Consider the following 57,671-nt stretch of genomic DNA (forward strand, 5'->3'; position numbering starts at 1 on the left):
AGATAAGGCTGTTAAGGAACATTGCCATTGCTTTATACATTATCGGCATCTTATTATGCGTAATAGGCGCCACTCTGATGCTGGTCTTTGATATCCCTCTACTGGCCCTGTTAATTTCGGTCGGAGTGGCAGTGATTATAATTGCGACGATTTGCCTAGCTAAACGTACTGAACTTCAAAGAGCAGACCGGGATGCTTTAAGCAGGCCTCCCGAGGATCGTCGCACAGGTCGCCGTATTGACGATCTGATCGACCGTTTAGTTGCCGGTATTCCTCCAAATCCCTACACTACGACTGATGATGCACCCGCTCCTCTTGAACGTGCTGCTTTTGAAAGAGAGTATATTGATCGAAGAGGTGGTGAGAGCTCGGAGACGAAACAAATATTGTTAAGTTCGTTCAGATCGAATTTTCCGATTCCGATAAGCTGTGATACGGAAGAAGATGATAATGGTGAGATAACGAAAAAAACTTTCCATAACGGAAGACATATTTATGTGTCTTTTGCCAAACGTAACATAACCGATCGGGACTATGATTGTTGGAGCCCGTTTGAACCTACCCTTGCATTAAACACCGCGGTTGTTAATAACGTAAATTCAACCAATGTCGGAGGAACCAGCCAGGCTTTGAAGTCAGCAACTACGACAACTAGCTGGGTAAACTCTTTACCCGAAGTGCGTTTTGGGTCGGGTCAGTTTTCTTGTGGAGACTGGGTGTCTTCATTGAGTCTTTCACGAGAACTTGGACAAGCTGAGAGAAGATGTCCTTGGTGTGTGCTTTATCAATTCAACGGGCCGAAAGCGACACACCACAATAATAATCCTTTGGGTGCTTATAAGGTTATGAGAGTAGGCTTTAGGAAGCTTTTATTAAACTGTATCGAAAAAGGGATGCACGTGATCCAAATGCCTTTGTTGGGTTGTAGTGAATCCGAACTACCGCCTTTGAATGAACCTATAGCAAGAGAAAATTGGATCAGAGCGGTTTTATTGGCTTTGATAGATGCCATAAATGATATCGATCCTAGTGGTGTTAATGAGGAGGCATGGTGGACAGGAACGCATGGTCCTGGGGTCGCTTCTAAGCTTTGTATCAGTATCGTCGATTCCGAGACAGTACCCGGCTGCGAGATCGTAAACGAATACTAAGATTAGGTCGTTCGTGATTTTTTAGTATAAAAAAGCACATATTTTCCCATTTTCGAGAGCAAGAAATCGTTGTTCGGGTTTCGATGATTCCGGTTGTTTATGCTTGAACTGTTAGGAGTTACTTTTAATGGATGCATATTCATCGACAAATCATGAAAAAGCTTTTTAATAGTGGTATCACGATTTCCGGATGAAATTCTCTTGGAATATTCGAAATCGGAGCAATTCAATGATAACAATCCGTTATCGACTTAGAATATTCTAAAATGGTGTTAACGGTTTCGATGTTTCGATCATTTATCGTAGTTGATACGTTTTCGAAAAATATTTGAAGAGTTTTTCGGGTTGGAGCTTTTTGTCGAAAGTTTCCGATCATTCGTTTTTTTCTCGACGCTATAGTTTTTTCAATTTCGGTAATTTTTTTAATGATTTCTATTTATAATTAAATATGTCTTTTTAAGACTGAGCGTAAATCCCATTGGCTTTAGACGATGGGCTGAAAGCGAGCATATGTAAACAAGAATCGTAGGAACTACGAGGATAGCCTGTGTAAACTTGTTCTCGGTAGGAATATTGAGCAGGAAGCCAACCGGCTTTAGACGGCCGGTAGTTCCAAACTATTGTTGCTAGGGGATTCCGGGAACTCAGTAAATCCGAAAACCGGTTGAAACCGGGTCAATTTTCTTGGGGTTTGTACTTGCCTTCGGAAGCTTATGCGAGAGAGTATTTCGATAGATTTCCTCATCGCCAATTTCCTTGGAACTATCTTTACCAATGTTGAGACCCGAAGCTTCGAATTATTCCGATAATCCGAAGTGTTTTTACTCTGTTTTAAAAACCGGATTAGTAGCTCTTTTTAAATCCTGTTTACATTTAAATATAAGAATCGTGCAGTTGCCTTTGATATCATGCGGTACCGGAACATCTAAAAATGATCGAGAAGGTATTGAAGTTAAAGCATTCGATTTAGCCGTTCCGGCTGCTTTAAGTGGGGTTTCTTCACGCATCGATTTAGATAATCATCCTTTATGCGTTATTGTCTTTAAGCCTGAATACAAGACTTTTTGTTTTTATCGATAATTGAATCGAAAATTTTTAGATTTTACGTTACTGAAAAGAAGGGAAAGTATAAACTACCCGTCCCGGCACGTTATTTCGGTGAACTCATCATTTTTGCGTTGATCTTCGTAATGACAACGGCAGAAGCACGGAACTGAATGTTGAGCCGAAAATTTAGCACAGCCGTCTTGGATTATGACGAAGATTGAAATAATCGGATGTGTTGTATTCCGATGAATCGGAATCGGTAATAGTCCGGAACATTCGTGAATCACAGACTCGTTTTAAGGAGATTAATGGCAACTATACAGCTATCGGCTCAATCTCAGCCGTCTTGTATTGCCGAAAACGCAACAACAAAATGCGATATGATGAAATGGGTTTCATCGATCTTTTTAATCTTCATCGGTATTGTTGCTTTGTTTACGGGACTTTTTTTATTGGGAACAATTGTCGCGAACGGAGTCGGTATATCAGTCTTTTTAATAGGGATTTGTTTGTTATCAATCGGGATTTATTTTGTATTCGCACGAATCCGCGAACAAGAAAAGAAACGGATATTATTTGGTGGCTATGAAATTGTTGCTCCCAGTCAGGATGATGAGGACGTTTTTAGTGAGAGCTCAGAGACCGATTCCGACAGTTCTATCGGTGCTGGGACGGGGGATCACGAACTTGCGGGACCGGTCGTTGATTTGTCCGATAGTTTATCGTTCGATATCGATGAAGCGGTCACTCGAATGTCTGAGGCCGTTGATCGTGTTTCCGGGCGAACTTCAGATGAAGCCTTGCCCGATGGTTCATCGCATTCGGAGTAAACGGTAAATAATCAGTAGAGCTATGAAGGATCCGGGAGAAGATTAATCGACGTTAAACGGAGAAGTCGGTTTATATCGAGAGTCTTAAATACCGGGAGGGCAATATTGTTTGTTCTTTGTATTGAATCGGAGAATTATATGAGGTCTTCACGGATTTTTTAGAATTTCTCGTTGAATTTCGGTCTTGTTGTTTGTTTAAAAAAAATCAGATGAATCGTAATTTTCGATTATAAATTAAAGATTACTAAGAGTTGAAGTAGGCCGGTAAGAAATTGTTACTCATACGGATAGATTGTGGTTATTTACGTCGGTTATTATTTCAGTCATTCTTAAAGAGACGGATGATCCGAATTTTGATATCGAGGATCCCATCTAATATCGAAGATTCTAAGAGTTCGGTAATCCTTGAGTCGAACCGATTGTACGGGTTCCGATGTGAACCGGATGCTTTGAGAAGACGAATAAGGCTTTGAAGAAAAATGAGCGAAGATTTGAATATTCTTCGATTGAAAATTATATTTTGCTATTTTAATAGGTAAATGGATTGTCTCTTAATTCGGTATCGCAACCTTTAGTTGTTAACGAGTCGACGGAGGTTAAAAAATCTTTCGGAGTTTTAAAACTTAAAGTTTATTTGTTTTTGATTCTCGGATTTTGTTTGTTGATAACGGTAGGGGTTCTTCTTGGGTTCCTACCTATGATTTCTTTTAATTTTATTTTCATATTAGTCGGTCTTCTTTGTTTGTCGTTGTTGTTTTTAGGATTGGCTTGTGCTTATCGTTTTTCATTATTGAAAATTCGGCAAGCTCAAGAAAGAATATTCAGACAAGCTTTTGAAGCCCGTTTGCAAGAAGCCGAATCTTTGGAGTATGATTTGGAAAAAGAAATTAAAGGTATGGTTAAATTTATACGAAACATTCATCGACTTGAAGCCCCTTCTTCCGACTATTCATATCAAAAAATTCCCTTGTTGGCTCAACGGTGGTTACAGATTAAGGAAAATATAGCTCGTTTAGAGAAAGATTGTTGTGATTGTTTCGACCGAAGTGTAGTCGACGGATTTTTAGGAGTTGCGAGTTTCGATAAGGAAATCAAAGTTTATTTAGAATTGATAGATCAATTATTACGCCGAACAAAAAAATTATTGAATTTAGTCGAGGGTACAGCAGCTTGTTTAAATGAAAATCAGGTAAACGTAAAAGCCATGAATTTACGAATAGAAAGTTTTGAACGATTATTGGAGGCCAAACTGAACCTGATTAAGTTATATGAAAAACGTGAAGTAAGTCGACATAGTAAGAAAATATCAAAATCATTGACGTAGGTAATATAGATTGTCTGTTAATTCAGTATCGCAATCCGCAGTTATTAATAATGAATCTGTAGAAAAGGGTTTTGCGGCCTTAAAATTTAAAGTTTGTTTGTTTTTGATTCTCGGGTTTTGTTTATTAATAGTAGCAGGAGGTCTTTTAGGATTCATTTCGTTTTCTTTTAATTTTATTCCTGTGTCAATCGGTCTTCTTTGTTTGTCGTTATTGTTTTTAGGATTGGCTTGTGTTTATCGTTTTATCTTCTCAAAGAAATATATTATAGCAAAATCCTTTCGATTATTAGAGGAAAACTTCTTCAAACAACGTTTCAAAGAATGTCTAAAAGAAGCCAAATGTTTGGAACATGATTTGGATAAAGAGAGGAATGATTTTATTGAAGGATTCCGACTCGTTAATAAAGTAGACGCGGCATCCGATTTTATATCCGAAGATACATGTCGCCGATTTGAGGTATTGCAACGAAAATATTCAACGTTGAATGAAAAGCAGTCTTGTTTGAAAAAGGAATATTTCGATTTTGTCGAAGAAACTCAAGGAGTCAATCGATTTTTAGGAACGAGTGCCTGTATTAGGGATAATAGACTTATTTCGAATTTAACAGCTCAATTGTTAATACGAATGAAAAAATTGTTAAAATCTGCTGATGGGATAGCGTTGTGTTTACAGGCAACTCAGAAATCTTTGAAGAAGAAAAAAGCAAGATTAGCAACCTTAGACGGAGAGTTGAGCCGTGCGACGCAACAAATTTCCTGTTACTTAAGACATGAGAAGAGCGGTAAGGTGCAAGCGGGTGTTTTATCACGTGATAATTTTGACTTTCACGCGAAGACTTCCATTGACTTGGGAGCTGAGATAGCGATAGGTCGGGATTATATCGATAGGGCTTGCAGGCGAATCAATGATTGTGAGTGTCAATTACGGAATTTTACAGAGAAACGAGAGGAATGGGTGTCGGATCTTAAATTATTTGAAGAACGATTGCTCAAGCTTGTCCCCGAATCTGAAGAACATTTGCGTTTGGGTACAATAATTATACCCGGAATACAAAGATTGATAGCATTGATTGATCATTGTACGTCAGATGTACGAAGACTCAGATCTATCTACAAAGAAAAACGCCGATGTGTCCAAAGTTGGGTATTGATCAAAAAAGGATTGAAATTTGCGATTGATCAACGTTTGGAACTTGTCACGAATAATATTCGATATCGCGAGGGTGTTGTTATTAGAGGGTATTCGAGTTTTGCGGACAACGCTTATTCTCGGGAAGATACGGGAGAGTACGAAAGTTATCTCAGAACACTGGATAAGGAGACTTTAGAGAGCTATCTTGAAACAATAAGGTACAGGTTTGTGAAAGACTCATTAACCGAAGAAATAGACAAAGTCAATAAAATTTCAGAAAAAATCAGAGAGTTAATGCTTCAGCAGCAGAGATGGGAAGGGATGTTGGAGCAAGTCGATTTAAGAGAAACGCTTTTAAAACCTTCCGAGATAATGGAGATAAACATGAAGGTACGTAGTGCTTCCGCTAAACTTATCGATAAAACACCGGTAACGATGAAGGAAAAAATAGCGTGCGGATTGCTCATGATGGAGCGGCAGTTGAAAGCTTTAAAACGTAAATTGACGGCAGCAAAAATCTGTTTGAGTGATACCAAAAAAGAATGCTTTCTACTGAGCCGAGTATTGGTTCTTAAGAGAGAAATAGATGAAATTATAGGTAGGGATAATCCTGCAGACCCACAGGGTTCCGGCCTTACCGGAAGAATGTTACAATTAAGAGCTGCTGCAGCAAACTATAACGCGTGGTTACATCCTTCCGGTAATTAAAATGAATTTTTTCTTTTTATTTAAATAGATATATTATCTTTTGCTTTTTATCGTCTCATTGTGTATATACTTATCGTTGTTTGAAGAGTATTGTTTTTCCTTTGGAAAATATTCTTTAATTATTTGAAATATGAGTTTTTTACCGATAAATCTAACATGAAGAGATTGTTTTATCGGTGTTTTCGAAAGGAGTTATAGTGTCGATCTCGAATTGTGGATTCCTTCCTTTGAACCGTGTTGTAAGTGCGCGATATTCTTTGGGTACGTCCTCCAATATTGTTGTTCCCACTCTTTTGTCCGATATAAATGCGAGCGATTCTTCGAGTGCGGGAGTTTGTTCGGGTCCGGCGTCTGCGAACGGCCTTTCTGCCGCTGATTCTTCACATCCCGTTCGATCCGATACCTCTCATCAATCCGAACGTCCTTTTAAGCCACCTGTGGTTGCCCGGATAAAAAGGAATATGCTCGGTTTGGTTGCGGGTTTATGTCTTTTGATTTTGACATTGTCCTTAATCGGTTGTTTGATGCCGGGTGGGATTGCTGCAGTCATGGTTTGTTCTCTGGCGGTGATCCCGTGTTTGTCTTTAATTATTTTTTCTTTGGTATCGATTTTTTATCGGAAAAAGGCTCTTTTGTTTTCCAGGGAATTTAAAAAGCTTGAGACTGAGAACGCGAGGTTAAAGTCCCGGCGTGGGCTTGTGTTAAGAGCATAAGACTCAAGATCTGTGTATAAAGTTCGGTAATTTAAAAAAAATCGTCCGATACCGTCGGTTTGGATGATATTAAATCCTTTAATAGGAGTGTATTGTATGGGTTGTAAAGGTATCGGAAATTGTTTTGAGACGTGTTGTCGTGAAATAAAAAGTGCATTTCAGGGTCTTGGGCCGGTTTGCGGTGGTGATAAGGTCGCTCCTTTTAGAACGGGATCTCCTGCATCATGGGCTCGAATTAATTTGTTAGCCTTAGCGGTTATTGTCGGATTGGCTTTACTCGTGGTAGGTTTAACGGTCATAATCATGGCTGCTATGTCGACGCCCGGTTTATCTGTGGTACTGGTCAATGTATGTGGACCGGCTTCCGTGATTGCAGGTCTGCTCATTTTATCTTGGTGTGTATATGTCGGAATAAGAATGAAGCAACCGGCGGCTCTTGTACCGATAGAGGAAGTGGTAATAAAATTCATAGCGCGTGAAGAAGAGGAACAACGACTGGAAGAGGAAGTACAACGGTTGGTAGCAGAGGAACAACGACTACAAGGGGAACTACAACGGTTAGTACTAGAGGAACGACGACTGGAAGGGGAATTACGACGGGTGGCAGAGGAACGACAACGGGCAGAACTACAAGAGGCAGGAGAAGTACAACGGTTAGTAATAGAGGAACGACAACTACAAGAGGAGGTACAACAGTTAGTAATAGAGGAACGACAACTACAAGAGGAAGTACAACGGGTAGCAGAGGAACGACGACAGGCAGAGGAACGACGACAGGCAGAGGAATTACAACAGAAAGAGGAAGTACAACGGTTAGTACTAGAGGAACGACGACTGGAAGGGGAACTACTACGGGTAGTAGGGGAACGACTACTACAAGGGGAACGACAACGGGTAGCGGAGGAGCGACAACTGGAATGGGAACTACGACGGGTAGCCAGAGAACGACGACAGGTAGAGGAAGCACAATGGTCATTAGGGGAACGACTACAATGGGAACTCCAACGGGTAGGAGAGGAACAACGACTGGAAGAGGAAGTACAACGGTTAGCAGCAGAGGAAGGACGACTAGAAGAGGCACTACAACGGGTAGCAGAGGAACGACGACGGGCAGAACTACAAGAGGCAGGAGAAGTACAGCGGTTAGTAATAGAGGAACGACGACTGGAAGGGGAACTACTGCGGGTAGCAGAGGAAAGACGATGGGCAGAGGAAGCACAACAGAAAGAGGAAGTACAACGGTTAGCAGTAGAAGAACAACGACTACAATGGGAACTACGACGGGTAGAAGAGGAACGACAACGGGCAGAGGAAGCACAACAGGAAGAGGAATTACAACGGTTAGTAATAGAGGAACGACGACTGGAAGGGGAACTACGACGTGTAGCAGGAGAACGACGACGGGCAGAGGAATTACAACAGAAAGAGGAAGTACAACGGTTAGTACTAGAGGAACGACGACTGGAAGGGGAACTACTACGGGTAGTAGGGGAACGACTACTACAAGGGGAACGACAACGGGTAGCGGAGGAGCGACAACTGGAATGGGAACTACGACGGGTAGCCAGAGAACGACGACAGGTAGAGGAAGCACAATGGTCATTAGGGGAACGACTACAATGGGAACTCCAACGGGTAGGAGAGGAACAACGACTGGAAGAGGAAGTACAACGGTTAGCAGCAGAGGAAGGACGACTAGAAGAGGCACTACAACGGGTAGCAGAGGAACGACGACGGGCAGAACTACAAGAGGCAGGAGAAGTACAGCGGTTAGTAATAGAGGAACGACGACTGGAAGGGGAACTACTGCGGGTAGCAGAGGAAAGACGATGGGCAGAGGAAGCACAACAGAAAGAGGAAGTACAACGGTTAGCAGTAGAAGAACAACGACTACAATGGGAACTACGACGGGTAGCAGAGGAAGTACGACGGGCAGAGGAAGCACGACGGACAGAGGAAGTACGACGGGCAGAGGAAGTACGACTACAAGAGGAAGTACGACGTGTAGCAGGAGAACGACGACGGGCAGAAGTACAACAGGCAGCAGCAGGAGAACGACGACGGGTAGAAGTACAACAGGCAGGAGAAGGAGAACGACGACGGGCAGAGGAATTACGACGGGTAGCAGCAGAGGAACGACGACTACAATGGGAACTCCAACGGTTAGCAGAGGAAGTACGACGGGCAGAGGAAGCACGACGGGCAGAGGAAGTACGACGGGCAGAGGAAGTACGATTACAAGAGGAAGTACGACGGGCAGAGGAAGCACGACGACGGGCAGAACTACAAGAGGCAGCAGCAGGAGAACGACGACAGGCAGAACTACAAGAGGCAGCAGCAGGAGAACGACGACTAGAAGAGGAATTACGACGGGTAGCAGTAGAGGAAGTACGACTACAAGAGGCACTACAACGGTTAGCAGAGGAACGACGACGGGCAGAGGAAGCACATCCGGGGGAAGTACAACAGTTAGTAGTAGAGGAACGACTACTGGAAGGGGAAGTACATATGGTAGCAGAGGAACGACGACAGGTAGAGGAAGCACGACAGGCAGCAATGGCACTACAAGGGGAACTACAACGGGCAGCAGAGGAACGACGACGGGCAGAGTAAGACGGGGAGGACAGGACAACAATAAAACCAATTCCGGTAATGCAACGGTAGAACCCGGAAGAAACTGGGATCATCATCAAAGGCTTCTTTGAATAATTCGGTTTTGGTATAAAATTTGTCTCGCTTCGTATTTTATAATGACTGAAAGTACGATATGTGGGGATAGTTCGATATAAAGTGCTTAGGGGGATATATGTGTGAACAAAAAAGCATATTTTGTTCGTCTTGTCTTAATTATTGAAGTTTAATTGTAGGCGTGAAACGAGCAGATGTCGCTAAAAGCACAGGTATTTTAGAAGATCCGAGAGCGAAGATTTTGTTCAAAAAAAGGTTTTAAGACGGTTCGTCAATAAAAAATCTTGTAAGGAGTGGTATTCGTCCCTTGAATCTGTTTTCTTGAGAAAATTAAAACTTAAAACAGATAGATTGCGGTAACGAAATTTGATTAAATTTTTTATGTAAAGGTATATTTATGTGTTGTATAAGTTTAGACGTATTAAAAAATAGGGTAAGAGATTGTTGGCCCTCCGGCCTTCCGGCAAAAGCGCAAAATGAGTTCCGAGGTGCGGGTGCCATCTGCGGTGGCGATAAGGCTAAAGCTTTTGACAAGAAAAGTATATGTTCTATTTTACGAATAGTTCTTATAGCTTTGGTTGCTCTTGCCGGGTTGATGATTATAGGATGCGGCATCTTTAGTTTAGTTGGAATGATGGGATTGGTTGCTCCCGGAATGATGGGATTGGTTGGGGCTTGCTGTGTCGGTGCTATGGTTGCCGGTATGTTGCTTTTAATTTGGTCCGTAAATTATGGCGTTAAGGTCAAGAAAGCAACGGAACTTGTTTCTGTCAATGCCGACGAAGTAGAGGTCGTACCTGATGTAAGGCCTACTAGATCAGGGTCGATTGCATCTAATTGATAGCATATTTCGAACTATATTCACACAAGCTCAAATCCATCAGACGTTTGCGCTTGTGTTGTACGTAGCGGTGCTGTAATTATTCTTAGATTTTATTTCTATAGAGATAAGACATGTAGATAATGGATGGTTTCCGGTTTTATGATTTATCAATATTTAAACGTCTGCTTTTATCTCGTAAGTCATATTTTCGATTTTTGTCTCTCGTAATGCTTGGCTATCATTTGTGAGCTTGCAAAGTTCATTTTCTCCGGATATATTGGTGTGTCTAGAGACGCGGAGCCGATGTTCCGAGGATAATGGTGGAGAAGATGACGGAAAATTTAAAGGATATCGATATTAAGAGTGATGTTTTAGGTGATTATAAGATTCTGAGAAAGTTGGGGTTTACTTCTTGGGGTGTTAATCTCCTTGCCGAACATCGGTTTATCAAGAGGCGTTTTGTTTTACAGGTCTTGTTGTCTGAATTTGCTTCTTCTTCGGATTTTATAAAGTCTTTTGAAGAGACGGTGATCAAGCTAGCGGTTTTGGATCATCCTGGGATTGCGAAAGTACAAAACGTGTCTTGTTATGAAGGACACTTTTTTCTGGTCACCGAAGATTTCGGTCAGGGAGATCCGGCTTCCGGGTTGTCTTTATCCAGGTATCTTTCCGGACGACGAGAGGGACTAAAAGAATCGGAAACGATAGCCATACTGAAGAAAGTAGCCGCCGCTTTGGACTACGCGCACGGAAAAGGTGTGATACATGCTTGTTTAAATCCCGACAATATTTTCGTTTGTCCAGGTATCGAAGAGCCTGAAGTTATCGTTTCGGATTTCGGTTTGAGTTTTTTAACTTTGGAACGTTCCTTAAAGCTTATTTTTCATGAGGAAGATAAGATTTTATTCCGTTTGTCTCGCAAATTGGCCTTTCTGTCTCCGGAACTCAAAAGAGGAGATTCCGAAGACATTCGATCAGATTCATATTCGTTCGGAGTATTGGTCTATTATCTTCTTTTCGGAGAAATTCCTGAAGGTTTTTTGAATATTCCGGAGTCTTTTTCCAAAGGAAATTTCAATTGGCTCAAGGTATTAACGTCTTGTTTGAATGCCTGTGGCTCTGAACGACCCGATAATCTTTCCGAACTATTTTCCGATAAAAAAATACGGTTAGAGTCTCCGGAATTACGGTCAGAACCCGTGGAAATTTTGAAACGGGATATTTTAATCGAGTCTGCATTGAGAACTTCCGAAAAGAATAGGGAAGAAGTTTTTTATCCGAAAAAACTACAGACTCCCATTGATACCGGATCGCATACACATCGTTTTTCCATGAAATCGGAGCCTGAGTTCGTTCTGGTTGCGGCAAAATCGATAGATGCAGTCATGGAAACGGAAGTTGAATCTTCTTTAATCCGAAAAGGAGAGGTAACGGAACATGACGAAGATAAGGGAAAGGCTAATCCCGATATTATTGAAGAGGGTTATTCTTCGGCTTTGCAGGCCATGTTGTATAAGGATCCGATCGTCTGTCGTTATGCCAGTCATGATATTATCGAATGTAAATCGGAGCCTTTATTGACTGAAACGGCTTATATTGAAGGTGGAGAATTTTTAAGAGGAAGTCGAGAAGGTAAAAGGGACGAACAACCGATATCCAAGGTGATTTTAGATTCTTTCTTGATGGATATACATCCGGTAACCAATGAGCAGTTTATAAGGTTTTTGGAATTTTCGGGGGGAGAAAAAGATCGAAATTATAATGATCTCATCCGATTGAAAGAATCTCGTATTCAAAGACGTTCCGGAAAATTATTCATAGAAACCGGTTACGACAAACATCCCGTCGTCGGTGTTACATGGTATGGAGCATCCGGATATGCGGAATGGGTAGGAAAACGACTGCCTACGGAAGCCGAATGGGAGATTGCCTCTTACGGTGGTAAGAAAACACTTTTTCCTACAGGCGATACTATCGACAAGCATTCGGCTAATTTTTTTGGTTCCGATACGACTCCGGTTATGAGTTATCCTCCGAACTCGACAGGGCTTTATGATATGGCCGGCAATGTTTATGAGTGGTGTCGGGATTGGTACGGGTACGATTATTACGAACTTTCCGTGACGGAGCCTTATTCACCTATGGGGCCTCCTCAAGGGGTATATAGAGTTCTTCGCGGAGGTTGTTGGAAAAGTTTGAAAGAAGATCTCAGATGCTCGCATCGTCATAGAAATAATCCGGGAACCGTCAATAGCACGTACGGATTTCGTTGCGTAACGGATGTGAAGTGAAATGAATTCCGAGGATTTCGATCATTATCTAAGACTTTGCAAAGAGATAGAGGAACATGACCGGCGTTATTATTCGGAACACGAATCCGTTATTTCCGATTATGAATATGATATGTTATTACGAAAGCTGACTCGTTTTGAGAATGAGTATCCTGATTGGGTTTCCGAGAATTCTCCGAATTCTCGTATAGGAGATCGGGTTTCCGAACATTTTCCTACCGTTTCTCATGTTATTCCGATGTTATCGATACCGAATGTTTACGATTTAAAAGAGCTGGATGATTTTTGCGAACGCATCGAAAAAAGAATATCCGGTTCCGGTGAAAATTATACCGTTGAATTGAAAATCGACGGCATAGCCGTCTCACTGCTTTATGAGGAACGACGTTTCGTTCGTGCTTTAACCAGAGGTAACGGTAAAGAAGGAGAAGATATTACGACTAACGTCCGAACGATTCGTATGTTGCCTTTAACCTTGCCTTCAGAGGCTCCCAATTTATTGGAGGTTCGTGGAGAGATTTTTTTATCGAAGAGAAATTTTGAGCTGTTGAATCATCGACAGATATCTTCGGGAAAGCCTTTATTCGCCAATCCCCGCAACGTTGCCGGCGGGACTCTGAAACTTTTGGATCCTAAAGAAGTTTCTCGAAGAAGATTATCGTTATCCGTGTATGGAATCGGTCGGTCATCATTTTTTTCGGCAACCGGTTCTCATTATGAGGATTTATTGTCTTGTCTTCGATGGGGATTACCCGTATTCGGTAAGCCGAAACTTTGCAGGAATAAGCATGAAATCACCGTTTATATCGAAAAAGTCGGTGCCGAAAGAGCGCAGTTGCCGTTTGAAATAGACGGTGTAGTGATTAAAGCGGATAATATCGTATCCAGAAGAAATATTGGGCATACCGCTAAACATTATCGTTGGGCTTGCGCTTATAAATTTTCTCCTGATCAAGTTGAGACAACTGTTAAACATATCACAGTTCAAGTCGGAAGAACGGGTATTCTGACCCCTGTTGCCGAACTTGAACCGGTTAACCTATCGGGAAGCGTCATTTCGCGAGCCAGTCTATATAATTTTGAAGAAGTCTTTAAAAAGGATATTCGTCCCGGGGACTTAGTGAAAATCGAAAAAGGGGGAGATGTCATCCCGAAGATTGTTTCCGTTAATACGGAAAAAAGATCCGCTGCATCCGTTCCATGGAAAATTCCGGATATTTGTCCTTCTTGTGGGGCCCCCTTGGTAAAAGAAGAAGACAAGGTCGCCGTTCGTTGTACCAATCCTAATTGCAGAGCCTCCTTTTTTGAAAAAATTTGTTTTTTCGTCGGTAAAGAGGGTCTCGATATTCCTCATTTGGGTAAGGGAATTATTTTAAAATTAATCGAAGCGGGATTAATTTCGTCACGAGCCGACATTTTCGGTTTGAATTATGAGGATTTAGTATCTTTAGAGGGATTTCAGGATAAGTCCGTAAAAAATATTTTATCTGCTATTAAAAAACATTCAACACCCTCTTTGGACATTTTTATTGCCTCCTTGGGAATTCCTCTTGTGGGGAGTAAAGCTGCTACGGTTTTGGCCGAGCATTTCGTCGATTGGGAATCTTTTTATAAAGCCGTTCGTGATGATTCTGTCGATTTACCTCCGGGAATCGGAGATAAAACAGCTGAATCTCTCAGGCGTTATTTTTCTAATTCGACCGTTTCGGAAGAATTGAGGTTACTATTCGTTTCGGGGATTAGGATTTTACCTTATATTCTCTTGGTGAGTGTTTCGGAACACCCTTTTAATCGCAAAACATTCGTTCTAACGGGTACTCTGGAATCTTTTCCTCGCAAAGATGCGGAAGCTTTAATAAAAGAGAGAGGAGGAGTTGTGTCGTCTTCCGTTTCCGGTCGTACCGATTATTTGATTCTCGGTGATTCTCCGGGAAGCAATTTTGAAAAAGCAAAAAATCTTAATATTCCGATTTTAGAAGAGAAAGAGTTTATTTCTTCTTTATAAAGAAATTATTTAAACTAAACCTCTCTTTTTCTTTTTAGTTTTTTTTTATAAAAAAATTGATATAATGTTTATTTATATTTGACTTAGTTATTCCCTAATAGGATTAATATGGCTTTACATTTTTTTAACAATGCGAATAACGGAACGCCTCCTGTTGTAAGAGGTAACTATGTAAATAATAATAGTGGACCGGAACTCGCTAATGCCGCCGAATGCAGAGCGATCATCGTTGATCTCGACAAGGAAATCAGTGCAATGGAGTCCGGTTCTCTTAAGAAGGCTAAGATTATAAAAACGATATTAAATATTGCTTATGTGGCTATTCTTGCTTTATCGATAGGGTTGTTATTCACCATAATTTTCACCTCGATTCCTTTTTGGGTACCGCTAGTGGTTTCGCTTCCCGCAGTATTGCTGTATGGAGTTGCGAGATACCGTTTTGTCAAGAAAATAGTCGATACGGAGCTTCGTTATAAATCTTTGGTGCTTTATAGGGAGCACTTACGTAAATACTCCTCAAGATTGGTATCCGCGATGGCGAGATACGGAAAAAAAGACATCGTGTCATTCCAAGAATTGGGGTTCGTTGAGGAGCTCATGAAAAAGACGGAGCGCTTGTTCAAAGATCCGAATAAGAAAGATTCGGATAGCTGGGAACAAATCGATTCACGACTTAATTTACAGGTGCCGTCTTCTTCCGAGCCTTTTGCTAGACGTTATCAGGCGGAAATGTTAGTCGGAGCAGAAAATCGTTTAATGGGTTTCTGGAAGAGTTTGCGTGAACGTGTTAGACGGGCTTATGTCGATCTTCAGGAAGGTCGATCTGAAACATCGGTTGAAAATTGGAAAAAAATTGCCGAAGAAGCCCTTGTACAGGACAGTAATATCAGTAGTACAAAATTCCCTGTTGAAAATGATACGACCGACTTGGCAACCATTAAAAGGTTTTGCGCCTATTCTTCCGAGGCTCTACATGCTGTTGAATCTTCGATGCAAGCTTTTGAAACCATGTTTTGCGGATATACTTTTCTTCCGAATTCCGAGATGGCTTTAGATGAAGTGATTACTTTTCGAAACTGTGTTAAGCAACATGCGGAAACCCTCAGTCGTTATCACCAATGGATTGCGGAAGCGGAGGAGGTCGATGTATGCGAATCTCAAACCCCGGTCATTGATGAATCGTCTTTAGGCGTCGATGAAGCCAACTTATTTTCAGCGCCACAACAAATTCCGGGTGATCAACCATTAACGGTGAGGGAAGTTTTCGATGATGCTCGAGAAGCGTCAACGGAAGCCTCATTACCGCCATCTTTGGCACCGGTATCCGATGCTCAGGAGGCGCAATCCGCAATTGACGAGGCGAAAAGAAAGACCCGAGCTAAAAATAGAGCTGAAATTTTACAGAGTTTTCAAGCTGAGTATCCAATTCAGGCAACTCATGAGTTATTGACTCGAGTCAATGCTTTTAAAGATATTTTGAATACAAAAATGTGGAGTCATCCCGAACGTATATTAGGGGTGCTTCGTTCGAAACTTGAATATGCCGAAAGTACTCTTAGTAATTTAAACTGGGGAACTTCTTGGCTGCCGGTTAGCGAAATTACAAGCCGTAAACAAATTTTAAGAGCTCATCTTGAAGTATTAAAAAATCATATTCTCGAACAGGAAAATAAATTTAGGGAGTTCAAGGATCGCGCGCAAGCCAAAAGTTTATTGGAAAATATGACAGCTATGTGCCGAAATTTTGAAGCCGGACAAGGAAATTTGGCTGAACCGGATCTGGCATTTCTTGAACAAACGAAAGCTTCCATAATTTCGATGGAAAGCCTTTTTGATGCCGAGGGTAATTTGAATGCTTTTGAGCAATGGACGGATGAGTATCGGGTATTTTGTAAAGATTTTCTTAAATTGAGCAATGAAATGAATCTTTTCTTGGATGAAATGATGGATCGGGAGGGTAGCTCTTTCAAAAAAGCCTGTCAAATATTGCTGAAAAATCCCGAGCAAGCAGAGGTCGAACGAAAACAAACACTTCAAGAAATTACGAATTTGGAAACCTGTGATTATTTCAATAGACCCTTTAATGATCTCGTTGAGGAAACAGGCCATTTGGTCGACTCTTTAGAAATTATGACCGGAAATTTAAGAGATTGTCTAAGGGACAGCACCGGTACTTTCGCAATTAAATGTCAGCAGCTAAATAACGAATATCGGAGTTTCGATAAACAAGTAACGGCGGCTTTAAAAGCTCAATTACGCCAACGGGCCTTCAACATCGACAATTCTGCCTTCGATCCGACATTGCTTACTCAGGAGGGGGAAATAAAGGAAGAAATTGAGAGGGCTTTAGATGAAGGAATTCATTTAGAAAATGTTGCGAAAAGATTTCTTTCCGGACATGTGAGACAGACCTCTTCTATCGGAAAAGATTTTTTATCTCAACAAAAAACAATCATCGACAAACTTATCAAAGCACAAAAAAAATCGTCTCAAATAATGTCGCATTTGAGTCGAGGACTAGGATCGATTGTCTTAATAGTTTTCATCATACTTTCTATTTTAATTTCGTCGCTTCAATTATGGTGGTTACCGTTATTATTGGTGGGAATAAGCTTGGGAACCCTGTTAGGGATGTATGGCATCAATGTATTGGTTAAGCGAAAACAATATAAAATTGCAGAACTCGAGTTGTCGCGTTTGATGTTAAATGACACTGATGATTATATTTCGCCCGATGTAGATACGGAAGAGAGCAAAGATCTCCGTCGATTAGAGCAAACTTTGGATCTTAGAGGGATGTCCTTGGCATCAGGACGGAATCTTCTCGAATCGATGAAAAAAGAACCCCTAACACTTGATAAAGAGCTGACTTTAACTGAAGCAAAGAAAAAAATCAAAAAACTTAAAGCGGATGTCGATAAAGCCATTGCTTCGGCTCCTTTTAAACTTTCTCCATATGTTTCGGTGCCTGCTGGAGTCGGTACCCAGGATGTATATTCGACGGAACAAAAAAATATTTTAGCCCCTATCATTCAAACGATAGACGATTGTGAACGAACTATGAGTGAGTTAGATAAGAAACTGGACGCGGCTGTCGAAGAGAAATTAAATTCGGAAAAATTAATCTCTCATTGGAATAAAGTTCATACCTATCTTAGGGACTTCGAAGAGGCCTCACCAAAACGAGATACAGTTCTTCAACGTTTAACGCAAAAATTTTCTCGTCTGACTTGGAAGATGGATTTTTTAAGAAAAACTTTAAATTTCAAAATGCAACACGCAAAACCGGATGTGGAGGCGGTCCAAGCATCCGTTGAACAATGTATTGCGTTATCTAAAGAGAATCCGAGTGATTATGAAAAGCAAATGATCGAAATTTTCAGAAAGCATGAGTTGGATGATACCGTTAACCACCTTATTGATTGTTTGGAATTGAAAGCCGTAAAGCAACTTGACGACCTTCGTTTGGAATTAAAAGCCGTAAAACTACCCGCACGCTTAACCGATCCCGTTTATAGCTCAGAAGAACGACAACGGAGTGAAGAAAAACGTGAGCGTCGCACCGAAGACAAGAAAAGACTTAAAGAGATGGGGAGGGAGCATTTATACGGTTATTTGGAGTATGCCGATAATCATTACGCCGATTTATCCGAATTAAGAGTCGTCCTTAGACAGCTTTCAAACATGACGGAAGAAGACGATTCATTAAGATGTAGACTACTTTGTCTTAAAGCATTAAGTCTCTTGGAAAACATTGAAGAATCTTGGTCTCAATTATCGGAAAAGCATTCTTTCGGTTTAACTACGGTTACGGAACGCTCGGAACAATTAATAGCCGGTGCAGCTGAACTCCGTTTACTCGGAGATCGTGTTTTGAGAGAGCAGAGGTTGGGCAGCAATGCTGCTGCTAAGAGAGCTTTGAATGTTATGAAATCTTTTAGAGGACAACGGCTTGATAGATGTAAAAAGACCGATGGATCGCCTTATCAAAGAGTAATGGTAGGGTTGGAAAGATATTTAATGACTATAGAACAAAATCCTTCTGCTTCTTCGGTTGAATTGGAAGAAGGTCTTATTCGTGCGATGAAAGAACTGCCTCTTCATGTATTGAAAGAAGAGTATCTTGATTTAAATGCGGACTTAGCCGAAGCAAAACGGAAAAAAGATGATATACAAAGACGGATGACATTATTCACTCAAGTTAAAAATGAATTTTATGTACAAGAGGGTCCTAAAGAAAAAAAACTTTTTGGCAGAAAAAAAGCTCCTCAAGAAGTTATTGATCCGGAAAGACGAAAGCTTATAGAACTACAAAATCTTCAATTGGCTTTACTTGAAGCTAAACGTAAAATAGCTATCCTAAATACGGAAATGCGAGCAGTGAAAGACCGTCATACCAATGCTTCACACGCTTACCGGGAAACAATAGCCGGTTTCAATCTTATCGAAGAACAATCGGAAGAAGATTCAAACGAAGAGTCGTAGTCCAAGCAGTGATATATGAGGGATTGTGCTTAGTTTTTTTGATCTTTGAGATTCGGAAAAATTTTAAGAAAGTAGGCTACGATTTCTCTAATTTTGAAAGACGCGCTTCTATAACCGATATAGCGATCGGGACGAATAATATAAAGTGAATTTTCATTGGCATAATATAAGTCTTTAGCGGTTTGTGATTTGGCTACTTTTATGTTTATATGTTCTCCGTACTCTTCTTTTAAAGCTTCTATCAGTCCCGGATGATTTTTAAAGAAAATTAATAAATGTCTAGACCCATCCGCTCCATCCAATAAATATTCACCTTCATTTAAAAGAAGATTAGACGCGTACTCGCCGGGTTTGGGGCCGGGGATGTCCTTATTTTGAGGACTCTGTTTCGTAAACTCACCCGGAGAATAACAAATCGAAAAACGATTGGGAGTATTTTTTGATGAACATAGAAAATTATATCCTTTGAATCCCCAATAAGCAAGTGTAGGAAACAATTTTCTGGATATGGCTAATAAAAGTGAATGCTTAAAAGACATGTTAGCTACCGTTTTATAGGCTGAAGAGATTTCATTTTCATAAGAAGCAATCAATTTTTCCGTCGATTCATTTTTTAAGACGGGAATTATTTTCCAAAGAAGATTGAAGGCAGACAGAAGATTTAGATTAATCCCCGTTTTGGTTGATAGAAAGAAATTGTTGAAGAAACGACCTATGAAAAGGATATTACCTTCTTGATGAGGAAGAAGCATTTGGTAAACTCCATAACTTCTTTTTTTTCCTGGATTTATTCCCAGTAATGAAAATAATTTCTCTCTATTTTTTCGAGGTTTTTTTTTGTGCGATGGAGACCATAACAGAAATTCGTTTCCATGAGGTTCCGGAAACAAAAAATGGTTTGCGCAACCTGATAACGCGAAAACGTTAAAACGGTTTCTTGGAATTCGTTTATCGGAAGAACAAGGAAAAACATCTACTTCTCGAAGCATCTTTTTCGTTTTCGAAGGATACTTCATAATGTCTTTGATATGAGGATTATTATCTGCCTCGCAAGCCAAAATGAATTTCGGAGTATGTACTTCCCGATGTTCGAAGGTTGATTTAGGATCTATTTTTTCGATAAAAAGGTTGTTGTCCACCATGGTAACAGGTCTGGTTTCCCAATGAATGACACCTCCGAAATTCTCAAAATTTTCGATTAAGCCGTCTTCAAGCAACTTTAATTCGGAAGCATAACAAAAAGGAAAAGCGGATAACGAATGTTGGTTCAACGATTTTTCGATATCTATATTCACCGATCTTTTGTTCCAAAAATAAGTGATTCCGTCAAGCTTTTGTCCCGGAAGAGTCGTTTCATTAAATAATCCGTGTGCATGGAGAAGTTCTAAAGAAGGAGGGGACAGGTTAATTGGAATGCGGCGGTCTTCATCGGATCGTTTATTAGGAGAAGGCCTATGATCGATTATTTTGACGTCAATATTCGCTTTCAACAAACCTGTGGCTAAGATTAATCCGGTCGGATTAGCTCCGATAATCACTACATCGGTCATTGAAAGCAATTCTCCTTAAAATTGTAATCCGATTGAAAGTATAAAAAAATCGCATAAGATAAATCAAGTGAGTTAAGGGTTCAAATTGATTCTTGGCTTTAGCATTTCATATCATACGGGTATACGAACTAACCATACTGTTTAAAAATCTAGTAGTAATGTTTAAAAATCAAAAGAGAATCGGCAATATACGAACTCAATTCTTTTTGAATCTCCATATATTTGGGGGAGTCTCCCTGCAAATGGCCGGTTTCCGGAAAAGTAATAAAACGAATGTCGCGATTATTATCGACTGCTTCCTTTATGAACATATTCCTGTGATGCGCACTGATGATGTTGTCTTCTTCTCCCTGTGTATGAAGAACGGAAATATGAGGAGGAAGTAATGAAAGTTTCGTTGAATCTCTGATTTTTATAAGCTCACAGATAAACTTATTGGCTATTATGACAGGTTCTCCCGGGGATAAAACACCCTTTGTCAGTTCGACGGTTTCATTGTTATCAAGAGCTTTTTTCAAGTCGGAAAACAGCGTATAACCATTGGCTATGGGAGCCCATAAAGCCAAGGATCTGACCGATTCAGGATAGCTTTCGGCTAAGTAAATAGCTATATGAGCTCCAAAGGAACTACCATAGATTCCTATGTTCTGGGAATCCACAAAGCTAAGATTTCTCACAAAATTCATAACAGTGTCGGCATTGTTTTTCATATCGGAAACCGTTATGTAATTTCTATCGCCTTCGCTGTCTCCGGAACCTTGAAAATCGAATCGAATGACTACAAGACCTTTTTTCGTCAATTCTTCTGCCAATCGGATGTAATGTTCCTTTTTACCGAATTTATGACCTCGAAACCCATGACAAAATATCACGGCAGGTAATTGACAAAAGGGTTTGGTTTTCAAAGGCTTATGAATAGTGCCGATGATTTTGTTCTTGGAGCAATTGTCGAGGAGATCAAAGGACATCTTGGATTCGAATTTATCAATGGGTTTAGTGGAAAAAATGAGTTTTTGCGTTGATTTAAGACTTTGAAAATCTTTAATGAGACTTTCGTAAGGATCAACAACGGAGTTCAATGTTGATTCCGCTCCATTTACGAAAAGAAGACGGCTTGCGAAGATGAAAAATATGAAGAATACGGATCGACGCATATATTTCCTAGATGAAGTTTAAATAAAGGTTTGAGATTTTATATTTGAAATTGAGTTGTTTTCAAGTGATATTCATTTAATTTTATGTTGTGAGATCTAACGTGCTTATGTGTAGTTCGGATAAAAAAGTTGCGGGATAATACGGAATATCATCTAATTCCTTTCCTTCTGAGTTCTTGTTGATTTTGAATGTTTTTCATAATTTTTATGAGGGAGACGAATTTTTTTACCTATGTCGAAATATGATCATTCGAAGATTGAGTCCAAATGGCAAAGATTTTGGAAAGATAACTGGACGTTCTCAACGAATCAAAATGCTTCCGGGCCCAAGTATTACGTTCTTGATATGTTCCCTTATCCTTCGGGGTCGGGTCTTCATGTTGGCCATTTGATTGGATATACCGCAACGGATATAGTGGCCAGGTATAAAAGAGCGCTAGGTTTTAACGTCCTGCATCCCATGGGCTGGGATAGTTTCGGTCTGCCGGCCGAACAATATGCCATTCGTACCGGTACCCACCCCCGAATCAGCACCCAAGCCAATATCGATAATTTCAGAAAACAATTGTCCGCATTGGGTTTTTCTTACGATCCTCGAGCGGAGTTTGCCACGAGTGATCCTGAATATTACCGTTGGACTCAAAAATTATTTACCGTCTTATATAAAAAGGGACTCGCCTATATGGAAGATGTCAGGGTTAATTATTGCCCGGCTTTAGGTACGGTTCTCTCTAATGAAGAAGTGGAAAACGGATTGTCCGTCGAAGGCGGTTTCCTTGTTGAGCAAAGAGTGCTGCGTCAATGGATGTTGAGAATAACGGCTTATGCCGATCGTCTTCTTAACGATCTGGAAGAGATGGATTGGCCTGAAAGCATAAAAAACCTCCAAAGGAATTGGATTGGAAAAATGATCGGCTTAGAGTTGATGTTTTCTGGGGAAGATTGTGAAATATCCGTTTTTACGACTCGTCCTGAAACGATTATGGGAGTTACTTACATAGCCGTATCTCCGGAACATCCTGATGTTGACTCTTTAATCTTGGATTCATACCGATCCGATTGTGAAAACTTTTTGTCTCGTATGTCAATTAAGAGCGAAAGAGATAGAGCCAAAAATACTTTTGATTCGGAAGGTGTTTTTACCGGAAAATATGTTCGTCATCCTATTACCGGAGAAATGATTCCCATTTGGCTTGCTGAGTATGTTTCGGCAGGAATAGGTACCGGTGCCGTCATGGGCGTGCCCGCCCATGACGAGAATGATTGTAGGTTTTCGGAAATTTATGATATTTCAAAAAAGTATGTTTTGTCTTTTAAGGATGCCCCTAGTAGAGAACCGTATTTTTCATCGGAAGGATACTGTTACGATTCGAATTACGGAGATTTTGAAATCGACGGTTTATCGGTAACAGAGGCTTCTCTTTACGTGATAAACTATTTTGAAACGAATGCTAGGGGAAAAAAGAAAATCTTTTATAAATTGCGCGATTGGCTTTTTTCAAGACAGAGATATTGGGGAGAACCCATTCCGGTTATTCATTTCAAAGACGGTTCTCATAGAGTTTTAGAAGATTCCGAGCTTCCCTTATTACCTCCTGAGGATGTTGATTATAATCCTGACGGTTCTGGGCAGGGGCCTTTAGCTAGGGCTTTGGATTGGATCCATATTAAGGATCCTAAAACCGGCAAACAAGCGATACGTGAGACTCATACCATGCCTCAATGGGCCGGTTCCTGTTGGTATTTCTTAAGATTTTGTGATCCGGGCAACACGGAAGTTCCTTGGTCTTCGGGGAAGGAATCTTATTGGATGCCCGTTGACTTATACATAGGAGGTGCAGAGCATGCTGTTTTACATCTTCTTTATTCTCGGTTTTGGCACAAAGTTTTTTATGATGAAGGTTTGGTAGCAGAAAAAGAGCCCTTTAAAAAATTAGTCAATCAAGGTCTTGTTTTATCTACTTCATATCGTATTCCCGGTGGGAAATACGTTAATAAGGATGAAGTCATCAAACGAGGAGACGATTTTTTCGCTCTTTCAGGAGAAAAGTTAATCGTAAAAACCGAGAAAATGTCAAAATCTAAGTTGAACGGTGTCGACCCTATGGAGATTGTTCGGGTTTATGGAGCCGATGCACTTAGAATGTACTCAATCTTTTCAGGACCTTTGGAAAAAAATAAGGTTTGGTCGGATGAAGGCGTTGCGGGGTGCAGTAGATTTTTGAACAGATTTTTTCGACTGATCATCTCCGATAAGGTGAAAGAAAAAGGTGATGGACTGGAAGCAGCTCATAGATTAGTAAAAAAAATTTCTCATGATATCGAATCTTTATCTCTAAATACGATTCCTTCTTCTCTTATGGAATTTCTTAACGGGTTATCGAATACTTCTTCGATATCGAAAAAAGCCCTAGAGATGGCTATTCGGATTATGGCTCCTTTGACTCCTCATTTTTGTGAAGAGATGTGGCAGCTGTTAGGAAATTCTCCCGATATTACGGAAGCCGGATGGCCGGAATATGATGAATCTTTATGCAAGGACGATGTTTGCGTATACGTCATTCAAGTGAACGGAAAACGGAGAGAACAAGTGAGTTTTAATCGAAACGCGAGTCGAGAAGAAGTAGTTCTCGCTGCTAAGCAAATGGTGTCCAAGTATTTGGAAACGGAAATTCAAAACATTGTTTTCGTTCCGGGAAAATTAATTAATTTCGTGGTCGGACCAGTGTAAATATGAAGACGGCAATTAAGCAATGGATCCTATTGCTCTTATATGAAATAGGGTTGATTATTGCTTTGTTTATTTCTCTTCCTAAGCTTGTAAAGAAAGTTTTTCTTTACGGTAAGTATAAGCGAGGATTTAAGTATAGGTTCGGATTCGGATTTCCCAAAACTTCACCTGGGAAACAGGCCGTATGGTTTCACGGTGCTTCCGTTGGCGAGATTCGTTTATTGGAACCTTTATTTCGAGAATTGCGAGAGCGTTATCGAGATTTCGTTTTTGTAGTAACGGCTTGTTCCGAAGCGGGTGTTACTGAAATTAAAAGGTTATTCGGAAGTGACGCTCATGTTTTTTTATTTCCCTTAGACTCTCGATTCATTATCAATAGAGTGATTAAAAGGATAGCGCCTAAGCTTCTGATATTATCCGAGGGAGATTATTGGTTTAATTTCATCCGGGGCGTCAAAAAAACGGGGGGAAAGATTGTCGTTGTTAACGGAAAAATTTCCGAAACTTCGTTTAAACGTTACTTAAGGGTTAAAAAATTTGCTTCTTTTTTCTTTGCTCATATAGATCTGATTTGTACTCAAGATAATGATTACAAAAGTAGATTTTTATCCATGGGTTTTCCTGAAAACAAAGTAGAAGTGACCGGTAATATCAAATTAAGTAATATCCCTGTATCGGATCGGAACACGATTTTCGAATGGACCAATCGTTTAGGCATTTCCGAAAACGATTTTGTCTTTATTCTCGGTTCGACTCATGCATCGGACGAAGCGGTTTTATTACCGGTCTTGGCAAAATTAAAAACGGTTTTTTCCGATTTAAGAATTATATTAGTTCCGCGACATATCGAAAGAGCCTTGATGATCAAGCAACAAGTTGAATCTTATGGCTTAAAGGTCAAGCTGTGGACTTCGGAACACGTTTTTTTCGGGTCCTGTTGTGATGTAGTTATAGTCGATGTGATCGGAATGTTGAGTTCCCTTTATTCATTGGCTCATCTTGCTTTTGTCGGAGGAACTTTTGATCAGAGAATAGGAGGACATAATTTATTAGAGCCCATTATGGCAGGGGTCCCGGTTTGTTTCGGTCCTTTTACGTTTTCTCAGTCTGAAATAGCCGACAAGATAAAGGCATATTCTTCGGAAACCGTTTTGACCCACAATCATCAAGATGTTTTAATTGCGTTGACATTGTTACTGGAGAATGAAGATTTGAGAAGAGATTTGGTTAATCGCGGTTTTTGTTTTTTGCAAAAACAAAACGAAAACGACCCTTTGAAATTGACTCAAAAGTGTATTGAACGCTTTATTCCCTTGTATGGAAATCATTAAATCCGGTAATCTCGTTCTTTCATAAGCGAAGTATATCGCGGGATAGAGTAGAGGTCATCTCGTTGGGCTCATAACCCAAAGATCGGAGGTTCGAATCCTTCTCCCGCTAATTTATTTTCAGGCGGTATAGCTCAGGTGGTTAGAGCAGCAGAATCATAATCTGCGTGTCGTTGGTTCAAATCCGACTACCGCTATACTCGTTTTTTGTCTTGTCTTTTCTCGATGTATTTTTGAATTTAAGATCATGACCGGTGTTTCGGTTTAGAGAAATACGGCTATTGGTCTTAGTTTAGGGGATATATCATGAGATGTTATTCGGTTCCGTTGGAAACGCAAATCTATGCTGTTGTGTCGATTGTTTCGATGAAAATGGAAGGGCGGAGAATTCCTGATCATCAAGCAATCGTGCTGAATGGATCGTCGCTATCGTTAGTATCGTATGTACCTTCTTAGGCATAAATTGATTATTAGATTCGGTAGCTTGTGTAATTTTGTTGATGCGAATTAGGATCGGCTTCCGCGGTTTTGCAAAGGTCATAGAAGTGATTTTTTCCTCTGGGAGTGCTTTCGAAAATACTCCATCCTTCGTTTTCAACCGGAATAGGAGAAAGAAAAATCCAAGCCCTTGGGTTCTGCAAGGCATATTCGGAAAAAAGACAGCCGATGGGGTTGGTACCGACTAAAGAATCGATATTATTGGAACCGATGACTTGAATCAGGGAACCGTTCTTCAAACGAATTTTCATCTCGGTAGAGTTCGGCGTTCCGTCAATCAATTCTTCCGGAATGTGTTTCAGGAGTCTCATGCCTTCCTTATCGATACCGTCACAGATGATTTTCTTTCCCTGGTTCTAAGTAGGAAAGATATAATAATAAATGCCTACTTTCTTAAGAGCTTACTTGATGAGAAAATTCCAACAGGTGTTATCCTTCCCGCTTCTTCTATGCCAACATAGAACGGCTCTTTTCCTTCTTTCCATAAATCTCCGGAAAGGCTCCCGGTAGGTACGTAGAATGAACTTATGTAGATGCCATTTGTATTTAACATTTAAAACAAAAGAATATTACGATATTTTATTTCTTCTTTAACAAGAATCGTAGGAACTACGAGGATAGCCTGTGTAAACTTGTTCCCGGTAGGAATATTGAGCAGGAGGCCAACCGGCTTTAGACGGTTGGTAGTTCACACAAAGAGAAGAAAGTATGAAAGGAAAATTTAGTTTCACGGCTTTTGCGTTTATGTTGCTTGCATTAACGATAGGATTATCGTCAGGCTTCGCTTCGGAGACGACCGAAGTTTTCTATCCCGGAGAGGAACAGATAGACATGGAGTTCGTAGATCTATGGGATTTCATATACGCTTGGTTCTTCAAAAAAAAGGATAGGGAAAAGCAACGGGAGATTGAAGAAGAAAGAAACCGGTTGAAAGAAGAAATGCGGAAAAAGGAGTACCTATTGGAAGAAGAAAAGCTGAAGTGGGAAAAATGGCAATGGGAAAAACGTAAGTGTGAGAAGTAACACGGGGAATCCGTTACGTGTAGGAAAGGAACAAACAGGGAATAAAGAAAGATGATGAAAGCATTTACAGGGATAGTGGGTAAATGAGTATTTTATTAATAGTAATTCAATTTTTTATTTTAAGATCATGTAAAAAAAGAGAGAAAGAATCCCGAGAACTATATGAAAGACTTCAGTCGGTGGCTCTGGAGATGTCACAAGAGATGAATGAATTTGAAACACAAATGAAAGAAAAAGCCGAGAGGCTTGTTAGGAAAAAAGGAGTGGTTTATGAAGAAAGTAAAGATTTTACTCATTTTTGGTCTTCTGATGATGATCTTACCGGTAAAAGCTGAGTGTAAAGAGAAAAAATGCAATAGGGAAATGGATATTCAAAGGCTTGTGCACTTAATGCTGAAATGCGGAGACGCAGAAGAACATGATCCCACTGATCTAACGGAGGCCTTTATCCTTGCTGACCGTTTGGATTTGAAAAAAGAATCGACCGAACTTCAAAAAGAGACGGTCCGACTTCTTAAGGAAATACTGACGGAATTGACGAAGATAAGAAATAATCAAAAGTCTTCATGTTCAAAACGAAATTAGAAAGTAGAACTTCCTAAAGGGAAGTTCTCGTTTTTCTTAATACTCTATACCTACAGGCAGAGAGAACGAAAGTCGGAAATTCACTTTTTCGAAATAAGATCTCGATATTTGTGAAAAAACTTCTTAATTTTCATCCCGACTTTCCCACTAACCGCCAACTGATCGTCTAGATAATTTTCTAAACAATCGATATTTCAGACAAAAAACCTCTTATCCACAAACGAGATGTAACTTATAAACTCCCATCATGGAACTCGGTTGGCTTTGGCTGTAACGGCTTAAGCCCTGATAACAGATACCCCTGGAATGCTATTGCACTGACCGCGCTTATAATGAAAGCCCCCACAGAGACAAAGAATAACAAGGAAACGAGACTAGGCACCATACATAAGGATCCCCCGGTTGCCAATAAGAATATAAGAGCTCCCAGCATCAATAACATCGTAAGAACCGTTAAAACGAGAAGAGTAATCAGAACTGCTTTTTTACCGCCGCTCAATGCGGAAATTCCAGATGAAGATGCCGGAGCTATGGGCACTTTACCAAGATCCCGTGAGATCTCGCGCTCATATGGTTGTGATTCATCCCCTGAACCCGTACCATTGTGTAATGAATTTACTGCTGACATTTTTTCACCTTTTGTAAAAATAACGTAATTATTTTAACAAAAAAGAAAAAAAAACGAAAGAAAAATATTATGCATTGTATGCATTTTAATATATTTGCGAAGGTTTTTATCTTATTAGTTCGAGCTGAAATGATGTCATTGAATTCCAGGAACTTAGTTAAAATTTCTTCGGTTTATATTCGCAATTACCGTTTATAAGTAATACAAAAGATTTTAATTCATGACTTTTAAAAGAGTCGAAGATTGATTTTAAATGAATTTTATTGAGTCTCTTGTTCTAAAGTAAGAGTCAGAGGTTTAGTGTCGCAGAGTTCGGAAGGACCGAAAAATTGAATAGGCCCCGGAAAAATGTAGTTATCACCGTAAGCCGATAATTTGCGTTCGGTTTCCAGTTTTTTAAAAGCAGGATTTTCGATATTCACGAGATCGGTTTTAATGACGGGTGTCTGACGACCTTTTCTTTGAGCTATATGCATCATATTGAAAAGAGGTATGGCTCCGGGTGTCCATCTTCGGTAACAGAGATTAAGATTGTTGATTACTGCCATATACCCATTGAGGCGGTGTACGAGTAAAAGAGCCGAGACGATACCTAATGCCATTCCGTAGTTTGAATCAAAATTAGAGGGAAAGCCGGCTCTGGATTCGTATCCGAGAAAATGAGTAATTGGATTAAAAGGTTCCAAATTCTTAATTTTAGCGGATTCTTCATTCACAATCTTAACAATCAAATCTTCCATTTTGATTTCGGATACTCTAACGTTACCGTGAGAATCTCTTTTTAACAGTAATTGCTTTTGTATACTTTCAGGAAGTTCTTTGAAGGAGGTAGCTGATTGGATGGAGAGAAGCTCAGGGATTTTTTCCGTATGATCTTCCACTAATGGGATCAGATTGTTAATTTCTCGAATAAGAAGTCTGGTATCTTTGATTTGTTCGATTAATCCTTCGGGTATGAGTATGATTCCGTAATTACGATTAAGCTCTTGTCTTTTTTGTATTACTTTAAGGACGTTTTTCCCTATATCCTTTAAAGTGAGTCCTTTAAAAGCAATCTCTTCACTGATGAGGGCGATATTAGGATTGGTTTTCAAGGCACATTCCAATGTGGTATAAGAGGCCGATCGGCCCATTAAACGGATAAAGTGGTAATACTTTTTAGCGGAAAGAACGTCTTTTGCTAAGTTGCCTATAATTTCGGAGTAGGTTTTACAAGCCGTATCGAAACCTAAGGAAGTTTCGATCCATTGATTTTTCAGGTCTCCGTCAACAGTTTTCGGAACTCCGATGACGGTTGTTTTAATATTTTTTTCAGAAAAATAATTGGCTAAAATTGCGTTGTCGGTATTAGAGTTATCACCTCCGATGATTAAAAGACCGTCGAGATTCATTTCCGTAACCGTCTTCAGAATCGCTTCTTTTTGTGCTTCCGTTTCTATTTTTTCTCTACTGGAAGATAACATATCGAATCCTCCGGTATTATAGTAATTATAAATGATGGAAGGGGTGAGTTCTTTATATAGTTTGGATACGAGCCCTAAAGGACCTTTTAAAAATCCGAACAGTTTATTTTCAGGATTGAAAACTTTAAGTGCTTCGAATAATCCGATAATGACATTATGCCCTCCGGGAGCTTGTCCTCCTGATAATAAGGCACCGATTCTTAAAATGGGTCCGGAAACGGATTGCGATGTCGGCACTATTTTCACTCTCGGCGTTTGACTTAGATAAGGCAAACGTTTGCTTAATTCTTCATAAGAAGGGGTTGTTTCGGCGGGAGTAAAATCTTCAGTAACGATTTGTAAATTTTTAATGGTATCCAAGAGTCCGAGAACGGGTGGGCGATAGCGGAGGCGAGCGATCTCGAATAGACTTTCATTGGATGATAAAGTGTCCAAAGATATTAGCTCCTTTTAAGCGTGCCTATAAACCAAGAAGTCAACTCATCCAATACGGCATCGTATTCCGGTTGATTTCCGAGAGAGTGACCGAAGCCGGTATAAAGTCGTGTGTCATAAGAAAATCCTTTGACTTCAAGTGTTTTTACAATCTCATCTCGATGTTTTAACGAGACCAAATCATCGTTGGTCCCTTGTAAGTGCAAAATATGAATATCCGTAGGTATATGAAGTAGTCGTTCCGCAAGGTTAACCGTAGAAAATTCATTTTCGAAATTTTTACTAATAGCCACTCCTTTGTAGAGTGCTTGAGTACGTTCACGGTTTATCTTAAGTTGAGAACGTTCGGAATCCGGAACGGCAAGTATTTCCTTAATCCAAAGCGAACCGTTGGTTATCGGAGCCCAAAGAGCAATGCTACGAATATTATCGGCGTGTAGTTCAGCAACGAAAATGCTTACGGTTCCTCCTAAGGAAGAACCGTAAATGGCAACGGATTGAGAATCGATTCCCGGTATATCACGAAGACTTTCAATAACCGCGGAACCATCCTTTACGAAGTCCATGAAAGACGATTCGGAAATGGATCCTTCGCTTTCTCCTGAGCCCCTGAAATCGAATCTTAAACAACAAATTCCGTTACCGGCAAGTCGGCGGGCTAATTTTATATGAGAATCTCCGGTTCCGGCTTTATTTGCTCCCATGCCGTGAAAAATAACGACTATGGGTGTTGGAGAGGAAGAAGTTGTTTCAGGTCTATGTAAAACCGTCGATAATTTCACGCCATTGTTGCTTCTTACGTAAATTTCTTCGACGATATCTTCTTGCAGACATGATGGTTTGTTCATGAGAGAATGATTCCTTAATTTCGGAAACCGATTTCATTCCGGTAACTCGAAAGTTGTCAAGTACGTCCGAAAATTATCCTAACTAATAAACCATGAGCATAATTTTTTTCATCTTGAAAAAGAGTGTTTATGAAAGTTCTTTACGTGAGTTTAAAATGACGGTCGCCGGTGCTTGACGATAGATTTCCATGTTTTCTTCGCTATCCCCTGAATCCCATAGTCCGCATTGCAAAGGTCCCGTAAAGCGATAGGAATTGTCCAAGCTCCAGATCTGACGATAGATTTTAAACATATTAAAAGCCGGAGAATCGGCTTTCACGAGATATTTTTTTATTAGAGGACTAGGAGTGCCGTCGTTGGGGAGCATTGTCAACATCGATGTAATAGGAATAGCCATGGGTTGTTGCATTGTGTGAGAAGAAACGATATTAGCAATCGTTGCTAAATACCCGTTAAGTCCGTTACGTATAAGTGCGACCGCACAAAAACCCAATGCGTAACAATAATCGTTATCGAATCGTGTCGGTAAACCGGATCGACCTTCATAACCTAAAAAGTGAGAAGTTGCATTAAAAGGCACATCCCGATAATTGGCGAATAATTCTTGTGACGTCAAATGCATGAAAAGTTCGTCTACGGATATTTTGGATAACCACACATTACCGTGTGCGTCGCGATCATATAAAAGTTGTTCGGCTATTTTAGGGGGAAATGATTGTAGGATTTCAAGAGATTCGGGAGAAAGATGTTTCAGGATATCGGAATCCGCTTCATTCTTGGAATTTTCGATTTCTTTAACCAAATTAACGATTTCCGGAATGAATTCTATGATTCCCTCAGGTATGAGGATAATCCCGTAATATTTGCCTATGGAGGCTCTTTTATTGATAATGGAACAGATTTTCGATACGATTTTTTTCAGAGTCATTTTTTTACAAGCAATTTCTTCTCCTATCAGAGCAATATTAGGATGCGTTTGTAAAGCGCATTCCAATACGATATGAGAAGCCGATCGTCCCATAAGTTTAATGAAATGATAATAGGCTTTGGCAGAAAGAGCATCTCTGGAAATATTACTGATAATTGAAGAATAGAATTTAGTAGCCGTATCAAATCCGAAAGGAACATCCAGAAAATTATGATGCAAGTCTCCATCTATGGTTTTAGGTAGGCCTATGATAACGGTTGGAGATCCTTCTTTAGCAAAATATTCGGCCAGTACGGCCGTATTGGTATTGGAACCATCTCCTCCGACCATTACCAAACCGTCGAGTTTAAGATCGGAAGCTACTTTTAAGGCGCACGAACAGCCTTCTGAGGAAACGATTTTTTTTCTTCCCGAACCTATCATATCGAATCCGCCTGTATTACGATAGTCGTTCACCAAGCTTTCGGTAACTTCTATATACGAACCTTCGAGAAACCCTGCTCCCCCGTTAAGGAAGCCTATTACGGTACCGTCTTTATGAACGGTTTTCACGGCATCATATAAACCGGCAATAATATTATGTCCTCCGGGAGCAGGTCCTCCCGAAAATATAACGCCTATTTTAAGAGCTTTCAGAGGCGACGTATTGCCTGATATCAGCTTCATATAGGGACGATCCGCAGTCAGGGGAAAAGAAGTCAGAATATCTTTTTTACTATGAGTAAATTTGACGGTTTCCTTGTCCGGAACTGCAAGAAGAGAACTTATATTGTTTAGGGATGAGGGAAGGATCGAGCGGTAGTTTCTTACAATAGTTTCTAAAGGGGATAATAATACGTCACTCATTCGATTAAAAGGGCACAACAAATTTACTTGGGACGATAGCAATATTATCGTTTATGTTACAACAAATTATTTTTTGATGGCTTTTATTTGTATTTAAATGACTTCAGTTCATTTTTTATAAAATAATTACGATTCATTCGAATGAAATACGTTCATGCAAAGAATGCTACTATCTTGTATTCATTCACGGTATCGTCCGTGATGTTGTGTGAGTCAGTGACTTAAAATATGACGCAGGGTTCGGAACTAAATCAATCCTAATACTTTCCACCACAAGCTTCCTAGGACAAACCATATGAAAATATTGAATAAGCTTTGAATGAATCCGACTCTCCACCAATCTTTGACCGTTACGTATCCCGAACCGTAAAATATGGGAGCAGGTCCACTACCGTATTGCGTTAATCCTCCAAAAAGACAGCTTGAAAAAGCGAAACAAAGAACGGCAAGCATCGGGTCTGTTCCCATAGAAGTCGCTACAACCAGGAATACCGGAAAAAGAGCTCCTATATGAGCAGTGTTGCTGGCAAACAAATAATGAGAATAAAAATAAATCAGAAATAGAATAGGGAAGCCGATCTTCCAGGATAATCCTTTAACGATAATTGCGCTATATTCTCCTAATGCGGGTATGAAACCGAATTGATTAAGATAAGAAGCCATCATAATGAGAGCTCCGAACCAAATAAATGTTTCCCAGGCCGTAGAATTGGTGATTACATCTTTCCAATCAAGAATATCGAAAATCAAAAGAAGAGATAGGCCGACCATGGCCGCTACGGTAGCATTGATTCCGAAATAATCTCCGAAGATCCAGAGAACAATGAGGGCAAAGAAAATAAAAAGAAGTATTTTTTCCTTAAGACTTAAAGGAGGCATTTCCTTTAATTTTCTTTTCGCCGTTTCGGCAGCTTCTTTACATTTAGCGCTTTTGATTTCGGGGGGATAAATTTTCCTTATGATGATAGGCATACAAATTAAACTCAAAATACCGGGAACTATAGCGGCAATAGCCCAAGTGGACCACGAAAGAGAGATGTTTACGCTTTCGCTAAGAGCGGCTAACAGAGGGTTTCCGGCCATTGCCGTCAGAAACATGGCGCTTGTAATAACCGAAGCTTGATAAGCCACTTTTATGAGGTAAGAACCGATAAGTTGCGAAGTGGATTTATCCGGAGAGCTACCGAAGGAGTTGGCCAAACTGGTAACTACGGGAAAAATAATTCCTCCCGAACGAGCGGTGACGCTGGGTATAGCCGGCGCTAACAAAAAATCGGTTATGGTAAGACCGTAAGCGATACCTAAGGGGGTTCTACCCAGTACTTTTACGAAAAAATAAGCTACTCTTTCCCCGAGACCTGTTTTGATAATGCCTTTGGCTATGGAAAACGAGATCAAAACCAACCAAGCTATAGGATTATGAAATCCGGAGAGTCCCTGTTCGAGAGAGAGAGTTTTCGTAAAAAGTAGTATGCTAATGCCCATAACGACAACCGCTCCCATAGGAAAGGGTTGTAGAACCACACCCATAATCGTGGTGGCGAAGACGGCGAATAATCGCCAAGCCTGATCTGAAATCGTTGCGGGATGAGGCATAAACCAGAGGCCGATGAGAACACCCAATAAAGCTAAGACCGAAAAAAAATGACGTTTTTTATTCACTTTACCTCTTTTTTTTAGTAATTCTCGAACGGGGATATAGGATCGTTTTCCAACCATTTTTCCATTTCCGATAACGTATCTTCTATTAATTCCGTTGTCTGATGCAACTCAAGCAGACAATCTCTTTTCGTCTCTTCATTAATGATATTGGTAACGTCTTCAAAACTGATAAAAGACGGATCGATGAGATCGGCATCAAAAGCTTTTTTTATGGAAATCAGAAGTTCTTCAGGATATAGGGAACAGGCAACGGCTATCAAATTGTCCCAAGCAAAAGATTGAACTTTTTCTAACTTATATTCAAGAAGTTGTCGAAAATAATCGATTACGGAATTACGGTCTTGTTTACCTACGCCCACCATAACCACGAGACTGGTTTCTGCAGCTGCTCTGACGTATTCGTTAATATTGGGATTTTCGATGATTTCTTGAATAAGACGAATATTATCACACAAACTAGCCATAATACGTGGGAGGTCTTCGGTAAGCACATCTCCGGCGATGGCATGAGGTATGTCTCCGGAGAATGAAAACAGCTGCATGATTAAAGGAAAGGCTCTAATTTCCCTGAATTGAGCCAATAAGTACATGGCATATAAATGACCTTGATAGCTTTCATCTTCTATGATCTCGGGAATCCGATCTATGGCTTCTTCAAGGATAGATAGTAGATAAGGGGATATAATATCCCTTTTAGCAACGGCCGCTTCAATAGCTTCCCGAGGAAGAGAACCGACGTCATAAGCTAAATCCTCTAAAATATGAGCAACGTCCATAAATGCGGAAGATAGTACCGGTTATTTTTTTAATCAATCAGATTGTCTAAGATTCACGATTTCGAGATGTTTGAGAACTCATGAGTGCGATCCTAAAATAAGGTTGTCCGAGCAATAATTCGGTCATCCGAGCATAATATAATCCGAAACCTTGTTTTTGGCTATGTGTAGATTAGTTGTCTGAATGATTTACGGGTGTTTTTTTTCGATTTCGCAATATCTTATAGAGAATAAAAATTATTGAAATCCTATTTTAAACTTAATGAAAATTTCCCTATGCCAAGATTTTTGATTTAACTTTGATTTAGGTCGATCCGGTCATAATTTTAGTTTTGAGAACTATACAAAACGCTAAACTTTACGGAATTGGAAAAATCGTTAATCCGAATAAAATATGTGTTGATAATCTTGAATCAATAGTTGTTTTGCTTAAGAAAAACGATCGTTTTCGCTTGAACGCCCAATGTAAATCGCATATTCAAAGAATATTTTCCTAAATTAAGAAATGACTTTTTTATTTACTTACCCTTAAAAATCGATCTAACTAAAGGTTTATGGATTGGCAGGAACCGGCTTGCTTCCGAATAATTTGTGTATGGCTAGGATGGCCAAAGCTATTAGGCATAGTGTCTAACCTAAATGTAAGATCATGAGCATACCTTCAATCAGATCAGATAAGCCTTCCGCGAATTCACTTTTTTTATGTGACTTATACGCCAATAGTCACCAAGACATCTACGCATTGAGAAATTAAGGGGAGCACCGTTAGTGCTAATATAAAACCCCAGCAACCTTTGACTCTTCATAAGACTTTATCCATGCACTATAAACTTCACGATATCCGACGGAACAACACCCCACAAGACTCATCCTCAAATTCGAATGCAAATCAACTTGATTTTCCCGATAAAAGAAAAAATCACTAACTCACGCAGAAACATCACAACATGTAATTTATTTTTAGCCTTGAGTTAATTCAAGAAGCTATCGGTTGCTTTTGTCCGGCTGATTTTCGTACTAAATAGATGGCCAAAGCTACTAACCACAATATCACACCTAAGTGTAGGAATAGTAGTATACCTTCAAGTATGTTGGCCCACCCGGACGCGATCTCACCCTTTCTAATTATCTCTACTATGCCTTCCTTAATAGTCATAATACCAAGAAATTGTGCTAAAAATGGAGTCGTCACTAATAATAATGAGCAACATCGCGCTTTAACATCCCCGCTGACATAGCTGACATAAGTTGATTCATGATGGTCTTTGAATACATTAAAAACTTCACGATATCCGACGGAACAACAGCCCATAAAACTTATCCTCTGTTACTTAAGGAAACAATTATAATATTTGTTTTTATTTAATTTCTATTTAATTAATTTACGAACAATTTTCGTATTGTCAGGATGGCAAAAGCTATTAGGCGTAGTATCCAATCTAAATTAAGACTGAGCGTAAATCCCATTGGCTTTAGACGATGGGCTGAAAGCGGCCCATACTATAAATAAGAATCGTAGGAACTACGAGGATAGCCTGTGTAAACTTGTTCCCGGTAGGAATATTGAGCAGGAAGCCAACCGGCTTTAGACGGCTGGTAGTTCACGAGTAAGAATAGACCTTCAACCACTTCAACAATGCCTATGCGGTCTTGCTGCTTTTTATGTTGCTTCTACCGCTCTTAATCATATTGTGAAATTAAATGGACCGTTTATTCAGGCATCAAAAACTTCACGACATCCGACAGAGCAACAACTCATAAAACCCATCCCTCCGGTTAAGACCTAAGGTCTGTTTAATTAGTTGTTTATTAAAAAAATAATACAGATGCTATATTTATTATGTTCATATTTAATTTTTTTAATATTAAACAAACTTAAATAAGTAATTTTCTTACCGTCAACATTTTAAAAGTTTATCAACAAACGGTTCTTTAAGTGAATAAAATGAAAATCATTCAGGAAATACGGATTTTAAAACTGCCTTGTTACTATCGATTGCTCGATTTTTTCTTGTTTTCTCATTTGCGCTTCTCTACTTGTAAATACATCTTTACAGATAGGACAGCTCCAATGTTCGTATTCATTGGGATCATCGGAAATAAGGAAAACTGCTCTTGGGTCTTTCGCTTGGTAACAAGCGGGGCAATAATAATTTTCCTGCTCGTCTTGAAAAACGTTTTTGGTAAATTTTAATGTTTTTTTTTGACCGATCTCGGATTTCAGTCTTATTACTTCCTCTTGTAAGGAAAAACACTTTTCAATCAAGGACTCTTCCCTTGTTTTTGCTCCAAAAATAATATTTTTGAGCTCCGATAAGTTTTGCACTTGATCGATATCTTTACCGTTATCAAGAATTTCGTGAAGTCTTTTGTAATCGGCTCTGATTTTTTCCATAAATTCGACAGCCGATTTACCTGCCTCAAGTGCTAGAAGTATTTCTTTTATCATTGATCTTTCTTAGTTTTATTCATTTAGATTTATTTTCGGGAAAATGAAAACCACAATTCTCGTAACGCGAATTTTGTCTTAAACAAGCTCGTATATCTTGGCCCCGATTGTACGGAAAATTAAGGATTTTTTGAATATTCAAATATTCAAAAACTTTATGATCGAATTTCATTGTTTATCGGAATTTGGTTTGTAAAATATTTTGTACGCTTAGTTAAGGAAAATCCATTGTCAAGCGAACGTAAGAGGCTTGTTTCTTTCGTTCGGCTTTTATCAATAAAAAACTACGCCTGAGATTGTTAACATCAATTCGAAAGCAGCTAGCTTAAGTAATAAGGGATTCGATTGTTAAGATAATATTAATTGATTTTAATTGAAAACACAATATTATTAATTATGAATCATTAATAAAAAATAATCATCGCCTATTAATAGGTTAATCATAAATAGTTCAATTTATAATATCTTCTAAAGGTCTTCTGCCAAGATCAACGATAACCACGCATAAGGTCCGACCATTCCTGACGTCTGATTCGACATTCGTTAAAGCACTCAGTATGGCTGCCACAACGGCTTGCTTCCATACCTCTTGTTGCCGGTCTCCTAGAGGTGCATAAATACCGCAGGATATCAAAGGCAGTTGTATGAAGTTTATACCTTTATCAAGGCATTGTCTGAAAAGCTGTTCAAAGCCCGGCTGAAGGATCCTGTAAAGAATCTCAGGATCATTCCGGCATTGTTCAGCTGTCGGACCTAGGAATTGGCAAAGCATATCCCAATGTATTTCTTCTTCGGCAAATTTGCCTGAAGGAGCCCAGGGTCCCATAGTAAATTGACCCGGTTTTAGAGGGACTTTGGGTTTGGTTGCGGCCCAAGCGCTTGAAGAAGTCATTTTTGATATAACCCCATTCGTTCCGCCGCTCGTTACCGCTACTTGAGGATTTGCGGCGTTAACCAAAAGGGTGACCAGTTCAACGCCTGCCGGTACGTGTTGATTTTCAATCAGATTGCCCTGAGCGAAAACTAACTGCAATCCTTTTTTGTTCTCGAAAAACGTTTTATTCCAACCGGAATAAGAGTTGTCGTCAAATAAATCTAACAACGTTTCTCGTATTTGGTTAGGAGTGAACATCTCTCTGGGCATTCTTTCGGGTTTTTCGAGTCCTAAAGAAGGCTTCCTTGAGGGCAGAAAAGCCCCTTCCTTTCGTGTTGCTTTTAGCAATAAAACCGCTCCGGGGATTGTCAACATCAACCCGAAGGCAGCTACTGTAAGTAATAAGGGATTCGATAAGGCCGAAGCCAAAGCTATACCCGTAATGATTAATAAAAGACCGATGACTAAAAGAGTAATGCCTAAAATCCTTAATCTTTCGGTTCCGGTAGAGGAAGAGGTGTTTGCTTCGTTTACGATATCCCGATTAAACGGCTCCGCCGATTCACGGTTGTTGATTTCGATTTGAGAACTCATGATACTATAAATTTTTCAAAATAATATAAGTTGATTTTAATCGAAAACGATTAAAATCACAATATTATTAATTATGAATTGTTAATAAAAAATAATCATCGCTATTTAGGGCTTCAGTGGTTTCTCGATTCTATAGTCCATTGCCTAAATGCACAGGTCCGTGTACGATTCGGTTGTTCATTAATGAAAAACTCTTGCTGTATCCGTAACACCAGTGATTGACGTTATTGATGGGAAGCCCTCTTACCTTTGACATAGCGTTTGTCGATGACCGAATCCGTCTTCATCCGATATAGTAGTTATACTCCTCACGATTGTTTCTATTGGTATGGAATATCTTGTCTTCATCCGGAAGTGTCTTTACCGTCTTTCATTACAGCTATCCCTCCGATAACCGTTAAAATCAATCCGACAACGGCTATCGGGGATAGTAGAGGGCTGGCCCAAAACTATACTCACGGTTATACCGGCCGCCTTTAATAAGAGACCTAGGATGAGCAGACTAATCCCTAAGACGGTTCAACGCTTCAACGCTTAGGTCCCATTCGGATATAGATTCCCATAGATGAAGCTATTTTTTCTCTACCGCTACTTATAAGATTATTTTCAATTTGAGTTGCCACCGGATCGTACTCTTGAAAATAAATATAAAACGCTAGGTTATAATCTTTTCAAAGCATAATTGAAAAGATCGCGAATTTACATGTTTATGTATTTTCTCGGTTGAAATTGAAGAACGTCTTGAATTTGTCAACCAAAGATCCGGTTTCCGATTCCTGTTTTGCTTTCTCTTTCAATAATCGAGCACCCTTACTAAAGTCTGCCGCGCTATCGGCTAAGCCTTCTGTTCTTGTTAGCAACCTTTCCAGACTTGCTTCTCTCGTAGTCCTAGGTCTTGATCCGGGCGAACGACTGCTTCGGTTATCGGGCTCGCTTTGAATTTGAGACGGCTTCTTCTTTTTATCTACGAAATATTGTGTAAGTAAACCGACACAGGAGACGCTGAGAACAATCGTTGCTATCCCGAGTCCTATGAAAGGGCTTCCCGTAACCGCGCCGGCGATTATACCTGCCAGTAAGCCGAGGATAATGAAACAGACGAGGGCAGTGATTACCGCCTTACTGGTATTTAATGTACCGTTTGCGTTTAACGGAAGGATCTTTTTAAAGAAAGCGGCAACACGGGAAGGGTCATTTGTTTTCTTGTCACTAGTTATCTCTTCGATTGTCTCGTTATTTAATATAAGGGGGGAATGCAAATCCGGACCATATCCTGAATTTGTGGATGCAGACTGAGTCATAAACTAACCTCGATAAATAAAATAAAATCTTTATTATATTATTCTACTAATTTTATTAAATAAATTCAATTAGTAATCGAATGCATAATATCCGAAATTATCATTTCTTATAAAAGAAGGGTGTTTGCGATTCGTTTACGGGACTTTTGAAAAGTCGTAATAACAAAAGTCCGGAATCATACGTAAAAGTTCTTGCGTATAATAATGACGCGGATTTAAAAACAGCTCGTCTCGAGTGGCAACTTCCACAAGCGAACCTCTGTGAATAACCGCAATGCGATCGGAAAGGGAATGCACTGCCGTGAGGTCGTGACTGATAAAAAGTATCGTGATATTCAAGTCTTTTTTAATTGTACGAAATACATTCATGATATGAGCTTGACGAATGGAGTCTAAAGAGGAAAGAGGTTCGTCGCAAATCAAGAGTCGAGGGCGGGATATTAAGCCTCTTCCTATAGAAAGTCTTTGTTTTTGTCCTCCGCTGAGTTCTTTGGGATAGGCATTTCTTAAGGATAAAGGAAGTTCGATGATCTCCATGATTTCTCTGAAACGAGAGTATGTTTCGTTTTCTTTAATTTTTCCGGCAATCACCAAAGACTCCAATATAATCTCCGAAACAGTCATTTTAGGATTGAGAGAGCCTCCGATATCCTGAAAGATGATTTGTATTCCACGATTTCCGTTTTTTTCACAGTGAACGTCTCCGTGAAAAACGATTTTTCCGGAAGAAAGAGCCGTTAGTCCGACAAGAACGTGAGCCAATGAAGTTTTTCCGGACCCGCTTTCCCCTACCAAGCTCAAGCATTCCCCTTCAAAAATATCTAAGGAAATGTTATTTAAAATCCGACTTACGAATTTTCCGAGTTTGAGATGCAGAGAAGCTTGGTGTATCGACACTAAAGGTTTCATTATGATTAGATTCTTTTACTGATAGCGGTTGCCGTGTTTAAAAAAAACTCAAGTTCCTTATCTTCCCGGGCCGGTTTGAATCGAAGGTTTTTATGAGGGTAATCGGGACCGTAAGGTAATTTAGGGACCGAACGTAGGAGTTCTTGGGTGAATTTTTCTTTGGGGTTCGAAAAAATCTCTCTTACCGTTCCCCGTTCGATGAGACTCCCTTGGTGCATAACGGTTATCGTCTGACAAATTTCCGGAACGATGGCTAGGTTATGAGTAATGAGAAGAAGTCCCGGACCGTATTCTTCCTTAAGCTCGCGTAATAAATTAAGAACCTGAAATTGCGAGAGAGAGTCTAAGGCCGTAGTCGGTTCATCGGCTATAATCAAATCGGGTTTGCACGACAAAACCGAGGCAATAACGATTCTTTGTTGCATACCGCCGCTGAGTTCGAAAGGGTATTGATGAAAACATTTTTCGGGATTTTCTATTTTAACTTTACCCAGAAAATGAAGAGCCAGTTCTTTGGCTTCGGCTTTATTGATTTTCAGATGATACATAGGGCCTTCCGTCATCTGAGTGCCTATTTTCATGGATGGGTTGAGTGATGAAGTCGGTTGTTGAAAAATAGTACCTATCTTCACTCCTCGAATTTCGGAATCGTATGAAGAAGTAGACGAATGAATGAGCCTTTCTCCGAAAAAAATCTCGCCTGAGGAAATTCGACAATTATCCGGAAGAATACCCATGACGGATTTCATAATCATGGTTTTACCGCATCCCGATTGCCCTACTATTGCCATACTTCCGTTTACGGGAATTTCAAAGGAGACGTTTTTAATGATGGGAACGATTCGGCTTTGGGGTGTTATTGCCGAAACGGTGAGTTTTTGCAGACGAAGTAAAGATTTAGGCATATTCTCCTCTTTCTTCAAAAATTTCTTTTAACCCTTCTCCTATAAAATTAAAACAGAGCACGATCGATACAGTGAAAGTGATAGGGATTAAAAATTGTCCTGGGTAATAATGAATGGAGTTGAGCCCGTCTCTAACTAAAGAGCCGAGACCGGCTTGAGGAGGTTGGACACCCAGTCCGATGAAGCCGAGAAAGGCTTCGGTATAAATGGAGGAAGGAATGGTCAGGATAAGAGAAGATAACACGGAAGCTTGAGCATTGGGTAAAAAATGTCGCAATAGAATATGTCTTTTATTTGCTCCCATGGTTTTTGCCGATAATACGAAACTTTTGTTCCCCAGACTTAAAAACCGGCCCCTTACGATTTTAGCTAAAGGAATCCATCCGGTTATCGATATCGCTATGATTAAAGATGCAATGCCCGGAGGAAGAGCAAGCATAAATAAGATAATGAGAAGTATTCGTGGAATCGAATAAAGAATATCCATAAATCGAGTTAGGATATTATCGTATGTCTTGCCTAAAAGGACGCATAAACCGCCGAAACAAACCCCGATAACGAAATCGGTAATGGCTGCCGCCAAGGCGACGATAAGAGAAATACGAATGCCGAGAGCTACTCTTGCGCATAGATCCCTACCCAGACAATCGGTTCCGAAGGGATGTTTTAGAGAGGCGGGAGCTAACGTGAGTTTAAGATCGGTTCGTTCGTAAGAAGGAAGAAAAAAAGGCGATAGGAAAGCATACAGGACCAAAACGGTTAAAATAATCGTTCCGGAAAATAACAAAAAGTTTCGCTTGCGCCGTGGATGCGGAGATGCGAAAATGACGGAAGGTTTTTTCGACACTTTATGAATAACCTCATTTTTAATCTTACTGACAGTCTAAAAGATGCATTTTTTAGACTTGACGCATTCCGAATGAGATCATAATGTTTTTATCTTTTCGATTCAACGTTCGACGAAGGTTTTCCCCAAGAGGCATATTTGAAATCCAAAGTGCCCGAGGATAGATTTCGAATCCCATAAAGCCCTTTTTTCGTTGCATAATTGAATTTGTAATGATAGATGGGATAGATCGGAAGCTCCTCATTTAAAATATCGTTGATAAGCTTGGCGATTAATTGTTGTTCCCGTTCTTCGGTTTCCTTATTTAAACGAAGAGAAAGTTTTAAAAATTCGGCATTTTTCCAATGGGAGAGAATGCTGTATCCGTCCGTAGTCGTCATATAGTGTTTTAAATGACGGTTCATGCAAATCCATCCGCCGGTAGACAGTGTGAAATCCTTTTTTCTTTTTTTATGGATAAAAGATTGATATTCCATTCCCTTCAAAGGCACATCCCATCCCAGGATCTCTTTCCACTGTTGTTGAAGGGCCTGAGCAATTCTGGCGCATATTAATAAATTGGATGGATAAATCAATGATAGTTTATTCAGAGCGGCAACCGTTTGCGGATTCTCTAAAACCTTATCTCGGTAAATAAGAGGGTTTTTTTTCGTCTCGGTTTCGGAAAAGTCATACCCGGGAAATAATCCGTGGGCCTGTTTTTGTTCTCCAAGAAGAATGGTATCGATGATTTTCTGCTTATCTATCGAGAAAGCCAGGGCTTTTCTGAGATTGGGATCGTTAGGACCTTCCTTATCGAGATTGAAGGTTATCCAAAAAGTACCGTTAACGTCGAAAGACTGCAATTGTCGACTTTTCTTTAACGCTAATAAAATATCTCTCGGTAAAGGATGGCCCAAAGGCTGACCTTGAAAATCCAATTCGTTTTTTTCGAACAAAAGGTTGGTCGTATAAACGTTGTTAAGAATGAAAAAAGAGACTTTGTTCAAGGCTACGTTATCGGTATCCCAGTAAAAATTATTTTTGACGAGGATAATTTTGTGTCCCGTTTGTTTTTCCTTTATAAAGAAAGGACCGTTAAAAATGGCAACCGGCGACGACGAATGTTCGTATGATTCTCTCGTCAAACGATGGACGGGAAGAAACATCGGCTTAGAAATGATTTCCGCAAAAAGAGGTTCGGGATATTCGAGTTCTACAATGAGAGTTTCCGAATCCGGTGCTCTAAGCCCCAGTCGGTCGGATGTTAAAAGACCTTGAGACACCTTAGAGGCATTTTTTATAACTTCGAAATGAGAATGCATACTTTTTGGAAAAAGAGACGATAAAACCTGTTGCCATGATTGAATGACATCTTCGGTTGTCAAAGGATCTCCGTTACTCCAAAAGGTTCGTCTGAGTTTAAAAGTGTAAGTCTTATAATCGTTCGAAACATTGATTTCGCGAGCTAATCCCGGTTCGTAACCTTCGGGAGTTTCTCTTGTTAATCCTTCGAATAAGTATTTCATGAAAGTTTGTTCATATACGCGACTAGCGTACCTGGGATCCAAAGAAATGGGTTCTTCAATTAAAGGCAAGCACAGATCTACTCTTTCGGAGATTTTCAAAGAAGAGCCGAAAATCACTGTTGTTGAAACGCAGAACCCTAAGGATAAAAAAAGAAAGAAACGGCTTAAAATTTTTTGAACGAAAAAGATATTTGCTTGTCATTCTCCTAAATAACGGAAAGGGAATTCTAAAAAAAAAATCATTAAAACGCATTGAAAAACATTATTTAACTTCGGCAGTTTTAAAATCTACACTTCCGGAAAGACAATTACGAAATCCGGTTAATCGGGGATTAACGGCAAAATCAAAAGAAATGCTGTAAATGGGAATAATCGTGCTTTCCTCTTCGAAAAATTTTTCGACCTGTCTAAGCAATATGGATTTTTCATAGTAGTTGTTTTCTTTTCGTATACGCATTAAAAGTTTTGTGAACTTTTCTTTTTCCAGGATCAAAAAATAAAATCTTTTATAGGATTCAAAAATTTCCAAAAAATTAACGGCATCGTTGATTGCGGGAATACGACAATCGATGATCATATCGAATTTTTTATCTTCCATAAGTGAATTGACCGTTTTTTTGTCGAATCCTTGAGGAGATATTTCCAGACCCAAAACGGATTGCCAATTTTCACATAAAACTTGAGCCAAAAGAGCGTAACGGGGAGTCGTTGTGGAATAGGAGAGTTTGAACCGACAATTCTGCGGACGTACTCCCATTTCTTCAATGGCTTCTTTAAATAATTGTTTAGCTTTAGCTGTATTGTAGTCGGTTTTTTCCGTTAGATATTGAGATGAGGAATGAAAACTCGGAGGCAATATTTTTGAGGTAGGAAGTTGGTGAGCACGAAGAACACCCTTCACGATATTTTCTCTATCGATCGATAGAGAAAGAGCTTGTCGGAATTTTTTATTGCTTAACGGTCCGGATGTATGGTTTGATAAAAGCCAAGTCGTTCCCACGACATCGAATTTCAGAAGGTTTTGATTTTTTTTCAATTCGTCCAAAGCTTCATTATGAATGACGGTAAAAGGTTGACCGAACCAATCAATCGTTTTATTTCGAAACATGAGATAGGCCGTATGAGATGACGGTATCAAGAGGAATTTAAGAGCTTCCAATCGGACCAAACGTTTGTCGTAATAATAATTATTTTTTTTTAACAAGAGAATCTTATCGGATGAACTTTCTTCTATGCGAAAAGGTCCGCTGGAAATGACATCTCCGGTTCCGGTTTTTTTTCCTGTTAGGTAGGAGTGCCTAATATTTTTATGAACGGGAAAAAGGACGGGGGTTGTCGTTAGTTTAAGGAAACAGGAATAGGGTCTTTCCAATTCTATTCTGAGAGTATGAGGATCCGGATCGTAAATGCCTACCGATTCCGTAATCGGTATTCCTTTTCCGGTTTTTCGGGCGTTTTTTATGCAGTCCAAAATTTTAGGCGACACGGCAGGAAAATCGGGGGAAAGCAATTGAAGCCATGATTCCTTAAAATCCGTTGAGGTTACGGGATCTCCATTACTCCAATAAGTGTCTTTAAGTTTAAAAGTATAAATAAGATTGTCTTCGGAAATATGAACACTTTCGGCTAACGCATATTCAAGAGAATAGTTATCTTCTCTTTCTTTCAAAAGTCCTTCGTATAAATTGGCAAGAACGGTTCTGTCCGATATCCTTTGCGCTGTTCGCGGATCGAACTCGGTAGGAAAATTCAAAATAGCTATCGTAACGGTTTTACTCTCATTGTCGAGGTTCGAATTGCGGCAGGAAAAAACCGGGATCACGACTAGAATTGAGAGGAATAATGTTTTCCTTAATAAATTTTTTAAAAACAATCGTTACCTCACTATTTACAAATTTCGTCTTATTTGGGGATCTATTCCGGCCTGCATCAAATCGATAATTAATGAACCGGTCATAAAAAATACGCCGTAAAAAACGGCCAATCCTATTATGACGGGATAATCTCTTTGAAGTACGCTCTGAGTGAACCATTTACCCAATCCCGGAATACCGAAAATGTTCTCTACGGCAAAAGTTCCCGTAATTAAATTGGTAATCATGAAATTCAGATAAGATAGAACGGGAAAAAAAGCATGGGGCAAGGCATGTCGGAAAAGGATTCCGGTTCGTGAGAGTCCCTTGGCTTGAGCAGACAAAATAAAATCTTTAGTTATCAGGGAAGCAAATGAACTTTTCGTTAATTTAGCAATAAAAGCTGCAGGTACTGCCGCCAGAGAAACGGAAGGAAGTATCGTATGAGAGAAAGATCCCCAGCAAGCTATGGGAAAAAGACGGCATTTAAAAGCCAGAAAATATTGCAAGAGCGTAGCCAGGATGAATCCGGGAACGGAAATTTGCAGCATGATACTTCCGCTGACGATTTTAGGAAGGTACTTCTTTGTTTTCAATGAAGCTGTCCATCCCATAAAAAGGCCGAAGATTATAGCGAGAAAAGAACTTTGAAGGCCTAAGATCGCAGATACGGGAAAAGAAGAGGCTATGATGTTTCTGACGCTACGATCTCGGTATACCAATGAATTGCCGAAATCGAATTTGACCGTTGCTTTCAGATATTTGAAATATTGACGGTAGAGCGGTTCGGACAGTCCGCATTGATTTTTCAGAATTTCAATCGTTTCCTCGGATAGGGGATTCCCGTCCTCATAGGTAAAAGGATCTCCGGGAATGGATCTCATGATCCAAAAGGTGATTGAAAACACGATCCAAAGCGATATAAGATTGGAGACGAGCTTTCGGAATAAATATTTTTTCATATTATTCGGAGGTTAAAAAGCAGAGGTTATTTTAGGGATTTTTATTTTTAAATGATAAGAAAAGGCTCGTTATCGAGATTTTCAACAGCAAATAACCGGCAGCGATTGATTGCTGAACGACGGATTGGGATCATTTTCGATTTTTCGGAAAATGTGAGATCTGATTTCAATCAGTGAGGATTCGATAAGCCGGCATACCTAAAATCCATTGTCCCCAAGTGGGAGAATCGGACGTCGCATACGGATTTTTTCAATGCGCACGCAAAAGAATGATGATATAACGGAATGACTTTGATCTCGGTACTTAAAAAACGCTCGGCTTTTTGAATTAAATCTCCTCTGATTGCTTCATCGGTTTCATTGGAAATAAGATCGACTAGATTAGAGAATTCCGGACTTTTCAATGAATAGGCCGGTAAACCGGAATCTTTTTCGAATACCGATAAAAAAGACATCGGATCCAAAAAATCGGCAATCCAATCCGCAGTCGTGATGTAGTAATGTCCGTTAATACGTCGTTCGTTCAGAATTTTATGATCCATTGCTTCAAGGGGTAGAGAAATGCCTAAATGTTGTCGCCATTGTTCCTGTATGGTTTGGGCGATTAGAGCGTTACGATAGCTTGAAGAAGAATAAATGAGAGAGCAGGCACTAAGGTCTTCTTTCGTTATACCCAGTTCCTTAAGGGCCTCTTTCAGAAGAGTACGCGCTTCGATGATTTCCAAACCGAAACGCTTGTCGACGGTGATTTGGCGAAAACCGGGAAGCACGCTTCCGGCCGGTTTTTGATTTTCTTTCAGAACGTATTTGACAATCGCTTCCCTATCTATGGAAAGGGCAAGAGCGCGTCTTAATTTTTCGTTACTGAACGGTTGTTTTGCCGTGTTTATCGATAACCAACAAGTTCCGGCAACATCGAAAGAATGAAGAACCCCTTCTCGCTTCAGGGTTTCAACGGCCTCGACAGGAATATTTCCTCCCCAAGGAGGTCCTTCCGCATCCAAAATGCCTTTTTCGAAGAGTAAATGTACGGTATGGCTATCCGGAATGATTTTGATTTCGATTTTTTCGAGTCGAACTTTGTGCTCATCATGATAATGGAGATTTTTTTTCAGCGTTAAGGAATGGCCGGGCTTTCGATTATCGATCACAAAAGCCCCATTGAAAACGAAAGGTTCCGTTCCGATGCCGATAACATGTGGGGATCGAGCACTTTTATGAACCGGTAAAAATGCCGGAAGGGTTAAAAGGTCCAAAAAATAAGACAACGGATGTTCAAGTTCTACAATCAAAGTAGCGTCGTTTGGAGACGTAATTCCGATGTCTTCGCGTAATCCTTTCCCGGTTCGAAAAGCTTTGGCTCCCTTAATTCCATCGAAAACGTAACCGAAAATAGTGGGAAAATCTTTCGATAACAACTGTATCCAGGAATCTTTGAAATCGTAAGCCGTAACGGGATCCCCATTATGCCAAAAACTTTTCTTCAACTTAAACGTATAGGTTTTTTGGTCCTCGGAAAGGAAATACTCTTCGATTAAAGCCGGTTGCGGAGGCTCCGTTTCGCTCCCCTCTCTCATGAGTCCTTCGAAAAGATGCTTAACAAGAGTGATATTGGAAACCAACCTAACCTGTCTGGGGTCCAGAGATAAAGGATCCTCTTGCATAGCCAGAGAAATTTTTTGGGAAGCATTCGGCTTAACGGAGGAACAAGAGGAAACCGTTAAAGCAATCGACAACAATGCAGCTTCGGCTATTGTCCGGAAATATCGAAATTTTGCCACTGAGCGCGGGGACATGGTCGAATAATCCTGAGTTCTTTGGATTCGATTTTCAGTCGTTTGGTTCCCAGCGCCGCTATCATAGCCGCATTATCGGAACAAAGTTCTTTCGGAGGGAAAAGAACGGGAACTTTAACCGATTGCACAAGCTCTTTTCTGAAATAATCATTGGCGCAAACACCACCTCCGACGATGATTGAACCGCATGAAAACCTTTTTACGATTTCGAAAGATTTTTTGACAATATTTAAGAAAGCCGCTTTTTGAAAAGAAGAGGCTAAGTCAGCAATATCCTTATCCGAATTCAATATCGAAGGAGAAGATTTATCGGAATTTTTTCCTTTGACGGCATAAAGAACAGCGGTTTTTAATCCACTGAAAGAGAAATCGTAGCCGTCGACTTTTCCGGATTTGAAGGGAAAAGCATTACAATTGCCTTTAAGAGCCGCTCGTTCCACAAAAGGTCCTCCGGGATACGGAAAGCCCAGAATTCCGGCAACTTTATCGAAAGTTTCTCCAATGGCATCGTCGAGAGTTTGGCCCAGAAGGAAAAAGTCGGTCGGCGAAGTCATGATAAAAAGAGAAGTATGTGCTCCCGAAAGAGCTATTCCGAGAGCCGGAAATTTCGCTTGTTTGGGATCGAACATGTAACCGGCATAAAGATGTGCTTCTACATGATTAACACCGACGAGAGGTTTTTTTAAACCGGTTGCCAATCCTTTGGCAAAGTTGATTCCTACGGATAATGAGCCTATTAGCCCCGGTGTTTCCGAAACGGCAATGGCGTCAATCTCCTTTAAGGAAACATCCGCATCATTCAAAGATTTTTTAAGAACTTCAGGAAAAACTCGCGTGTGGGCACGAGAAGCAAGTTCAGGGACGACACCACCGAATTTTTCGTGTACAATCTGTGAGGCAACGATGTCGGAAAGAACTTTCGTTCCGTCTTTCACTATTGCACATCCGGTTTCGTCGCAGCTGCTTTCAACGCCTAATACCAACATGACATGTTTTTCGGAAACGGTTTGGAATGTTTTGAACGAAGACAGACATCTTAATGTTAACCTAGGGTAATAATCAACTACAATCGGCCGTTTGTCGATTAGAAATATATTCCGATGTTCAGTCTTACATAACGTTTCTTGACAAATGATGCATAACGACTATTATAGAAGTTTCCGACGAGCGGGCGCCATGCCCATTATATGAATGCGCCCTCTATTTGTTGTTGACTTAACGATATGATCAAAAAAAGCACGGACCAAGTTATTTTTGATTTTTTAAAAAAACTTTTATCGTCCGAAACGGCAGGAACCCAGGATGATATTTGTCATGCTTTATCCGCAGCCGGATTTCCGGTCAATCAGTCTAAAGTTTCTCGCTTATTAAGAAAAATAGGAGCCATAAAAACCTTCGATTCTTATGGATTTCCGAAATATTCTCTTCCGAAGGAAGGTCGTTTGCCTTATAACAAAACTCCTTTAAGAGATTTGGTCGTAACCGTTCATTCGAATGAGTATTTGATCGTCATAAAGACGGTTCCCGGCTCGGCATCCGTGATTGCAAGAGTTGTTGACGAAAGTCTTACGGATCGGATTTTAGGATCCGTTGCCGGAGACGATACGGTTTTCGTAACTCCGTTATCGGTAGCGGATACATCTGTCCTGGAAAAACGAGTTAAGGAAATTTTAACTTTTTAAAGTAATAAAAATTCATAAAAATTGAATTTTTATTCTGTTTGTGTTTGAAAAATACCTATGATTCATTCATAATACCGTTTTTGCAATTTATTTTTCGGAATGAAGGGTTATGAGGCACAATCTGTGGATGATGCTTAAGGGATGCGGTTATACGTTTGCCGTTAGCATGGTTTCTCTCGTTTTAGGTTTTGCTCTGGGGTTATTGATTGGGGTTATATCCTGTCGGTACATAAAAAAAGGATTAATCTCTTTTCTCGGCAGTTCCTATGTTTCTTTGGTTAGGGGAACTCCTCTATTCATACAAATTTTGATTATCTATTTCGGGTTGCCCTCGATTATCAGGTACGATCTTTCGCCTTTAACGGCAGGCGTTATTGCTTTGGGTTGTAACTCGGCTGCTTATCTAGCTGAGATTATTAGAGGAGGAATTAATATCTTGCCTCAAGGTCAATGGGAGGCAGCTAAGGTTCTAGGGTATGGGAAATTCGGGATTTTTATTTATATTTTATTGCCGCAAGCCCTTAGAGGTACGTTACCTTCATTAACTAACGAGTTCGTTACTTTGATCAAAGAGAGCAGTATCCTGATGGTTTTGGGGATTCCGGAATTAACGAAAATCAGCCGTGATATTGTGAGCCGGGAGATGAATCCCATGGAAATATATTTATTATGTGCCGGTTTTTATTTGATTATGACGACGGTCGTATCTTCCGTTGCCGGATCTTTTGAAAACAAAGGAAAAAAATTATGTGGGTAGTACAGGGCGAAGATATTGTCGTTAAAGGTAGCTTCGGAGGTAGTAAGCCGATTCTTAAAAAGGTTTCCTTCGCCTTGGAAGAAGGACGTGTCACTTTGTTTATAGGAAAAAGCGGATCCGGAAAAACGACTTTATTACGATCCATCGTAGGGCTCAATGTTGTTGATTCCGGGAATATTATCGTTCGGGATAAACAAAGAGTGGGATTTGTTTCTCAGAGCTATGATTTGTTTTCGCATATGACCGTTTTGAAGAATTGCGTTCATCCTCAGATTAAGGTAAAAAACGAAAACTACGATATAGCCGTCGAGAAGGCAATGGAATTTCTTAAGTTTTTGGAAATCGAGGATTTGGTTGATTGTTATCCTGATAGTCTTTCCGGAGGACAAAGACAACGAGTCGCTATTGCCAGAACTTTGTCTATGGATTCCAAGATAGTACTTTTCGATGAACCCACGGCTGCTTTGGATCCTTATGCAACGGAAGCGTTTGCCGATTTGGTCAAGCATATTGTTTCTCACGGAGTTACCGTAGGTATGTCCGTCCATGACATGCTTTTGGTCAACATGTGTTTGGATACGGTTTATCTTTTGGATAACGGTAGAATCGTCGATCACTTTTCAGTTGACGATTGCGGAAAACCTGCGCCTGATTCTCTGATTCATCAATATTTAAATAAAGGCGATCGATCGCCTTCTTCGGAAAATTTCAATTAAGGTTGATCTTGGATCAACCTTAATTTGGATTGTATATCGTTTAAAATCCGTTCCATGCCAGCATAAATTCGGTTTGAATGACGTGTAAGGAGCATGAGTCCGTTTTTCCGGCGCTGTAGTTTTGAACGTAAAAAGAGATTTCCGAAGCATTAACGGGCAAAATAAAGGATTTGGTTGTATTTGCATTGGCTAACGTTAGTTCCACGACGTTATAAACATTTCCTCCGGAAGTGATTTGAGAAACGGTGACGAGATGAAGAGGAATTACTGTCGGTTTTTGGAATTTTTTATTTATGGCGTTCCAAGGATATTTCTCCGTGTTGACAATCAGTCGTATGGTGGGGTATGTGATCTGCACCAAAGACGGTATGAGGGCGATCATGGAGAAATTCATCGTATACGTACCGGGTAGTTTACCGATAATCCTAAAATTATTAGAGAAGTTCGGGATTTCGAAACAACCGGATGAAGGAGAAGTTTCCTTAAGTGTGACGTTATCCCAAGGTAAAGAGCCTTGATCAAAAATCGCACTTGTTTCCCAGGTCCAACCTACGAAGCCGGTCATCGATAAATCGAGGGGAAGAGGATTTTGAGGAATTAGTTTCGGAGAGTGAATATAAAGAAGATTGCTGTTCAACGATGGTTGATAGTTAATCTTGTCCGTTTTGTCCGAACTTTCTTCCGTGGTTGAGGGTTTAAAAGTAGAGAGAACTTGTTTCAGGAACCCTAAACTTACGGGATCGGTAGAGTGCTGGGGATAAGGAATTCCTGTGAGCTTATTGTTATTAAGATCCAATGTTCCCTGCATTTTTCCTCCGTTTAAGGGTAGAAAATTCATTTGAACGGAGGCAAGATTCATAGAATTTGTTTCACTTCTTTGCGTTGTAGAATTAAGTGTCGATACAAAAGGAATCAAATAGTTTTTAAGAAATCCGACATTAACGGCTCCACTGAGATCGTTTTCCGCAGGTTCTCTGAGACCCGTTATCATTTGTGAAGACATAAATAAGTCTCCTTCCATAAACCCTCCACTCAAAGGTAGAAAAGTTCTTTTGATATCATTGATTTCTTCGGAAAATTTATCGAGATGATTTTCCAGACATCTTTCCACGGTTTCGGAACAGGACGCATTATAACTTTCAAGATTTTCCGATTGAACCTGAAGAGCGATTTTTACTAATTTGAGGTCGGCTTGTGTCATTTTTAAGGCGTTGGCCAGATCATCCAATCCATTGGTTTTTTGAATGATATTTAAACTCGCTTGAGATAAAACTGCTTGGACTTCTTGATATTTGGAAAGAACGTAACCTACATTAACGGCATCCGTAAGATCGGAATCGGTAGGCGTTTTCAATTCCGATATTTTGTGATTCGACATAATCAAATCGCCTAACAATTGTCCTCCCGTTAGGGGAAGATAATTATTTTTTAAGGAATCGATTGCGGGTTCCGTATCTTTGAGCATGGGATTTTCGTTAGACGCGCCATTGTCGGATAATATGCTTTCGTTTTCGATAGTTTCGCTTGCGCTTTTGGGATATAGTGCTTTAGCTAACATCTTATGAGCGTTTTTGAATAATTCCTGTCTTTTTGCTTCTTTAATGGAGTAATTCGAATCTTCTTGGGCATTTTTCTTTTTTATTTTGATTTTATCGAAAAAAAATTTATGTTCCATAACAACAACCTTATTATTATTAATTAATAAAGTGTTTATATTTAAAAATAATTATTAAGATATATAATTATTAATTATTTTTGATTGTGTTCTTTCCAAGGAAAAGGAGTAGTAGTGGGAGGAGGGGTTTTTTCTCCGAAAGTAGAAAATATTTTGTCCAGAAAATCTCCGATGAAGTACTGACCCAGTTTCGTCTGTGTCAAAACGCTGAGGCGAGAATTGGCGGATTTCCAATCGATTTCCGGTTCGGAGATATGTCCTTTGATTTTAATTAAAAAGAGTTTGTCTTTGGAATAAGGAAGACCTTTGAAATATTTTTCCAAAACAATAGGATCTATTCCTAAAGTCATGGCTATATGACCGTTGGATAAATCAGTCTGTCCCCAAAGAGCCAAGTGAATGTTTTGATGAAGTAAGGCGTCGAATCGCTTGCACGTAAGAATTCCTTTTGAAAGATCGAAATGGATGGGAGTAAACCAAGCATCGATCGGGTGATTGATCTTTTGTTCTCCGATTAAAGTTAGCAAGGACAAAATATCTTTGCTTTCGGTAATTTTGATTTTTCCGATATTGAGAATGCCTTTGCCTATTCGTAATTTTTCAATGGAATAAGGAAGAGAAACGGAAAAATCTTTAGGATAAATCACAAGAGTCAACGGGTGATCGGACGTAGCTCCTAAAGAAATCAAAGGATTCAGATCTTTCAGAATTTCTTCGATGACGGCATTGCTGATTTGAAAATTAGCCGTCATTCGTTCTCTAAGAGTGATTTCGGAAGGAGTAATTATTAAAGGTAAGTTTACGTTTAGTTCGGAATCGGAAGAAGATATGTTAACGTCGACCTTTCCTTTATTACCTTTAAAGTCGGTTTCCAATACGACGTCGGCATTTTTCCCCGATAAGGTCGTCAGTTTATTTCTTAATGTGGGGGAAAAAGGAAATACCCCGATAATGAAGGGGCAGTATACGTTTTCTGCGGTAAAAGAGCTTTTATAAAAGGGAGTTTTTGAAAAGGGTTCCCTAATTTCTCCCGAAAATGATAGGAATCCGGTTGCTGTTTTTTCGGTGTTGGGAGAAAAAGACTTTCCGTTGACGGAGTATATCAAAGGAGAATCTACTGAATTAGATTCCAAAAGTCCTTCGATTTCATCGATCATAATACTTTCCTTACTCTCTTTATCATAAAACAATAAAGGGGATACCTTTAATGAAATCCTCATGCTTCCTTCAGGAAGCAATTTTAAGCAATCAAAGCCTTTCGTATCGGATAAGCAGGACATGCGATCGATTACGATTTCGGCTAAAGCAGTTCGATTAAGCATGAATGCCGGAAAATAAGTCTTATCTTCAAAAAACGCGTTATAAGCATCGGGAGAAATTTTCCATTTTAAAATGACGGAACTGTTGTCTTGCGAAAGCAGATCGTCGTTCATATTGATTTTTCCGATGATTTCCAGATTTTTCGAAATGATTTCTCCCGATAGAATCGTTTCGGTGCCGTCTTTTGGATGGACATTTATGTCGAAGATCATATCGGCAGTGGGATCCGAAAACATTCCGGGAGGTATTTTAAGAAAATTTAAAATTCGATGAAGAGATAGATGAAAAGCTTTTCCCGATGCGTTTAATGAGAGATCTTTCCATGATTTCAACTGCTTCGGATTAAATTTGTTAAAAACGATATGCGGCACGTCTATTCTGCTTTCGTATGGATCCAGCAAAGAGTCCTTAACGATCAATTTGATGTTTCCGGATGCTGTTTTTTTATACTCGTCGACATTAAAAGCGAATCCCGCATCCTTGATTGTTAAGCCTGAAGAATTTTCCTCTGAATGAAATAGAGGCAAATCGAAGAGTTTGCCGTGAATACTCAGAGAGTAATCGTTGGAATAAGGAGATTCGACGGCATGAAAATTTATCTCTCCGTTGTCGTTTTGAGCCGTGCCCGTTAAACGGGTGATGTGTAGTCGCCGGTCTTGAATAACGGAGATTCCGTTTGCCGTGATCTCGAAACCGTTAAACGGTAAACCGTAATTTTTTACAATGCGTTCCGAGAAGTCATAGTGACCTTTAAGTTTAAAGTATTGTTTGGAAAAGGAACCGTTCGTTTCCAAATCTATATTGAGCATGGAATCGCTTAGTTTTATATGTCCCGAAAACTCTGAATTTTTGAATGTTCCCAGAAAGAACATGGAATAGTTTTCTCCGGAAGGGGGAATAGTAATGGCAGTATTGTTCAAAAGCAAAATTTGCTCTATGAATTTTTCCGAGATATTAGTTTGGTGGATCCCGATATTTGAAGTATTGGACTCTCGATCATACGAAAAAGAACCTTTAAGGAAGGATCGTTCTTTGTTTAACAAGACTTCGGATGAGAATTCGCCGGATGTCGTATCGGGATTTTTTTTAAAAAAACATTTATTTCGTTCCAAAACGATTTCCTGATTTCCTGAGATTACGGTTACGTCTTTAATTAAAGCATAACCCTCTCCTCGCCATCGGCTGATTTTGGACAGAGATAGGGGAATTGAAGCGGAATCGATTTTTACATCTGCATTCGAAGACGTAATTGACAAGTAACTTTGAGGGGACTCATTGATTATTCGAGATACGATTTTACTTTTCAGAGATAAAAAGGAAACATGATCTTTTTCTATAATCAGATGGGAGTTACTGATTTGTCCTTTGATTACGGAATATAGATTTTCGGATCTAATCAGGCAGGTCCAATCTTTTCCGTCTTTGCTTGTTTCGCTTCCCATCGTGACGAAGTCATGACAGTTAATGTAATTTTGAGTAAACGGTAGAAGAAAAAGAGAAAGAGGAACGGACTTCATCTTCAAAGATAAGGGGTTCGAGATATTTTCAGGATGAATCTCGATCGATAAATTTCCGGGGGTTGCATTTTCTATTGTATCGGCTTCTATGAGACAGAAGGTCTTTATTTTGCTTATATTGATGTTTCGTACGGATAAAACATCGATCCCGTTGATGAAAACGAGATTACCGTTTTCCGAAAAAAAAGACATCGAAGTCGGAAATTTTCTATCAAGGGACACGTTCGGATCATTATTTTCAGAAACGATCTCGTAATTTTTCGTATATGTCCAGTTAACCATTTTCAACGAGCGAATGCTGCTGCTGAGAGGCAGAAAAAACGTATTGAATTCCAAATGTTCGCAGAAAAACTG

General features: G+C 39.8%; 45 protein-coding genes and 2 tRNA genes (2 of these 47 cut by a window edge). 22 read left to right on the forward strand and 25 right to left on the reverse strand.

Features of this window, described 5'->3' with window-relative positions; genetic code table 11:
• The 6 genes from RSA43_00265 to RSA43_00290 form a co-directional block, all read left to right on the forward strand.
• Positions 1–1,151, forward strand: the 3' portion of a protein-coding gene (locus RSA43_00265; protein ID MEG2495727.1) for a hypothetical protein. 49 nt of this gene lie to the left of the window's left edge; 1,151 of the gene's 1,200 nt are visible here — the last part of the coding sequence; the start codon falls outside the window, past its left edge; its stop codon occupies positions 1,149–1,151.
• A 774-nt stretch (positions 1,152–1,925) separates the two neighbouring features.
• The gene (locus RSA43_00270) at positions 1,926–2,231 is read left to right on the forward strand and encodes a hypothetical protein (protein MEG2495728.1); all 306 of its coding nucleotides are present in this window, start codon (positions 1,926–1,928) and stop codon (positions 2,229–2,231) included.
• Positions 2,232–2,506: 275 nt separating this feature from the next.
• A complete protein-coding gene (locus RSA43_00275) occupies positions 2,507–3,028 on the forward strand; it encodes a DUF2304 domain-containing protein (protein MEG2495729.1) in 522 nt (173 codons plus the stop codon).
• Between the two features lie 544 nt (positions 3,029–3,572).
• On the forward strand, positions 3,573–4,352 hold the full coding sequence (locus RSA43_00280) for a hypothetical protein (GenBank protein MEG2495730.1): 780 nt from the start codon (positions 3,573–3,575) through the stop codon (positions 4,350–4,352).
• A gap of 10 nt (positions 4,353–4,362) precedes the next feature.
• Entirely contained in the window at positions 4,363–6,192 is a 1,830-nt protein-coding gene (locus RSA43_00285; GenBank protein ID MEG2495731.1) for a hypothetical protein, read from the forward strand.
• 197 nt (positions 6,193–6,389) lie between these two features.
• Positions 6,390–6,905 carry a hypothetical protein gene (locus tag RSA43_00290; GenBank protein ID MEG2495732.1) on the forward strand — a complete coding sequence of 172 codons (516 nt, stop codon included), beginning with the start codon at positions 6,390–6,392 and terminating at the stop codon, positions 6,903–6,905.
• A 158-nt stretch (positions 6,906–7,063) separates the two neighbouring features.
• Here the strand turns inward: RSA43_00290 and RSA43_00295 are convergent, their stop codons facing one another.
• Positions 7,064–7,375, reverse strand: a complete 312-nt coding sequence (locus tag RSA43_00295; protein MEG2495733.1) for a hypothetical protein — start codon at positions 7,373–7,375, stop codon at positions 7,064–7,066.
• Entirely contained in the window at positions 7,372–9,537 is a 2,166-nt protein-coding gene (locus tag RSA43_00300) for a hypothetical protein (GenBank protein ID MEG2495734.1), read from the reverse strand. Before RSA43_00300 ends, RSA43_00295 begins: the two co-directional genes overlap by 4 nt.
• Before the next feature lie 453 nt (positions 9,538–9,990).
• Here RSA43_00300 and RSA43_00305 point away from each other — a divergent pair, with 453 nt between their 5' ends.
• The 4 genes from RSA43_00305 to RSA43_00320 all read left to right on the forward strand — a co-directional run bounded on the left by RSA43_00305 (position 9,991) and on the right by RSA43_00320 (position 19,197).
• Entirely contained in the window at positions 9,991–10,434 is a 444-nt protein-coding gene (locus RSA43_00305) for a hypothetical protein (GenBank protein ID MEG2495735.1), read from the forward strand.
• Positions 10,435–10,733: 299 nt separating this feature from the next.
• The gene (locus RSA43_00310; GenBank protein ID MEG2495736.1) at positions 10,734–12,707 is read left to right on the forward strand and encodes an SUMF1/EgtB/PvdO family nonheme iron enzyme; all 1,974 of its coding nucleotides are present in this window, start codon (positions 10,734–10,736) and stop codon (positions 12,705–12,707) included.
• Position 12,708: 1 nt separating this feature from the next.
• Complete coding sequence (gene ligA / locus RSA43_00315) at positions 12,709–14,712, forward strand: NAD-dependent DNA ligase LigA (protein ID MEG2495737.1); 2,004 nt, start codon at positions 12,709–12,711, stop codon at positions 14,710–14,712.
• Positions 14,713–14,820: 108 nt separating this feature from the next.
• On the forward strand, positions 14,821–19,197 hold the full coding sequence (locus RSA43_00320) for a hypothetical protein (protein MEG2495738.1): 4,377 nt from the start codon (positions 14,821–14,823) through the stop codon (positions 19,195–19,197).
• Between the two features lie 29 nt (positions 19,198–19,226).
• Here RSA43_00320 and RSA43_00325 read toward each other — a convergent pair whose 3' ends face one another.
• Positions 19,227–20,747 carry an FAD-dependent monooxygenase gene (locus RSA43_00325; GenBank protein ID MEG2495739.1) on the reverse strand — a complete coding sequence of 507 codons (1,521 nt, stop codon included), beginning with the start codon at positions 20,745–20,747 and terminating at the stop codon, positions 19,227–19,229.
• A 149-nt stretch (positions 20,748–20,896) separates the two neighbouring features.
• On the reverse strand, positions 20,897–21,901 hold the full coding sequence (locus RSA43_00330; GenBank protein MEG2495740.1) for an alpha/beta hydrolase: 1,005 nt from the start codon (positions 21,899–21,901) through the stop codon (positions 20,897–20,899).
• A gap of 232 nt (positions 21,902–22,133) precedes the next feature.
• Here RSA43_00330 and leuS point away from each other — a divergent pair, with 232 nt between their 5' ends.
• The 5 genes from leuS to RSA43_00355 all read left to right on the forward strand — a co-directional run bounded on the left by leuS (position 22,134) and on the right by RSA43_00355 (position 26,416).
• Positions 22,134–24,632, forward strand: coding sequence for a leucine--tRNA ligase (gene leuS, locus RSA43_00335; GenBank protein ID MEG2495741.1), 2,499 nt, complete (start codon positions 22,134–22,136; stop codon positions 24,630–24,632).
• A gap of 2 nt (positions 24,633–24,634) precedes the next feature.
• Entirely contained in the window at positions 24,635–25,963 is a 1,329-nt protein-coding gene (locus tag RSA43_00340) for a 3-deoxy-D-manno-octulosonic acid transferase (GenBank protein ID MEG2495742.1), read from the forward strand.
• Between the two features lie 36 nt (positions 25,964–25,999).
• A tRNA-Met gene (locus RSA43_00345) sits at positions 26,000–26,072 on the forward strand.
• A gap of 11 nt (positions 26,073–26,083) precedes the next feature.
• Positions 26,084–26,157: transfer RNA gene (locus tag RSA43_00350), tRNA-Met, on the forward strand.
• 109 nt (positions 26,158–26,266) lie between these two features.
• Positions 26,267–26,416 (forward strand): hypothetical protein, encoded by a 150-nt coding sequence (locus tag RSA43_00355; protein ID MEG2495743.1) that lies wholly within the window; start codon positions 26,267–26,269, stop codon positions 26,414–26,416.
• 14 nt (positions 26,417–26,430) lie between these two features.
• On the opposite strand, the gene RSA43_00360 is transcribed toward RSA43_00355, so the two are convergent.
• Entirely contained in the window at positions 26,431–26,769 is a 339-nt protein-coding gene (locus RSA43_00360) for a hypothetical protein (protein ID MEG2495744.1), read from the reverse strand.
• A 397-nt stretch (positions 26,770–27,166) separates the two neighbouring features.
• Here RSA43_00360 and RSA43_00365 point away from each other — a divergent pair, with 397 nt between their 5' ends.
• From RSA43_00365 to RSA43_00375, 3 genes are all read left to right on the forward strand, one after another.
• Complete coding sequence (locus RSA43_00365; protein MEG2495745.1) at positions 27,167–27,481, forward strand: hypothetical protein; 315 nt, start codon at positions 27,167–27,169, stop codon at positions 27,479–27,481.
• A gap of 83 nt (positions 27,482–27,564) precedes the next feature.
• Positions 27,565–27,816, forward strand: a complete 252-nt coding sequence (locus RSA43_00370; GenBank protein MEG2495746.1) for a hypothetical protein — start codon at positions 27,565–27,567, stop codon at positions 27,814–27,816.
• Positions 27,752–28,066 carry a hypothetical protein gene (locus RSA43_00375; protein MEG2495747.1) on the forward strand — a complete coding sequence of 105 codons (315 nt, stop codon included), beginning with the start codon at positions 27,752–27,754 and terminating at the stop codon, positions 28,064–28,066. The genes RSA43_00370 and RSA43_00375 overlap by 65 nt, the downstream gene beginning before the upstream one ends.
• A gap of 232 nt (positions 28,067–28,298) precedes the next feature.
• Here the strand turns inward: RSA43_00375 and RSA43_00380 are convergent, their stop codons facing one another.
• From RSA43_00380 to RSA43_00420, 9 genes are all read right to left on the reverse strand, one after another.
• Positions 28,299–28,604, reverse strand: a complete 306-nt coding sequence (locus tag RSA43_00380) for a hypothetical protein (GenBank protein MEG2495748.1) — start codon at positions 28,602–28,604, stop codon at positions 28,299–28,301.
• Positions 28,605–28,954: 350 nt separating this feature from the next.
• Positions 28,955–30,592 carry a diphosphate--fructose-6-phosphate 1-phosphotransferase gene (locus RSA43_00385; GenBank protein MEG2495749.1) on the reverse strand — a complete coding sequence of 546 codons (1,638 nt, stop codon included), beginning with the start codon at positions 30,590–30,592 and terminating at the stop codon, positions 28,955–28,957.
• Positions 30,593–30,597: 5 nt separating this feature from the next.
• Entirely contained in the window at positions 30,598–31,440 is an 843-nt protein-coding gene (locus tag RSA43_00390; GenBank protein MEG2495750.1) for an alpha/beta hydrolase, read from the reverse strand.
• A gap of 127 nt (positions 31,441–31,567) precedes the next feature.
• Entirely contained in the window at positions 31,568–33,214 is a 1,647-nt protein-coding gene (locus RSA43_00395; GenBank protein ID MEG2495751.1) for a diphosphate--fructose-6-phosphate 1-phosphotransferase, read from the reverse strand.
• Between the two features lie 246 nt (positions 33,215–33,460).
• Entirely contained in the window at positions 33,461–34,933 is a 1,473-nt protein-coding gene (locus tag RSA43_00400; GenBank protein ID MEG2495752.1) for an anion permease, read from the reverse strand.
• Positions 34,891–35,652 (reverse strand): DUF1186 domain-containing protein, encoded by a 762-nt coding sequence (locus tag RSA43_00405; protein ID MEG2495753.1) that lies wholly within the window; start codon positions 35,650–35,652, stop codon positions 34,891–34,893. The genes RSA43_00400 and RSA43_00405 overlap by 43 nt, the downstream gene beginning before the upstream one ends.
• Positions 35,653–36,628: 976 nt before the next feature.
• Positions 36,629–36,964, reverse strand: a complete 336-nt coding sequence (locus RSA43_00410) for a hypothetical protein (GenBank protein MEG2495754.1) — start codon at positions 36,962–36,964, stop codon at positions 36,629–36,631.
• 660 nt (positions 36,965–37,624) lie between these two features.
• Entirely contained in the window at positions 37,625–38,101 is a 477-nt protein-coding gene (locus RSA43_00415) for a hypothetical protein (protein ID MEG2495755.1), read from the reverse strand.
• Between the two features lie 451 nt (positions 38,102–38,552).
• Positions 38,553–39,569, reverse strand: a complete 1,017-nt coding sequence (locus RSA43_00420; protein MEG2495756.1) for a hypothetical protein — start codon at positions 39,567–39,569, stop codon at positions 38,553–38,555.
• Positions 39,570–39,836: 267 nt separating this feature from the next.
• Here RSA43_00420 and RSA43_00425 point away from each other — a divergent pair, with 267 nt between their 5' ends.
• Entirely contained in the window at positions 39,837–40,049 is a 213-nt protein-coding gene (locus RSA43_00425) for a hypothetical protein (protein ID MEG2495757.1), read from the forward strand.
• A gap of 227 nt (positions 40,050–40,276) precedes the next feature.
• Here RSA43_00425 and RSA43_00430 read toward each other — a convergent pair whose 3' ends face one another.
• From RSA43_00430 to tsaD, 9 genes are all read right to left on the reverse strand, one after another.
• Positions 40,277–40,870 (reverse strand): hypothetical protein, encoded by a 594-nt coding sequence (locus RSA43_00430; protein MEG2495758.1) that lies wholly within the window; start codon positions 40,868–40,870, stop codon positions 40,277–40,279.
• 135 nt (positions 40,871–41,005) lie between these two features.
• Entirely contained in the window at positions 41,006–41,779 is a 774-nt protein-coding gene (locus RSA43_00435; GenBank protein MEG2495759.1) for an ATP-binding cassette domain-containing protein, read from the reverse strand.
• 5 nt (positions 41,780–41,784) lie between these two features.
• A complete protein-coding gene (locus tag RSA43_00440; protein MEG2495760.1) occupies positions 41,785–42,684 on the reverse strand; it encodes an ABC transporter ATP-binding protein in 900 nt (299 codons plus the stop codon).
• Complete coding sequence (locus RSA43_00445) at positions 42,677–43,531, reverse strand: ABC transporter permease (protein MEG2495761.1); 855 nt, start codon at positions 43,529–43,531, stop codon at positions 42,677–42,679. Before RSA43_00445 ends, RSA43_00440 begins: the two co-directional genes overlap by 8 nt.
• An 89-nt stretch (positions 43,532–43,620) precedes the next feature.
• Positions 43,621–45,138 carry a peptide ABC transporter substrate-binding protein gene (locus tag RSA43_00450; GenBank protein MEG2495762.1) on the reverse strand — a complete coding sequence of 506 codons (1,518 nt, stop codon included), beginning with the start codon at positions 45,136–45,138 and terminating at the stop codon, positions 43,621–43,623.
• Positions 45,139–45,301: 163 nt separating this feature from the next.
• Positions 45,302–46,912: a peptide ABC transporter substrate-binding protein gene (locus tag RSA43_00455; protein ID MEG2495763.1), complete on the reverse strand. Its 1,611-nt coding sequence runs from the start codon at positions 46,910–46,912 to the stop codon at positions 45,302–45,304.
• A gap of 15 nt (positions 46,913–46,927) precedes the next feature.
• Complete coding sequence (locus tag RSA43_00460) at positions 46,928–47,854, reverse strand: ABC transporter permease (GenBank protein ID MEG2495764.1); 927 nt, start codon at positions 47,852–47,854, stop codon at positions 46,928–46,930.
• A 170-nt stretch (positions 47,855–48,024) separates the two neighbouring features.
• Positions 48,025–49,650, reverse strand: coding sequence for a peptide ABC transporter substrate-binding protein (locus tag RSA43_00465; GenBank protein ID MEG2495765.1), 1,626 nt, complete (start codon positions 49,648–49,650; stop codon positions 48,025–48,027).
• Positions 49,605–50,636 carry a tRNA (adenosine(37)-N6)-threonylcarbamoyltransferase complex transferase subunit TsaD gene (gene tsaD / locus RSA43_00470; GenBank protein MEG2495766.1) on the reverse strand — a complete coding sequence of 344 codons (1,032 nt, stop codon included), beginning with the start codon at positions 50,634–50,636 and terminating at the stop codon, positions 49,605–49,607. The genes RSA43_00465 and tsaD overlap by 46 nt, the downstream gene beginning before the upstream one ends.
• Before the next feature lie 237 nt (positions 50,637–50,873).
• Between tsaD and argR the strand changes: the two genes are divergently transcribed.
• From argR to RSA43_00485, 3 genes are all read left to right on the forward strand, one after another.
• Entirely contained in the window at positions 50,874–51,332 is a 459-nt protein-coding gene (gene argR / locus RSA43_00475) for an arginine repressor (GenBank protein MEG2495767.1), read from the forward strand.
• 109 nt (positions 51,333–51,441) lie between these two features.
• Positions 51,442–52,089, forward strand: a complete 648-nt coding sequence (locus RSA43_00480; GenBank protein ID MEG2495768.1) for an amino acid ABC transporter permease — start codon at positions 51,442–51,444, stop codon at positions 52,087–52,089.
• Positions 52,080–52,805 (forward strand): ATP-binding cassette domain-containing protein, encoded by a 726-nt coding sequence (locus tag RSA43_00485; GenBank protein ID MEG2495769.1) that lies wholly within the window; start codon positions 52,080–52,082, stop codon positions 52,803–52,805. Before RSA43_00480 ends, RSA43_00485 begins: the two co-directional genes overlap by 10 nt.
• Before the next feature lie 40 nt (positions 52,806–52,845).
• Here the strand turns inward: RSA43_00485 and RSA43_00490 are convergent, their stop codons facing one another.
• Positions 52,846–54,480, reverse strand: coding sequence for a hypothetical protein (locus tag RSA43_00490; protein ID MEG2495770.1), 1,635 nt, complete (start codon positions 54,478–54,480; stop codon positions 52,846–52,848).
• 74 nt (positions 54,481–54,554) lie between these two features.
• A protein-coding gene (locus tag RSA43_00495) for a hypothetical protein (protein MEG2495771.1) crosses the window boundary here: on the reverse strand, positions 54,555–57,671 show its 3' portion. The gene runs 231 nt beyond the window's last position; the window shows 3,117 of its 3,348 coding nt (coding positions 232–3,348); its start codon lies beyond the right edge, outside the window — the gene reads right to left on this strand; its stop codon occupies positions 54,555–54,557.

It is taken from the genome of Victivallaceae bacterium (genome assembly GCA_036659455.1).
Classification (GTDB): Bacteria; Chlamydiota; Chlamydiia; order Chlamydiales; family Chlamydiaceae; genus JAVXCN01.

What these genes read in the sequence shown, in the direction of transcription:
- RSA43_00310 (MEG2495736.1), top strand. Translation starts at nt 10,734, where the DNA reads ATGGTGGAGAAGATGACGGAAAATTTAAAGGATATCGATATTAAGAGT.
- RSA43_00440 (MEG2495760.1), bottom strand. Translation starts at nt 42,684, where the DNA reads ATGCCTAAATCTTTACTTCGTCTGCAAAAACTCACCGTTTCGGCAATA.
- RSA43_00275 (MEG2495729.1), top strand. Translation starts at nt 2,507, where the DNA reads ATGGCAACTATACAGCTATCGGCTCAATCTCAGCCGTCTTGTATTGCC.
- RSA43_00420 (MEG2495756.1), bottom strand. Translation starts at nt 39,569, where the DNA reads ATGAGTTCTCAAATCGAAATCAACAACCGTGAATCGGCGGAGCCGTTT.
- RSA43_00305 (MEG2495735.1), top strand. Translation starts at nt 9,991, where the DNA reads ATGTGTTGTATAAGTTTAGACGTATTAAAAAATAGGGTAAGAGATTGT.
- RSA43_00460 (MEG2495764.1), bottom strand. Translation starts at nt 47,854, where the DNA reads ATGAAAAAATATTTATTCCGAAAGCTCGTCTCCAATCTTATATCGCTT.
- tsaD (MEG2495766.1), bottom strand. Translation starts at nt 50,636, where the DNA reads ATGTTGGTATTAGGCGTTGAAAGCAGCTGCGACGAAACCGGATGTGCA.
- argR (MEG2495767.1), top strand. Translation starts at nt 50,874, where the DNA reads ATGATCAAAAAAAGCACGGACCAAGTTATTTTTGATTTTTTAAAAAAA.
- RSA43_00390 (MEG2495750.1), bottom strand. Translation starts at nt 31,440, where the DNA reads ATGAACAAACCATCATGTCTGCAAGAAGATATCGTCGAAGAAATTTAC.
- RSA43_00330 (MEG2495740.1), bottom strand. Translation starts at nt 21,901, where the DNA reads ATGCGTCGATCCGTATTCTTCATATTTTTCATCTTCGCAAGCCGTCTT.
- RSA43_00370 (MEG2495746.1), top strand. Translation starts at nt 27,565, where the DNA reads ATGAGTATTTTATTAATAGTAATTCAATTTTTTATTTTAAGATCATGT.
- RSA43_00355 (MEG2495743.1), top strand. Translation starts at nt 26,267, where the DNA reads ATGAGATGTTATTCGGTTCCGTTGGAAACGCAAATCTATGCTGTTGTG.
- leuS (MEG2495741.1), top strand. Translation starts at nt 22,134, where the DNA reads ATGTCGAAATATGATCATTCGAAGATTGAGTCCAAATGGCAAAGATTT.
- RSA43_00365 (MEG2495745.1), top strand. Translation starts at nt 27,167, where the DNA reads ATGAAAGGAAAATTTAGTTTCACGGCTTTTGCGTTTATGTTGCTTGCA.
- RSA43_00425 (MEG2495757.1), top strand. Translation starts at nt 39,837, where the DNA reads ATGACCGAATCCGTCTTCATCCGATATAGTAGTTATACTCCTCACGAT.
- RSA43_00410 (MEG2495754.1), bottom strand. Translation starts at nt 36,964, where the DNA reads ATGGGCTGTTGTTCCGTCGGATATCGTGAAGTTTTTAATGTATTCAAA.
- RSA43_00435 (MEG2495759.1), bottom strand. Translation starts at nt 41,779, where the DNA reads ATGAAACCTTTAGTGTCGATACACCAAGCTTCTCTGCATCTCAAACTC.
- RSA43_00295 (MEG2495733.1), bottom strand. Translation starts at nt 7,375, where the DNA reads ATGAATTTTATTACCACTTCCTCTATCGGTACAAGAGCCGCCGGTTGC.
- RSA43_00465 (MEG2495765.1), bottom strand. Translation starts at nt 49,650, where the DNA reads ATGTCCCCGCGCTCAGTGGCAAAATTTCGATATTTCCGGACAATAGCC.
- RSA43_00400 (MEG2495752.1), bottom strand. Translation starts at nt 34,933, where the DNA reads ATGGTTGGAAAACGATCCTATATCCCCGTTCGAGAATTACTAAAAAAA.
- RSA43_00320 (MEG2495738.1), top strand. Translation starts at nt 14,821, where the DNA reads ATGGCTTTACATTTTTTTAACAATGCGAATAACGGAACGCCTCCTGTT.
- ligA (MEG2495737.1), top strand. Translation starts at nt 12,709, where the DNA reads ATGAATTCCGAGGATTTCGATCATTATCTAAGACTTTGCAAAGAGATA.
- RSA43_00490 (MEG2495770.1), bottom strand. Translation starts at nt 54,480, where the DNA reads ATGGAACATAAATTTTTTTTCGATAAAATCAAAATAAAAAAGAAAAAT.
- RSA43_00340 (MEG2495742.1), top strand. Translation starts at nt 24,635, where the DNA reads ATGAAGACGGCAATTAAGCAATGGATCCTATTGCTCTTATATGAAATA.
- RSA43_00325 (MEG2495739.1), bottom strand. Translation starts at nt 20,747, where the DNA reads ATGACCGATGTAGTGATTATCGGAGCTAATCCGACCGGATTAATCTTA.
- RSA43_00480 (MEG2495768.1), top strand. Translation starts at nt 51,442, where the DNA reads ATGAGGCACAATCTGTGGATGATGCTTAAGGGATGCGGTTATACGTTT.
- RSA43_00485 (MEG2495769.1), top strand. Translation starts at nt 52,080, where the DNA reads ATGTGGGTAGTACAGGGCGAAGATATTGTCGTTAAAGGTAGCTTCGGA.
- RSA43_00395 (MEG2495751.1), bottom strand. Translation starts at nt 33,214, where the DNA reads ATGAGTGACGTATTATTATCCCCTTTAGAAACTATTGTAAGAAACTAC.
- RSA43_00360 (MEG2495744.1), bottom strand. Translation starts at nt 26,769, where the DNA reads ATGAGACTCCTGAAACACATTCCGGAAGAATTGATTGACGGAACGCCG.
- RSA43_00430 (MEG2495758.1), bottom strand. Translation starts at nt 40,870, where the DNA reads ATGACTCAGTCTGCATCCACAAATTCAGGATATGGTCCGGATTTGCAT.
- RSA43_00375 (MEG2495747.1), top strand. Translation starts at nt 27,752, where the DNA reads ATGAAGAAAGTAAAGATTTTACTCATTTTTGGTCTTCTGATGATGATC.
- RSA43_00405 (MEG2495753.1), bottom strand. Translation starts at nt 35,652, where the DNA reads ATGGACGTTGCTCATATTTTAGAGGATTTAGCTTATGACGTCGGTTCT.
- RSA43_00415 (MEG2495755.1), bottom strand. Translation starts at nt 38,101, where the DNA reads ATGATAAAAGAAATACTTCTAGCACTTGAGGCAGGTAAATCGGCTGTC.
- RSA43_00270 (MEG2495728.1), top strand. Translation starts at nt 1,926, where the DNA reads ATGTTGAGACCCGAAGCTTCGAATTATTCCGATAATCCGAAGTGTTTT.